At 69.6% G+C, this 56,797-nt stretch carries 50 protein-coding genes and 6 pseudogenes (1 of these 56 cut by a window edge); 23 read left to right on the top strand and 33 right to left on the bottom strand.

Annotation, left to right across the window (positions count from 1 at the left end):
• Both AB0F68_RS31505 and AB0F68_RS31500 read left to right on the top strand, forming a co-directional pair.
• On the top strand, positions 1-358 hold the final stretch of the coding sequence (locus AB0F68_RS31505; RefSeq protein ID WP_357344845.1) for an MFS transporter. The gene continues 941 nt to the left of window position 1, outside the view; only the last 358 of its 1,299 coding nucleotides appear in the window; its start codon lies off the left edge, out of view; the stop codon is at positions 356-358.
• A gap of 190 nt (positions 359-548) precedes the next feature.
• A complete protein-coding gene (locus AB0F68_RS31500; RefSeq protein WP_357344843.1) occupies positions 549-1,022 on the top strand; it encodes a hypothetical protein in 474 nt (157 codons plus the stop codon).
• Positions 1,023-1,104: 82 nt separating this feature from the next.
• On the opposite strand, the gene AB0F68_RS31495 is transcribed toward AB0F68_RS31500, so the two are convergent.
• Positions 1,105-1,827: an SDR family oxidoreductase gene (locus AB0F68_RS31495; RefSeq protein ID WP_357344841.1), complete on the bottom strand. Its 723-nt coding sequence runs from the start codon at positions 1,825-1,827 to the stop codon at positions 1,105-1,107.
• Positions 1,828-1,898: 71 nt separating this feature from the next.
• Here AB0F68_RS31495 and AB0F68_RS31490 point away from each other — a divergent pair, with 71 nt between their 5' ends.
• A complete protein-coding gene (locus tag AB0F68_RS31490) occupies positions 1,899-2,696 on the top strand; it encodes a helix-turn-helix transcriptional regulator (protein ID WP_357344839.1) in 798 nt (265 codons plus the stop codon).
• A gap of 86 nt (positions 2,697-2,782) precedes the next feature.
• Here AB0F68_RS31490 and AB0F68_RS31485 read toward each other — a convergent pair whose 3' ends face one another.
• From AB0F68_RS31485 to AB0F68_RS31465, 5 genes and pseudogenes are all read right to left on the bottom strand, one after another.
• Positions 2,783-3,583, bottom strand: coding sequence for a SigB/SigF/SigG family RNA polymerase sigma factor (locus AB0F68_RS31485; protein WP_357344837.1), 801 nt, complete (start codon positions 3,581-3,583; stop codon positions 2,783-2,785).
• Between the two features lie 155 nt (positions 3,584-3,738).
• The gene (locus tag AB0F68_RS31480; RefSeq protein ID WP_357344835.1) at positions 3,739-4,467 is read right to left on the bottom strand and encodes a GAF and ANTAR domain-containing protein; all 729 of its coding nucleotides are present in this window, start codon (positions 4,465-4,467) and stop codon (positions 3,739-3,741) included.
• Positions 4,468-4,562: 95 nt separating this feature from the next.
• Positions 4,563-5,261 (bottom strand): GAF and ANTAR domain-containing protein, encoded by a 699-nt coding sequence (locus tag AB0F68_RS31475; RefSeq protein WP_357344833.1) that lies wholly within the window; start codon positions 5,259-5,261, stop codon positions 4,563-4,565.
• Positions 5,262-5,270: 9 nt separating this feature from the next.
• Positions 5,271-6,356 carry an acyl-CoA desaturase gene (locus AB0F68_RS31470; RefSeq protein WP_357344855.1) on the bottom strand — a complete coding sequence of 362 codons (1,086 nt, stop codon included), beginning with the start codon at positions 6,354-6,356 and terminating at the stop codon, positions 5,271-5,273.
• A 185-nt stretch (positions 6,357-6,541) separates the two neighbouring features.
• A pseudogene (locus tag AB0F68_RS31465) lies at positions 6,542-6,927 on the bottom strand (inorganic diphosphatase); the annotation flags it as partial.
• 18 nt (positions 6,928-6,945) lie between these two features.
• On the opposite strand from AB0F68_RS31465, the gene AB0F68_RS31460 reads away from it, so the two are divergent.
• On the top strand, positions 6,946-7,509 hold the full coding sequence (locus AB0F68_RS31460; protein ID WP_357344831.1) for a zinc-binding dehydrogenase: 564 nt from the start codon (positions 6,946-6,948) through the stop codon (positions 7,507-7,509).
• A 337-nt stretch (positions 7,510-7,846) separates the two neighbouring features.
• Here the strand turns inward: AB0F68_RS31460 and AB0F68_RS31455 are convergent, their stop codons facing one another.
• The 3 genes from AB0F68_RS31455 to AB0F68_RS31445 all read right to left on the bottom strand — a co-directional run bounded on the left by AB0F68_RS31455 (position 7,847) and on the right by AB0F68_RS31445 (position 9,658).
• Positions 7,847-8,368, bottom strand: coding sequence for a universal stress protein (locus AB0F68_RS31455; protein WP_357344829.1), 522 nt, complete (start codon positions 8,366-8,368; stop codon positions 7,847-7,849).
• Positions 8,369-8,383: 15 nt separating this feature from the next.
• Positions 8,384-9,058 (bottom strand): DoxX family protein, encoded by a 675-nt coding sequence (locus AB0F68_RS31450; protein ID WP_357344827.1) that lies wholly within the window; start codon positions 9,056-9,058, stop codon positions 8,384-8,386.
• Between the two features lie 252 nt (positions 9,059-9,310).
• Positions 9,311-9,658: a transposase gene (locus tag AB0F68_RS31445; RefSeq protein ID WP_357344853.1), complete on the bottom strand. Its 348-nt coding sequence runs from the start codon at positions 9,656-9,658 to the stop codon at positions 9,311-9,313.
• 11 nt (positions 9,659-9,669) lie between these two features.
• Here AB0F68_RS31445 and AB0F68_RS31440 point away from each other — a divergent pair, with 11 nt between their 5' ends.
• Positions 9,670-10,080: a hypothetical protein gene (locus AB0F68_RS31440; RefSeq protein ID WP_357344857.1), complete on the top strand. Its 411-nt coding sequence runs from the start codon at positions 9,670-9,672 to the stop codon at positions 10,078-10,080.
• A 229-nt stretch (positions 10,081-10,309) separates the two neighbouring features.
• On the opposite strand, the gene AB0F68_RS31435 is transcribed toward AB0F68_RS31440, so the two are convergent.
• A complete protein-coding gene (locus AB0F68_RS31435; RefSeq protein ID WP_357344825.1) occupies positions 10,310-11,893 on the bottom strand; it encodes a carboxylesterase family protein in 1,584 nt (527 codons plus the stop codon).
• A gap of 474 nt (positions 11,894-12,367) precedes the next feature.
• Between AB0F68_RS31435 and AB0F68_RS31430 the strand changes: the two genes are divergently transcribed.
• The gene (locus AB0F68_RS31430; protein WP_357344823.1) at positions 12,368-12,784 is read left to right on the top strand and encodes a hypothetical protein; all 417 of its coding nucleotides are present in this window, start codon (positions 12,368-12,370) and stop codon (positions 12,782-12,784) included.
• The gene (locus AB0F68_RS31425) at positions 12,781-13,239 is read left to right on the top strand and encodes a hypothetical protein (protein ID WP_357344821.1); all 459 of its coding nucleotides are present in this window, start codon (positions 12,781-12,783) and stop codon (positions 13,237-13,239) included. Before AB0F68_RS31430 ends, AB0F68_RS31425 begins: the two co-directional genes overlap by 4 nt.
• A gap of 431 nt (positions 13,240-13,670) precedes the next feature.
• Here AB0F68_RS31425 and AB0F68_RS31420 read toward each other — a convergent pair whose 3' ends face one another.
• Positions 13,671-16,334, bottom strand: coding sequence for a transcriptional regulator (locus tag AB0F68_RS31420; protein WP_357344819.1), 2,664 nt, complete (start codon positions 16,332-16,334; stop codon positions 13,671-13,673).
• A 271-nt stretch (positions 16,335-16,605) separates the two neighbouring features.
• Between AB0F68_RS31420 and AB0F68_RS31415 the strand changes: the two genes are divergently transcribed.
• Complete coding sequence (locus tag AB0F68_RS31415) at positions 16,606-18,528, top strand: hypothetical protein (RefSeq protein ID WP_357344817.1); 1,923 nt, start codon at positions 16,606-16,608, stop codon at positions 18,526-18,528.
• A gap of 613 nt (positions 18,529-19,141) precedes the next feature.
• The gene (locus tag AB0F68_RS31410; protein WP_357344815.1) at positions 19,142-20,995 is read left to right on the top strand and encodes a xylan 1,4-beta-xylosidase; all 1,854 of its coding nucleotides are present in this window, start codon (positions 19,142-19,144) and stop codon (positions 20,993-20,995) included.
• A 221-nt stretch (positions 20,996-21,216) separates the two neighbouring features.
• Here AB0F68_RS31410 and AB0F68_RS31405 read toward each other — a convergent pair whose 3' ends face one another.
• From AB0F68_RS31405 to AB0F68_RS31385, 5 genes are read right to left on the bottom strand one after another with little or no spacing between them, the layout of a single operon-like run.
• Complete coding sequence (locus tag AB0F68_RS31405; protein WP_357344812.1) at positions 21,217-22,761, bottom strand: glucoamylase family protein; 1,545 nt, start codon at positions 22,759-22,761, stop codon at positions 21,217-21,219.
• Between the two features lie 30 nt (positions 22,762-22,791).
• Entirely contained in the window at positions 22,792-23,640 is an 849-nt protein-coding gene (locus AB0F68_RS31400; protein ID WP_357344810.1) for a carbohydrate ABC transporter permease, read from the bottom strand.
• Between the two features lie 2 nt (positions 23,641-23,642).
• Entirely contained in the window at positions 23,643-24,605 is a 963-nt protein-coding gene (locus AB0F68_RS31395; RefSeq protein ID WP_357344808.1) for a sugar ABC transporter permease, read from the bottom strand.
• 1 nt (position 24,606) lies between these two features.
• The gene (locus AB0F68_RS31390) at positions 24,607-25,875 is read right to left on the bottom strand and encodes a sugar ABC transporter substrate-binding protein (protein WP_357344806.1); all 1,269 of its coding nucleotides are present in this window, start codon (positions 25,873-25,875) and stop codon (positions 24,607-24,609) included.
• A 34-nt stretch (positions 25,876-25,909) separates the two neighbouring features.
• The gene (locus AB0F68_RS31385) at positions 25,910-26,941 is read right to left on the bottom strand and encodes a LacI family DNA-binding transcriptional regulator (protein WP_357344804.1); all 1,032 of its coding nucleotides are present in this window, start codon (positions 26,939-26,941) and stop codon (positions 25,910-25,912) included.
• 116 nt (positions 26,942-27,057) lie between these two features.
• On the opposite strand from AB0F68_RS31385, the gene AB0F68_RS31380 reads away from it, so the two are divergent.
• On the top strand, positions 27,058-29,475 hold the full coding sequence (locus AB0F68_RS31380) for a beta-galactosidase (RefSeq protein WP_357344802.1): 2,418 nt from the start codon (positions 27,058-27,060) through the stop codon (positions 29,473-29,475).
• Positions 29,476-30,138: 663 nt separating this feature from the next.
• Here the strand turns inward: AB0F68_RS31380 and AB0F68_RS31375 are convergent.
• The 3 genes from AB0F68_RS31375 to AB0F68_RS31365 form a co-directional block, all read right to left on the bottom strand.
• Complete coding sequence (locus tag AB0F68_RS31375; protein WP_357344800.1) at positions 30,139-30,543, bottom strand: MmcQ/YjbR family DNA-binding protein; 405 nt, start codon at positions 30,541-30,543, stop codon at positions 30,139-30,141.
• Between the two features lie 122 nt (positions 30,544-30,665).
• Positions 30,666-31,316: a nitroreductase family protein gene (locus AB0F68_RS31370; protein ID WP_357344798.1), complete on the bottom strand. Its 651-nt coding sequence runs from the start codon at positions 31,314-31,316 to the stop codon at positions 30,666-30,668.
• Between the two features lie 42 nt (positions 31,317-31,358).
• Positions 31,359-31,901, bottom strand: coding sequence for a carboxymuconolactone decarboxylase family protein (locus AB0F68_RS31365; protein ID WP_357344796.1), 543 nt, complete (start codon positions 31,899-31,901; stop codon positions 31,359-31,361).
• A gap of 262 nt (positions 31,902-32,163) precedes the next feature.
• Between AB0F68_RS31365 and AB0F68_RS31360 the strand changes: the two genes are divergently transcribed.
• Positions 32,164-32,808, top strand: a complete 645-nt coding sequence (locus AB0F68_RS31360; RefSeq protein ID WP_357344794.1) for a TetR family transcriptional regulator C-terminal domain-containing protein — start codon at positions 32,164-32,166, stop codon at positions 32,806-32,808.
• Between the two features lie 369 nt (positions 32,809-33,177).
• On the opposite strand, the pseudogene AB0F68_RS31355 reads toward AB0F68_RS31360, so the two are convergent.
• From AB0F68_RS31355 to AB0F68_RS31340, 4 genes and pseudogenes are all read right to left on the bottom strand, one after another.
• Positions 33,178-35,856: pseudogene (locus tag AB0F68_RS31355) on the bottom strand (S8 family serine peptidase); the annotation flags it as partial.
• A gap of 33 nt (positions 35,857-35,889) precedes the next feature.
• Positions 35,890-36,489 (bottom strand): hypothetical protein, encoded by a 600-nt coding sequence (locus AB0F68_RS31350; RefSeq protein WP_357344793.1) that lies wholly within the window; start codon positions 36,487-36,489, stop codon positions 35,890-35,892.
• 188 nt (positions 36,490-36,677) lie between these two features.
• Positions 36,678-36,875, bottom strand: a complete 198-nt coding sequence (locus AB0F68_RS31345; RefSeq protein ID WP_357344791.1) for a hypothetical protein — start codon at positions 36,873-36,875, stop codon at positions 36,678-36,680.
• Entirely contained in the window at positions 36,833-37,984 is a 1,152-nt protein-coding gene (locus AB0F68_RS31340) for a hypothetical protein (RefSeq protein WP_357344789.1), read from the bottom strand. The genes AB0F68_RS31345 and AB0F68_RS31340 overlap by 43 nt, the downstream gene beginning before the upstream one ends.
• A 5-nt stretch (positions 37,985-37,989) precedes the next feature.
• On the opposite strand from AB0F68_RS31340, the pseudogene AB0F68_RS31335 reads away from it, so the two are divergent.
• Positions 37,990-38,591: pseudogene (locus AB0F68_RS31335) on the top strand (IS5 family transposase); the annotation flags it as partial.
• Positions 38,592-38,597: 6 nt separating this feature from the next.
• Here AB0F68_RS31335 and AB0F68_RS31330 read toward each other — a convergent pair.
• Together AB0F68_RS31330 and AB0F68_RS31325 are read right to left on the bottom strand one after the other, a co-directional pair.
• The gene (locus AB0F68_RS31330) at positions 38,598-39,224 is read right to left on the bottom strand and encodes a DsbA family protein (protein ID WP_357344787.1); all 627 of its coding nucleotides are present in this window, start codon (positions 39,222-39,224) and stop codon (positions 38,598-38,600) included.
• Positions 39,225-39,529: 305 nt separating this feature from the next.
• The gene (locus AB0F68_RS31325) at positions 39,530-40,021 is read right to left on the bottom strand and encodes a peroxiredoxin family protein (protein WP_357344785.1); all 492 of its coding nucleotides are present in this window, start codon (positions 40,019-40,021) and stop codon (positions 39,530-39,532) included.
• 123 nt (positions 40,022-40,144) lie between these two features.
• Between AB0F68_RS31325 and AB0F68_RS31320 the strand changes: the two genes are divergently transcribed.
• Positions 40,145-40,774 carry a TetR/AcrR family transcriptional regulator gene (locus AB0F68_RS31320; protein ID WP_357344851.1) on the top strand — a complete coding sequence of 210 codons (630 nt, stop codon included), beginning with the start codon at positions 40,145-40,147 and terminating at the stop codon, positions 40,772-40,774.
• Between the two features lie 318 nt (positions 40,775-41,092).
• Here the strand turns inward: AB0F68_RS31320 and AB0F68_RS31315 are convergent, their stop codons facing one another.
• On the bottom strand, positions 41,093-41,590 hold the full coding sequence (locus AB0F68_RS31315) for a hypothetical protein (RefSeq protein WP_357344783.1): 498 nt from the start codon (positions 41,588-41,590) through the stop codon (positions 41,093-41,095).
• A gap of 222 nt (positions 41,591-41,812) precedes the next feature.
• Positions 41,813-42,033: pseudogene (locus tag AB0F68_RS31310) on the bottom strand (glucose-6-phosphate dehydrogenase); the annotation flags it as partial.
• 334 nt (positions 42,034-42,367) lie between these two features.
• Between AB0F68_RS31310 and AB0F68_RS31305 the strand changes: the two are divergent.
• The gene (locus AB0F68_RS31305) at positions 42,368-43,204 is read left to right on the top strand and encodes a DUF4352 domain-containing protein (protein WP_357344781.1); all 837 of its coding nucleotides are present in this window, start codon (positions 42,368-42,370) and stop codon (positions 43,202-43,204) included.
• 72 nt (positions 43,205-43,276) lie between these two features.
• On the opposite strand, the gene AB0F68_RS31300 is transcribed toward AB0F68_RS31305, so the two are convergent.
• Positions 43,277-44,779: a protein kinase gene (locus AB0F68_RS31300; protein ID WP_357344779.1), complete on the bottom strand. Its 1,503-nt coding sequence runs from the start codon at positions 44,777-44,779 to the stop codon at positions 43,277-43,279.
• A 118-nt stretch (positions 44,780-44,897) separates the two neighbouring features.
• Between AB0F68_RS31300 and AB0F68_RS31295 the strand changes: the two genes are divergently transcribed.
• Positions 44,898-45,062: a hypothetical protein gene (locus AB0F68_RS31295; RefSeq protein ID WP_357344777.1), complete on the top strand. Its 165-nt coding sequence runs from the start codon at positions 44,898-44,900 to the stop codon at positions 45,060-45,062.
• A gap of 36 nt (positions 45,063-45,098) precedes the next feature.
• On the opposite strand, the gene AB0F68_RS31290 is transcribed toward AB0F68_RS31295, so the two are convergent.
• Both AB0F68_RS31290 and AB0F68_RS31285 read right to left on the bottom strand, forming a co-directional pair.
• Positions 45,099-45,422 (bottom strand): STAS domain-containing protein, encoded by a 324-nt coding sequence (locus AB0F68_RS31290; RefSeq protein WP_357344775.1) that lies wholly within the window; start codon positions 45,420-45,422, stop codon positions 45,099-45,101.
• Positions 45,423-45,430: 8 nt separating this feature from the next.
• A complete protein-coding gene (locus AB0F68_RS31285) occupies positions 45,431-45,868 on the bottom strand; it encodes an ATP-binding protein (protein WP_357344773.1) in 438 nt (145 codons plus the stop codon).
• 63 nt (positions 45,869-45,931) lie between these two features.
• Here AB0F68_RS31285 and AB0F68_RS31280 point away from each other — a divergent pair, with 63 nt between their 5' ends.
• The 6 genes and pseudogenes from AB0F68_RS31280 to AB0F68_RS31255 all read left to right on the top strand — a co-directional run bounded on the left by AB0F68_RS31280 (position 45,932) and on the right by AB0F68_RS31255 (position 51,176).
• Positions 45,932-46,360 (top strand): hypothetical protein, encoded by a 429-nt coding sequence (locus AB0F68_RS31280; RefSeq protein ID WP_357344771.1) that lies wholly within the window; start codon positions 45,932-45,934, stop codon positions 46,358-46,360.
• A gap of 286 nt (positions 46,361-46,646) precedes the next feature.
• The gene (locus tag AB0F68_RS31275; RefSeq protein ID WP_357344769.1) at positions 46,647-47,876 is read left to right on the top strand and encodes an IS110 family transposase; all 1,230 of its coding nucleotides are present in this window, start codon (positions 46,647-46,649) and stop codon (positions 47,874-47,876) included.
• 128 nt (positions 47,877-48,004) lie between these two features.
• Positions 48,005-48,196, top strand: a pseudogene (locus AB0F68_RS31270) (transposase); the annotation flags it as partial.
• A 340-nt stretch (positions 48,197-48,536) separates the two neighbouring features.
• Positions 48,537-49,412, top strand: a complete 876-nt coding sequence (locus AB0F68_RS31265) for an RNA polymerase sigma-70 factor (protein ID WP_357344768.1) — start codon at positions 48,537-48,539, stop codon at positions 49,410-49,412.
• A gap of 47 nt (positions 49,413-49,459) precedes the next feature.
• Complete coding sequence (locus AB0F68_RS31260; protein WP_357344766.1) at positions 49,460-50,836, top strand: NAD(P)/FAD-dependent oxidoreductase; 1,377 nt, start codon at positions 49,460-49,462, stop codon at positions 50,834-50,836.
• A gap of 34 nt (positions 50,837-50,870) precedes the next feature.
• On the top strand, positions 50,871-51,176 hold the full coding sequence (locus tag AB0F68_RS31255) for a siderophore-interacting protein (protein WP_357344764.1): 306 nt from the start codon (positions 50,871-50,873) through the stop codon (positions 51,174-51,176).
• A gap of 250 nt (positions 51,177-51,426) precedes the next feature.
• Here the strand turns inward: AB0F68_RS31255 and AB0F68_RS31250 are convergent, their stop codons facing one another.
• Positions 51,427-52,527 carry a VOC family protein gene (locus AB0F68_RS31250; RefSeq protein ID WP_357344762.1) on the bottom strand — a complete coding sequence of 367 codons (1,101 nt, stop codon included), beginning with the start codon at positions 52,525-52,527 and terminating at the stop codon, positions 51,427-51,429.
• Positions 52,528-53,126: 599 nt separating this feature from the next.
• Here AB0F68_RS31250 and AB0F68_RS31245 point away from each other — a divergent pair.
• Positions 53,127-53,738, top strand: a complete 612-nt coding sequence (locus tag AB0F68_RS31245) for a TMEM175 family protein (protein ID WP_357344760.1) — start codon at positions 53,127-53,129, stop codon at positions 53,736-53,738.
• Positions 53,739-54,187: 449 nt separating this feature from the next.
• Here AB0F68_RS31245 and AB0F68_RS31240 read toward each other — a convergent pair whose 3' ends face one another.
• The gene (locus AB0F68_RS31240; protein WP_357344758.1) at positions 54,188-55,117 is read right to left on the bottom strand and encodes an NADP-dependent oxidoreductase; all 930 of its coding nucleotides are present in this window, start codon (positions 55,115-55,117) and stop codon (positions 54,188-54,190) included.
• 50 nt (positions 55,118-55,167) lie between these two features.
• Here AB0F68_RS31240 and AB0F68_RS31235 point away from each other — a divergent pair, with 50 nt between their 5' ends.
• Positions 55,168-55,812, top strand: a complete 645-nt coding sequence (locus AB0F68_RS31235) for a helix-turn-helix domain-containing protein (RefSeq protein ID WP_357344756.1) — start codon at positions 55,168-55,170, stop codon at positions 55,810-55,812.
• A 49-nt stretch (positions 55,813-55,861) separates the two neighbouring features.
• On the opposite strand, the pseudogene AB0F68_RS31230 reads toward AB0F68_RS31235, so the two are convergent.
• Positions 55,862-56,643 (bottom strand): annotated as a pseudogene (locus tag AB0F68_RS31230) (transposase family protein).
• Positions 56,644-56,797 lie beyond the last annotated feature (154 nt).

The following is a 56,797-nucleotide window of genomic DNA, read 5'->3' as shown; positions in this document are numbered from 1 at the left end:
GATCGATGTCGCCCTCCAGACGCAGGCCCTCCTCAACCGGGCGCGGCTGTTCGCTCTCTCCCACGATGCCCGCAGCCGGCTCAACACGGCGCTCGCCACCGGCAACTTCATCGGCGCTGCCATCGGCTCCGCCGCCGCGACCATGCTCTGGTCCGCGGGCGGCTGGACAGCGGTCACGATCACGGGAATGGCGCTCTGCTGCTTCGCGCTCACCGTGTGGACGCTGGGACGTCGGGGTCCACTCGTGATCCGCTTCGCCGTGACGGACCGCGCTGTAACGGACCGCAGTGAAAACTCCCTCAACCGCGCGAAATTCGCACGTAATGCTCGTAGTACTCCGGAGTCAAACCCGCCATGACGCCCTCGTGCGCAGTTCACGCGTCCGCTTCTCGACACGTCCGGACGGCAACCGGGCCAGCTCGGCGTGACGGTGCGTAGCGTGCGGATCGCCAGATGAGCGCGCCCGCTAGTGGCGCCGTTCGGCCGGTCAGGACCCGAGGCGGGGTATTTCTTGACTCTCGACCCGGTCGAGGGCTGACCCTTCCTGGGTGACGTCTAAAGAGCGCGACCAACGATCAGTCCCTCTCGCGATTGACCTGGAGATGCTGCGGACGGTACTGCGCGCCGGCTGGGGAGCGGATACCTGCGACCCGCACGATGTGCAGGATTGGCACGCCAGCAACGCAGCCCGTGGTCAATGCGGGGTGACTGCCTTGATCATTCAGGACCTGCTCGGCGGAGAGCTGATCCTCGGCGAGGTCCGCGCCGGAGACGCCAAGGTCGGCTACCACTACTGGAATCGATTGGCCGACGGCCGCGAGGTCGACCTGACAGCTGACCAGTTCCAGCCACCGGAAGTCGTTGTCGGCGGTCAAGTCCAGCAACGCCCGCCGGGCCCACCTCGGCGATGCCGCCAGCAGTACGAGATCCTGCGGGACCGCGTCTTCGCAGCCCTCTACGGCGGCAATCCACGCAACAGTGACGGCCGGCCAACAGGCCGAGCGCACGAACGGCGGCAATAGCGTGTGTCTCGATTAGCGAGGCAGGCGCAGCGCTGACTCGGATGCGATGACGCCGAGGTTGGGCGGGTTGCGCGAGTGGTGATCACCACGGCACGCGGGTTCCGTCCCAGGAGAGGAATTCGCCGGTGGGGCCGTCGTCGGGCAGCAGTGCCAGTTGGACCGCGCCAGCTGCGGCTTCGGCCGGGTCTCCGCCGCTGGCGGCGGCGGTCACGTTGAGATTGGTGCTGCGTAGCCCGGGCGCGAGGGCGTTCACCTTGAAGCCGTCGCCGGCGAGCGCCTGGGCGTAGAAGACTGTCAGCGCGTTCAGTGCGGTCTTGGACGATCGGTATGCGGCGAGTGAGCCCGTCGCGGGGAACTGCGGCTGCGGGCCGGTACTCCAGCCCAGTGATCCAGTGCCGCTGGAGAGGTTCACGATCCGGGGCCGGGCGGAGCGGCGCAACGCGGGCAGGAAAGCGTTGGTGACCGCCACGACCCCGAACACGTTCGTTTCGTAGGTGCGGCGGAAGGCGTCAACGTCGGTGTCGGTCACCGGGTTCAGGTCGACCGAGATGCCGGCGTTGTTGACCAGGATGTCCAGGTTTTCGACTTGACGGGCGGCGTCGGCGACGCTCTGGCCGTCGGTGACGTCGAGGGTGAGTAGTCGAGCGTTGCCGCCGATCTCGTCGACAGCCCGCTGTCCCCGCTCCGGGTCGCGAGAGCCGAGGTAGACGATCAGCCCGGCGGCCGCGAGCTGCCGCGCGATTTCCTTGCCGATGCCTTGGTTGGCGCCGGTGACCAGTGCCGTGGAATCGTTCATGGTGTTCATGCTGCAACGATGCCGACGGCGACCGGGCCGATCCAGGGATAACCGATACCTGGCTCTGGAGGAGGTGGATCATGGCGGGACAGGAGTTGGCGTGGTTCCTTCGGCAGCGGCGGGAAGACCTACGCCCCGCCGATTTCGGCCTGCCCGCCGGTCCGCGCCGTCGTACCCCCGGCCTGCGCCGTGAGGAAGTCGCCCAGCTGGCCCACATGTCCGTCGACTACTACGCCCGACTCGAACAGGCCCGGGGCCCCCATCCGTCGCCGCGGATTCTGGACGCCCTCGCCGACGCGCTGCGGGTCTCCCCAGCCGAGCGGACCTACCTGTTCCGGCTGGCCGGGGCGACTCCGGCACCACCCGCCGGGCCGGTACGCCAGGTCCGCCCGCATATGGTCAACCTGCTGCGCCGCATCCCCGAGGCTGCGGCCGTCGTCACCGACGCCAGCTACGACGTGATCGCCTTCAATCCGCTCGCCGACGCCCTGCTGGGTAACCTCAGGCAGGAGCCCAACCTGGCCCGCCGACGGTTCCTGGGCCTCGGCAGCTACGAAAGCTCCAGCGCCGAAGAATTCGGTCACATCGCGGTGGCGCGGCTGCGCGCCGCCGCCGACCGCTACCCTCGCGACGAGCGCCTCGCCCGCCTCCTGACCGGGCTGCGCGCCGCCAGTCCCGAGTTCACCGAGATCTGGAACACCAACCCGGTACGAGCCCCTAGCCACCGGATCAAGACCATCACCCATCCACAGCTCGGCCCGCTGCGCCTCAACTGCGACGTGCTCACCATCCCCGACGACCAGCAAGTCGTCTTCATCACCGCCGACCACGGCACCCCCACCGCCCGCGCCTTACGCCACCTGGGCGCTGTCGGCTGACGAGACCCTTCATACACCGAGTCGACAAGGCCACGCGCTCTCCACGATTCGGCCCCGGTGCCCGAGCGGTCCGGGAGGATGACCGGTCAGCTGAGCATCCCGGCCCTGAGCTCGGCCAGGGAGCGTTTCAGCAGCCGGGAGACGTGCATCTGTGACAGCCCGACCCGGCTGGCGATCTGCGCCTGGGTCAGGTCGCCGTAGAACCGCATGGTCAGGATCCGACGCTCACGCGGGGGGAGCGCCGCGAGGATCAGCCGGAGTGTCATGTGGTCGTCCACGGCGGCGTATCCCGGATCGACGGCGCCGGTGAGCGCGATGCGCTCGACGCCGTTGCTCCCGGGCTGCGGCTGGTTCAGCGACGGCAACCGGTAGACCTCCGAGGCGGCGAGGGCGGCCAGGAGTTCGGCGACGGTCACCTCCAGGTGGCCGGCGAGTTCTCCGTCCGTCGGTTGGCGACCCCGTCGCTGCCCGAGTTCGCTCCGGGCGGCGGGCACCCGGTGAGTCAGTTCCTGGGCTGCGCGCGGCACCCGGATCGCCCAGGCGGTGTCCCGGAAGTGCCGCCGGATGGCGCCGAGGATGGTCGGGATGGCGTAGGCGGCGAACGGCGTCCCCCGCTCGGTGTCGTAGGCGTCGACGGCCCTGATCAGGGCGAGCGCGCCGACCTGTGCCAGGTCCTCGTAGGGCTCTCCGCGACCGGTGTAGCGGCGGGCCAGCCGACCGGCCAGCGGCAGGTTGGCCTCGATGATCCGGGATCGCAGCCGCGCGCGGTCGGGATCGTCTGCAGTCAGGCTCGCACGTCGACGCAGCAGCCGTTCACTGTGCCCCGTTGCCGCGTCGAAAGGCGGAGGAGGGAAGACCGCGGTCGCTGTCGCGATGGGGGTGAGCATTGTTCAACGCCCCTTACGGGCTGGTGGCGGCGAGACTGGCGGCCACCGGGGACCCGGGCGACATGCCCACCGTACGCCTCATCTCGCGGCTCGGCACCTCCGCCGGCAGCGCTCCCGGGAGCCGGCTGTTCAGCGGGCCGGCCCGGGGCGGGTCGTCAGCCGCGCCGGTCGACGGCCGGCCCCGCCGCGAACTGCTCGGAGCCGTCGACGATCGCCTGGGACAGTTCGGACAGTCGCCGGTTGCGGCTGCGGGCGCCGTCGCGCATTAGCGCGAAGGCTTCACCCACGTCCACGTGTAGGCGCTCGGCGATGACCCCCTTGGCATGCTCGATCAGGACTCGGCTGTTGAGCGCGGTCTGCAGCTGTTCGGTGAGGATGTCGCGGCGGTGGATGGCACGTTGCTGCAGCAGTCCGATGGTGGCCACGTCGGCGAGCGCCTGTCCGATGCGGAGCTTGCCCTCGTCGAGGGCCCCCGGCTGGACGTCGAAGAGGTTCAGCGCGCCGATGACCTCGGAACGCAGGCGCATGGGCAGGGCGTGCACCGCGGCGAAGCCGACCTCGGCCGCGGCGGCGGTGAACCTCGGCCAGCGGCCGGCGGTCGGCAGGTCGACCACCGACACCGCCTGACCGGTACGAAAGCAGTCGACGCACGGACCCTGGTCGGTCTGGAGCTGGAACAGCTCCAGCAGTCGGGTGCGTTCGGAGGAGGCGGCGACCACCTGCAGCGTGTCCCGTTGGTCCGTCAGGAGCAGCCCGGCCGCCGACACACCCAGCAGTTCGACACACCTCTCGGTCAGCCCGTGCAGGAACTCGATCACGTCGGAATCGTCGACGAGAGTGTCGGCCATTTCCACGAACACGTCCGCCAGCTGGCTCTCGCCCATGTCACTCACCCTCGTCGAACCATAGTCCCGCCGGCTCTCCGGCGGTACGGGGCCGTGGTCCGCGCCGCCGTCTCGCGACGGCCGCAGTCGGGCTCTCACCCGGCCCCGCCATCGCGTGCGTCGTCGGTGGAGTCGAAACGCAGGCGGCGGGCTACCACGTCACCTGCCACATCCCGCAGGCGCCGGCCGTGGGAGTAGGCGAAGGCGCGTAACCGGATCAGCGCCACGGCCGCGGTCACCCCCAATTGGACCGTGACCATCCCCGTGGCCTGGTGCACCTCGGGGTGCTGCAGACCGGCCTGCTCGGGCCAACGCTCGTCCCGATCCAGCCGCGCGCCATCGAGCAGCACCGAGCACGCCGTGTCAGCCAACACCAGGGCGTCGGCCAGCTGCTCGCCGGCGAGGCCGCCAGACCGCGCACGGTAGAGGTCCAGTACACCGAGACGGATCCCGCCGACCTGGAGCGGCAGCGCGAACACCGCACGGACCCCGGCGAGCACCGCCGCCGGGGCGAACGCCGGCCAGCGGGCCAGGCATTCCGGCGCCGCCAGATCGGCGACCAGATACGGGCCGCCGGTGATCGCGTCCACGCACGGACCCTCACCGAGGGTCAGGGCCAGCTCCTCCAGTTCCGACGCGGTCCGGTCACTGGCGAACAGCGCCTCGCGTGGGGTGGCGCGCAGCGTCACCGCGACAGCGGCAGAGTCGACGCCGGCGACCGCCACCGACGCGGCGCAGACGTGCTCGACCGCGACCGTCCCGCCCCGGGCCACGTCCACGACCACGACCAACATCCTGGAACGTCACTGGCGGCCGTTGGCTGCGACGAGGCCAGCGTCGGGCAAGTCGGCCGGTTCGGGTTCTCGAACCGGTTGTCCGCTGCGACCCACCGTGTGCAGATGGTGCAGCGCTTGTCGGTAGGAGTCGAGGAGGGTGGTCTCGAGGTAGGGCAGGCCGTGCTCGAGGCAGTAGGCGCGGACGATGGGCCGGGCGTGGCGTAGCGAAGCGCGCGGCATGCTGGGGAAGAGGTGGTGTTCGATCTGGTGGTTCAGGCCGCCGAGCAGGAAGTCGATCAGCCAGTTGCCACGGACGTTGCGGGAGGTCAAAACCTGGCGGCGAAGAAAATCCGTATCGTCGTCCTCCGCGAGGATCGGCATGCCCTTGTGGTTGGGGGCGAAGGCACATCCCAGGTACGCACCGAACAGGCCCTGCTGAACGACGACGAAAACCAACGCCCGCCACGGGGACAACACCACGACGACCGCGGTGAGGTACGCGGCGGCGTGCAGCCCGAGCAACAGCGCCTCCCGGCCACGCTCCCGATAGGTGGAGCGTGACAACGCCCGGACGCTGGCCACGTGCAGGGAGACGGCCTCGAGCAGCAGCAGCGGAAAGAACAGGAAGCCCTGGTAGCGGGCGAGCAGCCGACCGGCACCGCGCCGCGTGCCGGCCTGCGTGCGGGTGAACACGAGGCTTTCGCCCGAGATATCGGGGTCGAGGCCCTCCTGGTTGGGGTGGGCGTGGTGGCGGTGGTGTTTGTCGACCCACCAACCGAAGGCCAGACCGATCGCCAGGTTGCCGTGCAACAGCCCGACCAGCTCGTTGGCGCGTCGGGACCGGAAGATCTGCCGGTGGCCGGCGTCGTGGCCGAGGAACCCGGTCTGGGTGAAGACCACGGCCAGGAACGCCGCGGTGACCAGTTGCCACCACGAGTCCCCCAGCAGCACGAAGATCGTCCATCCGGCGACAACCAACGCGGCGTTGACTACGATCTTGATCGTGTAGTAGGTCGGACGCCGGTCGAGCAGGCCTGCCTGCCGCACCCGGGTCAACAGTTCGGCATACTCGCTGCCGCGACGGCGCTGCAATCCGGGCCGCACCTGCGCCATGGTCGAATCGATGCTGCTCACGGTTCCTCCCGGCAATCGACGCTGAAGCATGCTGCCGGGGTCTGGAGCAAACGCTTCCCTCAGTCTACTCCGCCACCCGTACGGCTTACCTGAACGGCGCGATCAAACGCCCGGCCGGACAGCGAGTAGGCGGACGAGGGCTCCGGGGGCTCGGCCTGGCGCGGTCATCTGGCACAGGTCGGCTGGCGGTCGCGTTGCTGTGAGCTTCTGATCTCCGCCTCGGCTTCGGTCCGGCCGGCCCAGACCCCGCGTTCGATGTCGACGCTTTTGCTCGGCTCCAGGTCCTTGTACACCGCGAAGAAGTGTTGGATCTCCAGCTTGTGGAAGTGTTCCAGACCCGTGATGTCGCCGAGATACGGGCGGGGGTCAGCCGTAGGCACGCACAGCACCTTCGGGTCGGGCCCCTTCTCGTCCCGCATCCGGAACATGCCGATGGCCCGGCATCGGATGAGGCAGCCGGGAAAGGTCGGTTCCTGTACCAGCACCAGCGCGTCGAGGGGTCGGTGTCTGCGCCGAGGGCGTCTTCGATGAAGCCGTAGTCGGCCGGGTACCCAGCGATGTCATCGCCGTGGTCGGCGCGGGGCCGATCGAACTGTCGGCCACCAGTGGGGCCCGGGTCTTCAACCCGAGCCTGATCGTGGCGATCGACCAAATGCCGGGGCGGCTCGACGCGGCCAAGCAGTTCGGCGCCGACATCCTGGTAAACAACGCCGAACAGGATCCGATAGCGGCCGTACGGGACCTCACCGCGGGGCTCGGTGCCGACGTCGCGGTCGAGGCCGTCGGAGTGCCGGCGACCTTCGAACTCGCGGTTGACCTGGTACAGCCGGCGGGACGGATCGCGAACATCGGCGTGCACGGCAAACCGGCCACGCTGCACCTTGACCGACTCCGGTCACGGGACCTGACGATCACCACCGGGCTGGTCGACGCCTACTCGACTCCGACCCTGCTACCTGCTGGCCAGCAGGCAGATCAACGCTCGGCGCTTCGTCACCCACCGCTTCGACTTCGGCGAGTTCATCGAGGCCTACGACACGTTCTCCAACGCTCGAGAGACCGGAGCGTTGAAGGTCGTCCTCAGCCGGAGCTGACCGGCAGCCGGTCAGCGATTCACCGGTACCGCCCGTGACAGCCCTTCGACCGTCACGGGCGGTACCGATCAAATCCCCGGTGCCTCCGATCAGATCGGAGGCACCGGCCCGGGTTACCGCACCGCACCCTTTAGCACGGTGCGGGCCCGTTCGCCGCACCCAGCGGCGACGAGAACCTCAAATCGGCTGGGTACGGTGGCACTCTTGCAGGTGAAATCGCGACGGCCGCCGGTCAGTGCACGTCGAGGTGATGGTCGGCGAGACAGTCGACCACCTGCTGGGCCTCCGCGTAGGTGGGACAGCTCCCAAGAGATACCTGCTCCGGGGGCGGCCGGGCAGGTAGTTCGCCTCGACCAGCCGATGTGGTCATTCGCATCATGATCGCTTCCCGGTCTGCCCGTGCGTCCGCTCTGCTGGTGGCACCACCACCACCGGACAGGACGCGTGCTGGACACAGTGCTGGCTGACCGACCCGAGCAGCATCCCGGCGAAGGCGCCGTGTCCTCGGCTACCCACCACCAGCAACTGCGCCCCACTGGCTGCGTCGAGCAGCACCTGAGCGGGATGGCCGTGCAGCACACGGGTCAGAATCTGGACGGGTGCGCCACCCGCGGCCTCGTCCGCAACCGCCTCCGCGAGAATCTTCTCGCTGACCGCGGCGAAGCTGACGTCTTCGAACACCGCCGGCGACCACCCGTACGCGAATCCGTATATTGCCGGGTCCTGCCACGCGCTCACGGCCTCGACCCTCGCGTCGGTCAGCTCCGCCTGGGTCACTGCCCACCGCAGCGCCGTCCTGGATCCCGGCGATCCGTCGACCCCGACGACGATGCGCCGGTCATGCTCCGCAACCTGGTTCATCTCGACCTTCTCAATGCTGTTGCCCGCGCCCTGCATGGAGACCGCCCGGTCCTACTTCAGCCAGGCGGTGCGTCGCACCAACGGGATTTCGGCCCAGATGGCGCCGAGACCGAGGGTGCTGCCGGCGCCCAGCATGGCCAGGACGATCAGCACGGCGGCGTAGATGAGGTGGTCGTCCATGAACGGATTGCTGGCCGGCGGGAGGACCGCGGTCCACATCATGAGGGTCAGCAGTGCTCCGCCGGCGGCGGCCAGCCGCATCGCGACGCCCAGGATCAACGCGCCGCCGATGGCGAGCAGCGCGCCCATGAACAACAGGTCGGTCAGGCCGGCGCCGGCGATCGAGTGGTAAAAGCCCATGAACGGGCCCTTGGTGGCGGATCCCAGGAATCCCTCCGTCGGGCTGCCACCGTTGACCCAGGACTTCGAGGCGGTCGTCTCGTGTCCCAGGCCGAACATCTTGTCCAGGAACGCCCACAGGAAGATCCAGCCCAACGCGAGCCGGATGCCCGCGAGCAGATACCGGACCGCCGCGCTCCGGTGTGGGCCGACCTCGGTCCTGGGGGTCGACGCCGATCCACGGCCACCGTCGGTGGCGGTACCGATCGACCTGACCTGCTCCCCCGCGGGCTGGTGCCCGGCAACGTCCGGCACCAGCGGCGCCAGGTCGGCGCTCGGCACGGATGTGCGTACGGCGCTGTTGTGATCCTTGGCGATGTAGGCCATCGCGCTCACATTCCTTCGATGCTCATCGAGCAGTCCCACGACGCGAACGGCCGTGGGTAGGTCACGTGGTCGGGCCGGCGGATCGGTGCCACAACCGGTCGGCCGGCCGCGCACAGCGCGGTGCGACAGCAACGGGATCTGGTCGGTTCGTGGGCGGATCGACGGCGGCGGGCGGTCAGCCACCGGGGGCCCGAGCGACACCCTCACCATACGCGCAGTCAGCGGGAAAGGCTTCGCGCCGACCGGGGCGAATCAACCGGGCTGGTGGGGAAGCGGGTTCGATCCGACATCGCCGCCGGCGGTGGGGGGAGCGTAGGCTGCGGGTGTCGCTCGGGACCCCGGTGGCTGACAGTCCACCGCTGGTGCACGCGCCCTCGGTTGAGGTCCCGATGACGGCCCGATCCCCGTTCTGGGAAGCAATCGTGGCGCCGCTGTGTCCGGGGTCAAGGGATGCAGCCGGGCCTGATCGGTGCGCACCGTGTCGGCCAGTACGAACGCGTCGAACCTGTCGTCCCTGTTGCCAGCCGGGCCGTAGCCTCCGCGCAGGTTCTTGATCTGGTTCGGTGCGATCACGAACACGGTGAACCCGGCCTCGACCAGGGCGTCGGAACATGGCGGAGGGCGTGCTGTGGATCGCGCCCGGCCGGTTCCGCTACGACCGGCACCAGGTCGATTTCTGCAGGTTGCCGTACAGCGAGGCGGTCGCGGTGATCCTGGAGGCGGTCGCCCGTGTCTATCCCGGCTACGCCATCTCCCGGGTGATCCCACCCGGCGACGCCGGCCGGTTCCACGTGCTGCTGGCGGCCAAGCGGTCAGGCACGTACACGATCAGCATCGCCTTCCACACCGACGCCGACCAGCCCACCGTCTCGACCGCCATCCCGGTGTACATCCGGCGCCTACGCAACGAGCGCCTGCCGCCGGACGGCATCGACGGCACCTCGTTTGCCATCGACAACGGCCGGCTGGTTCTCGGCTCCAAGGGCGGATACGAGTACTGGCCGTTGCAGGAGTCGCCGTAGCCCGAGTGCAACGCACTCAACTCGGCACGACCACGCGCCGTACGCGGCAGATCAGTACGCCTGATCATGGTTCGACGTTGCCCGTCGAGCTCATCATCCGTGGCTCCGCCTTATCGGAACCATACGAAGCACCCAGCAGACGACAACGACAGGCAGCGGCATACAGAAGGGCTGTCGACCTCGATGCCAGCGCCCTCGGCGCGGCAGAAGAGTGCGCTCGAGCGGCGCGCTACGGCAATCCGTTCCAGAACGCGCATTGATGGTCCGCCGCAAAGTCGACGGGAGCGGTATGTCCGGCGGTGAGCGCGAGCACCGGACCTGAGCTGTGATAGCGGGGCCAGGATGGCGCTGCATCAACGTTGGGGTTGCCGGTTCGAGCGAACCGGGTCCAGTAGGTAATCATCAGCCCGGAGAGGGTCGGGTCTGGCGGCGGCGGGGGCGACAGCGTGAAGGTGCCGTCGAACAGGTATGGCAAATCGCTGCCGTGGGTGGCGCCCAGCGGAAATTCGCCGACGTGTCGACCGCCGTCCTGTTCGAACTCATAGGCGTATACTGGCGCGCGCCGGGCGGCGGCGTCGTCGGCGAGCAGGACCCGGCAGGCCCCGACCGCGTGTCCCCAGTCGGTGAGAAGGGTTGCGAGGGCGAGGCCCGGGCTGGGGTACGCGGTGACGGGGTAACGAGCAAGAACGCCCGGCGCTTGGTCCCCGAAGAGCTGCGTGACCACGGTTGGATAGTCCGTCGCGGTCAGCGGTGCACCGCGCTGGTCGAACAGCGAGGCAACCGTCTGGCGCATCTCGTCCTGGGTGCTGCCCTGGATCAGGGGCACCGCGACGGCCGTTCCGTCTTGCAGGGCAAGCAACGGTTGCTGTGGTATGGCTGGAGTGCCGGCGACGAACTCCCAGCTCGTGCTGGATAGGCCGGCCGCGGTGAAGTCTTGCGGTACGCCGGTGCCGGCGAGTTCCGCAGCGGGCTTTGCGCGCAGGCACGCCAGCGTGCCTGCCGCAGGTGGACACCCGAGCGCGGTGGCCACGACGGTACCGCGCTGCTGAGCAACGGTGCCGGTGATGAGGCCGTTGCCGCATGGTCCGCTTTGGACGATGGCCTTCTGGAATAGGCCGGTGGAGGAGGTGGCCGCGAGGTGGGCGCAGACGGCGATTCCGCCGGCGGACTGGCCGAACAGGGTCACATTTGCCGGATTGCCGCCGAACGCGTGCGCATTGGCCCGTATCCATCGCAGCGCCGCCTGCTGATCGGCGAGCGCGTAGTTGCCGGCGTACGGGTCGTGTGCGGCAAGTTCCGGGAGGTCGAGGAAGCCTAGCGCGCCGAGCCGGTAATTGAGCGTCACAACAACCACCCGGCCCGACTCCACCAGGCGGGCCGGGTCGTAGTCCGATCCGGTCCCACCGGTGAATCCACCGCCGTGCAACCACACCATGACCGGCAGTCGAGCGTCAGTGCGGGCGCCGGCGGGCGTGACGACATTCAAGTACAGGCAGTCCTCGTTGCCTACGGGTGGCTGCCCAGGCCAGCCTCGCTGCGGGCAAGGCTGACCGGGCGTCGTGGCGTCGCGGATACCCGTCCAAGAGGCAGGCGCCTGCGGCGCCCGCCAGCGCATCTCGCCCACCGGCGGGGCGGCGTATGGAATCCCCCGGAAGCTGTCGTGGTCAGCCTCCGCAACGCCCCGGACGACACCCCCGGTAGTTCGCGCCACTGGCGCGGACGACGCTCCTCCGATCCCGGGTTGGAACACGAATGCGCCCGCCGGAACCGCACCGACGAGCACAATCAGCACACGTGCAAGCTTCGAACGCATGGCGCCCAGCGTGGCCGATCCGTTCGGCAACGACGTCCACCAGTCAACGTATGTCGAAATAGTCGCTGGTGGTACGCGCCTTCAAAGAGCCGGTTCAGTTCGTTGATCGCGGCGGTCGTTGCGGGTGGTGGTGACATGGTCGTCGGTGTGGGATGCCGCGACTGCGAACGAGGCGGCCCTGGTCGAAGGTTTCCACCGACCAGTCGATCTGGTGGACCACGTTCGCAGTAGGTAGCGCCCCTCTCGCCGCGCGGCATCGAACTCGTCGACGGACTCGGCCACGTCGGTCCGTCGGCATAGTGTCAACGGCTGATTGGAACCGCCCGGCGGGAGCCTACGCGATGTGACGTACCGCCGGCGCAGTCGCCTTCGTTCCCGGACGTAGTTCGGATTGCTACCAGGAGCCGACGACCGGGCCTGGTGGTTCGGGCATGATGCGGTTCAAGATCGGACGCGAAAAGGGAGCAGGTACCGATGGACGCCATTACACCGGTCTCGGACTCGAGCGCGAGGCTGCTGCGGACCGTGCTTTTTCTCGACGCGGCGGTCTTCTTCAGCGCCGCGCTGTTCAACTTCGGCCTCGAGGTCCCGCTGGGCTTCACCACGTTGCGCTTCGCTGATTCGATCTGGCAGGCGGGAACCGGCGAAACCGTCATCAGCGCGGTGCTGCTCGCGGCAGGGCTGACCGGAGGTCGCCGCTTGTCCTGGGTGGCGTTGGTGATGTCGGTGCTGGGCATAGCCTTCGGCCTCTCGTCGGACCGAGTGCAGGGAGCCGCCCGCGACCTACATGTCGTCATGATCGCGCTTGCCGTCCTCGTGTTGGCGCTGCTGTTGGCCACCGGCCGGCGGCCCGTGGCGGACCGCGCCGCGTCCACCGAGGAGGCGAAATGACCGCCAACCGGCCGAGCCGCATGGACTACTGGCGACGACGGCCCCCTGCGGCGGCCGGAGTAGTGATGGCGCTCGCGGCGGCGGCATTCGCCGTCGTGTCCATCGTCCATTTCGGGGTCGACATTCCGGTCGGCTTCACCACCATCAGCGATTCCTTCCCCGGCGCCGCCCCTCCGGAGGCCATCATCGCGGCCGTCGTGGCGATCGGAGCGACCACCGTCCTCACGCGGCGGACGAAAAGCAGGGGAATTGCGCTGGGGACGACATCGTTCGCGCTCCTGGGCACCGTCTACGGGCTGAACATCACACTGAACAGCACCCGTACCGGCGACGTCGCCTACCACCTCAGCATTCTGGCCACACTGCTCATCATCCTCGGCCTGCTGCTCGTGCCGGGCAGGTCGGATGCCCAACCGGCTCGGGACGTCAGGAATGACGTTCGATCGTCGTCGTAGCGACTGCCGGCGGCCACCGGGTCCCGCGGAGCGTGGCCGGTGGCCAGCCGGCCAGTCAACCTCGGGCGTCATCAAAAGCCCACAGTCGACGTCTGGGCGGTGGAGCTCCACGTATTCCGCTTGAAAGAACGCCGGTAGCCAGCTCTGATAGCACAGCCCACGGGCTCTCTGCCGCCCGGATCGCTCGTCGATCGGTTGCCGACACCGAGACGGCTTCCGCATCGGCACCTGCAGGAACAGCACCAGATTGAAGTCAAGGTCGAGTGCACCGACATCGGCAGAAGCGGATGCGGAACTACCCTTCGGCTCTCTCTGTCCGGTCGAGCGCTAACGGCGGCGGGCCGCTGGCGCGCTGCGCACCGCCGTCGGCACCGCTGGTCACAGCTCAACGCTCGGTCTGGCCTCAACCCGTGCCCCCGGGCCGCTGCTGCCTACTTTTCGGCCAGGCTGTCGCCAATCTGGGTGGCCAGGGCGATGGTCTCGCCCTGGGGTTCGGCGTCGAGGTCGGCGAGGGCTTTGCTCAGGGCGCGTAGCAGGGTGCGGATGCCGTCGGCGTCGCCGAGGGCGTGGCGGGCGTGCATGGCTCGGGTGTAGAGGGTTTCGTTGTAGTGGTCCAGGCTGATGGCCTTGTCGAGCAGGTCGGATGCGGCCTGCGGGTCGCTGTGGATTAGGTCGTCGGCGAGCAGGAGGTGGGCTTCGGTTCCCCATCGGCGTATGGCTTCGCGGTGTGGTTGGAGCCATTCGTAGTCTCGGCCGGCGGCCAGTGGCGCGGTGTAGAGGTTGCAGGCGGCGGTGAGCAGGTCGCGGCGGCGGGGGCCGGTGGCGATGGTTGCGGTGCGCAGGAGGTCGCGAAGTTTCCAGACGTCGACGTCGACGGTGGCTGGGTCGAGTCGGTAGCGTCCGGCGGTTTTGATGAGGTAGGCGTTCTTGGTGTCTGCGGTGCCGGCTCGGCGGAGGACGTGTCGCAGGTTGCTTGCGTTGGTGTGGGCGCGTTGGTCGGCTTGGCTGAGGCGGGCGTCGGGTTCGAGGTATTCGCCGATCTCGCGGGTGGTGACTCCGTCAGGGTGGCAGGCGAGGAACACGGCGAGTTCGAGGGCTTTGGCGCGCAGTGGCCGGCCGGGCTGGGTGATGTTGTCGATCCGCGGCTCGCCGAGCACCCGGAGCTGTGCTTTGTGGGTGGTCGCGTCGGGCTGCGCCGTGACCGGGGCCAGCTGTTCGGTGGGCTTGCTGTCGGTTCGGTTGGCGTGCAGTGGGACGACCGAGACCGGTACAGCGGGTGACGCGACAGCGGGCGGTTCACCTGTCTGCGCTTCCCGTAGCGTCGTGAGGATCTGGATCGCCGTGTCGTGATCGAGCACGGGCAGGCGTGGTGGCACCGCCTCTGCCGCCTGGCCGCACACGAGTGTGGTGTGGCCGTCCGGGCCTACCTCGATGGTAGGGCCGTGGGTCCATTCGCCGAGCAGCAGCGCCGAGACGTGCAGGTCGGCGCCGAGGGCGAGTGCGGTCTTGGCGCGCATGCGGGCGCCGGCGGGCGGGGTTTGGGTGATGAGCATGATCGGCGGCAGCGGTTCCTCGTCGGAGGTCTGCTGGCGCGGGGTGTCCAGGTCCGTGAGGGCGTGTTCGTCGAGGATGCGGCTGCGGTGCAGGAGTCTGGCTTCCATCACGGCGAGCAGGCCACCCGTGCTGTCGGCGATGTGCAGTCGTGGCCACGGGGTGAGGGACGCCGCGTCGGGGCCGAGCAGTGCTTCCAGGGTGGCGGCGTCGATGATGACTTCGCCCCGTGCGTCGGGGTGATGCGGGCCGCCGGATGCCAGAACCGCAACGAGGGCGGCGCGGGCCGCGGCGTGGGCGCCGTCGCCGACGATGCCGGTTCCACCCGGCGGCAGCGGCGCGAGGTCGGGCACGAGTGCGGGCGGCTCGGTGTGGTGGTCGTCCGGATTCGGCAGTTCGGAGTTGCGTGCCACGGCGCGGCGCAGGTGGAGTACCGGCGGTGGCAGTTGTGTGGGTGGGTCGGCATCGGGCTCGCCGGTGTATCGGCGGTGGCGCTGCGCCCAGACCAGCCCGGCGGTGGCGCTGATCGCTGCGGCAAGTGACCAGGGCAGCCAATTGGACGGCGATAGCTGCACCCCGTGCTCGTCAGTTGCGACGGTCGCGCCTTGTGTGTCGCCCGCGGCTGGCGAGGTGGACCGCGACGCCGACGCGGCGGCGGTGGCGGTCCCTATCGGGGTCGACGGGGTGGACTCTAGGGCGCTCGGAGTCGCCGATGGTGTGCTGCTGGGGATTGGTGCGGCTTCCTGATCGGGCGTGGCGGGCGGCACGGTAGGACTCCGCGAGTCTGAGGCGGCACTTGGCGATGCCGAAGGGGTCGCGGTCGATGGTGATGGCGCGGGCGGAGCGGGCGGTGCCGCCGGTGTGGCGGTCTCCGGTGGGCGGGCGTCGGCGGGCAGCCGCAGCTCCCAGCCGGGGTAGATGAGGTTGCAGTCGCGTAGGGTGCCGCCGATTCGAGGGAAGTGGCGGTGCTTGTTCAGGCGGCAGATCTCCGGCCATCTGTCCGCGTCGCCGAGCCACTGCTTGGCGATTCTGGACAGGGTGTCGTGTCGCTCGACGGTGTAGACATAGCGGGTGTCGGCGACCCGGATCAGCGCCGGACCCCGCGCGACCGCTTGCCGAGGAATCACACCGCCGCCCTCAGCGGAGGCGACGACGGCGGCGGACCTGTCAGCGCCCTCCCCCACGTTGGGGGATCCGACGGAGGTGACGGCGATCGCGGCGGTGCCGGCCAGGCCGAACACGAGCCGGTTCAGCGGTGCCGGAAGCCGCAGCGCCGGGATCCGCCACCGGGTCAACACCGCGAACAACTCCGCAATCAGGAGCAGCGCGAACACGGCCCACAGCAGCCACAGCGCCCAGACGGCCGTGCCCGTAAGCACGTTCGGGGTGAACCGTCCGCTCGGCTCGTCGAACCAGGCGACGACCTGCGGCCACGTCGGAAGCCGCCGCACCGGGCTACCACCGACGGTCCACAGCAGCGCAGGCACGCCGACCAAGAAGATCAGGGCCCCCACGACGGCGCGGACTACCTGGACCACGGCCACCGACCGCCGCCTTGGCGGCCGAGCCGATGACGACTCGCGCGGCACATAGACCGTGGGACGCGCATACTCGGCCAGCCGACTGGGTTTGTCCCCCGACTCCTGCGGCACTCTCTCGCCTCCACCCGCGCCGATGCTGACCTTCCCCCGCATACACGAGGATGACTGCCGACGGCCACCTCATGGAGAAGGATTCTCACCATACGCGCACAAGAGATCACTGCGCGGGACTGAAGTTGACGATCCACTCCCCCGCCGGGAGACACTGCCGCACATGCCAAACGGGGGCATCCAGCTATCCATCGACCTCAACTCGGCGGCCATCGCCGCCACCATCGACCGACACGGCGCCCGGATCCCCGTCATGCTCGACGGTCGCCTCGCCATGCCGCACGGCGTCGCCCTCGATTCCACCGGCAACATCCACATCGGAGTGCCCGCGGCGGCCCAGCCTTCAGAAGGCCATCAGTTCGTCAGCGACCCGCTGGAGCTGCTCGGCAGACCGGCAGCAGACCAGCCGGTCGACGGCGTGCAACTGCTCGCCGCCCAGCTGTGGCATGTCGCCGACCAGGCCGCCCGTCAGGCCGGGGAGCCGATCACCGCCCTGACGGTGACCATCCCGCCGAACTGGGGACCGCGCCGCCGGGCACAACTCGCGGATGCGGCAGCCCGGGCCAGCCTGCCCGCCCCGGCCATGGTCACCGCACCAGCAGCCCTCGCCGCCTACACCACAGCCCACGGGGTCACCGCACCTGACGGCTCCTGCCTGCTGATCTGCCAGGCCGATCGCCATCCGGTCACCCTGACCATCCTTCAGGCGAGCCCGGACGGGTACCGCGAGCTGGCCACGCGGTCGATCGACCTAGCATGCGACCTCAACCAGGTTCTCGCCCAACGAATCGTCGACGCGGCCACCAGCGACGACGACCCGCTGCGAGCCGAGATAACCCTGTCCCCACAGTACCGGGACAGCTTCGCGCTGCTGGAATCCGTCCGCCAGGCCCGACAACTCCTGACCGCACAAGGCCGTGCGCCGGTGCTGCTCCCCGCACCCCGCAAGCCCACGGTCATCACCCACGACGACGTCGCCATCGCGGCGCAACCCCTCCTCGACAGGGTTCACGACGCGGTCCAAGAGACCCTCGACGCGGCCGACATCGACAGCCAACACCTCAGCGGCGTCATCCTCCGCCAAGCCGAAGCAGTACCCGGCCTGCAAGACCGGCTCACCACAGCCACCGGCCTCACCCCGGCAGTCCTGGCCGACCAGTTCCACGCCCTCGCCGAGGGCGCCCTGACGCTCACGGCACCACACCAGCACACACCCACCGCCGCCAACACCCACCTACCGCGGGTCCGACTGCGTATCCGGGACCTGACCAGCGCCCTCCTGCTCGGCGCCTGCTCTCTCACCCTGCTCCTTCAAGCCATCTTCACCGCGGACATCACCACCACGTTCCTGCGCGTCGTCGGTGTCCGCACCTCGCTACCGCAACTGGGCGCCGCCGGCGCGCTCGCCATGCTCACGGCATTCGCCGTGGCGCACCTCGCCCCCACCACCTGGCTCGCCGGAACACCCAGCACGGCAACCCTCGAACCCGCCACCGGCGGCCTCATCCGACGCGGATACCTCGCCGCCGCCGTCGGCGGCGCAGTCACCGCCGGCCTCTACGGCCTGGCCACCGGCACCTCCGTCCGGTTCGACTACAGCCCGTACCTGAGATGGACCCTCAGCTCGGCACTGCCACTCGCCGTCTGCGCCGCCGTCATCGCCGCGACCGCACCCCGCATCCCCGCCAACACCCTGCCCGCCTGGCTCGCACGCACCCGGCCAGCGATCCTGCACGCCGCCATCGCCACCACCGGCATCTACCTCATGCGGGCAGCCCTCACCATCACCCCACCCGTCGACCTGACCGGCATGCCCGGCCTCATCGGCAGCGCCGGAGCCGCCCTCCTCGGCGTCGCCACCGCCCTGACCGCAAGCCGAAGCCGCACCATCCGCACCGTCACCGCACCCGGCCTCGGAATCGGCTACGCCATCGTCTTTACCAACGACACCAACGGGGCACTCACCGTCGGGTACCTCGTCGCCCTCACCTGGTGGGCAGTTCGGCTCACCGGCCACACACTGCGACTCGCGTTCCCCACCGCCGGGGAGGCGCTACGCCGTCTCATGGACGGAAGGACCACCTGACGCTGCAGGAGCACACCGAGGACAGCGACCTGACCTTCCGTCAAGGCCGCGCGTCTCGAACTCCGGTTTCACACCAACACCGTCCAACTGCGACGGAGCGACGCTGTGATCGAGGCGATGTCCGAACCTGGCCAGCACGGCCTGGGCGGCAGCGTCATGCCGTCTGCGAGGAGAGACTCGTCGCCCTCCGGCTCGGCGGCAGCACCGATGGGGCAATCGCCTGCATTTCGGAGTCAGCTACCGGACGCCACCGCGCCACATCGCCCGATGGCGCATGCTGCGGCTCTGTCCATGGTCGCGGTGTGGGTCGCGCCGAGCCTCAACAGGGCACCGGCCCCGATCCCGGGTCGCCGTCTGAATCTGACCGAGCACCTGATGCTCTTCGATCGGCGGCCCTTGTTGCCGGCCGCTCTTAACGTCGGCCTCTCGCGACCGCTGGCGCTCCAGCCCGCCGTGGTCGAGGGGCTGCGAGGGACCGAGTCCCGGGTGGCGTTCCTGTCTGCTACCCGGTGCGCAGCGCGAGTCAGCCGCCGCCGACAGCGGATCGCACGACCGACGGTAACCGGTTACAGTCCTCGAAACCGGCTCAAACACGACCGTCAGGAGGTACCCGGTGACGAACGCCAGCGGACCCGAGCCGTCCGACGCCCGGACCGATTGGGAAGCCCGGCTCGCTCGGCGCAGCGATGAGGGCGGCACGGCCGCTCTACCCGACCTGCCACCGCCGGCCGGGCTCACCGTCACCTCCGGCCACGGACACGTCCGCCTTTCCTGGGAGCCCGTCGACGGCGCGGTCGGCTACCTGGTGCATCGTGCAACGCTGGACGGCGACCGGGTGTCCGGGCCGTTCACCCCGGTGGATCACCTCGGCGGAGACGTGCTCTCCGTTCCAGACTCCTGGTACGTCGACACCACCGGCACCCCGGGCGAGCGGTACGCGTACGCTGTGGCCGCCGTACCCGAGGTGACCGTGACAGGCGCGCTGAGCGACCCAGTCCCGGCGGCCGCCCTGCCGGCCGCCGCTGAACCGCCCACCGTCACGCTGCGCCTCGACGCGGACGCCGCGGGCACCACCCTGCACCGGCCCTGGCAGCTGATGATCGGCAGCGAGCGACTGTCCCAACTGCTCTGCCGGGAACACTCCGGCGGCCGGGAGATCAGCACCGAACTGCTGGCCGCGCTGCGCCGGGTACGCGAGGAGATCGGCGTGAGCACCGTGCGGGCGCACTCGATCCTGCACGACGACCTCGGCGTCTATCGCGAGGTCGACGGCGAGCCGGTGTACGACTTCAGCCGGGTGGACCAGATCTACGACCTGCTCCTGGGCATCGGAATGACGCCGGTGGTGGAGATCGGGTTCATGCCCCGCGACTTGGCCAGCGACCCGGACCGCACCGTCTTCACCTACCGCGGCATCATCTCCCCGCCGCGCGACTGGGACCGGTGGTCCGGGCTGGTTCGGGCGCTGGTGGCCCACCTGCTGGACCGGTACGGCGAGCAGGTGCTCGGTTGGGACTTCGAGGTGTGGAACGAGGCCAATCTGGAGGTCTTCTGGACCGGTAGCCGCGATGAATGGATGCGGCTGTACGACGTGACCGCCCGCGCGGTCAAGGACGTCGACCCGCGGATCCCGGTCGGTGGACCCTCGTCGGCTGCCGCCGGCTGGGTGGACGCGCTGCTGGAGCATGCCGTGCGGTCCGGGGCACCGGTGGACTTTGTCTCCACCCACACGTACGGTAGCCCGCCGCTGGACCTGCGGCCCACCCTGGCCCGCCTCGGCTTCCCCGATGCGCGGATCCTGTGGACCGAGTGGGGCGTCACCCCCACCCACTTCCACCCGGTCAACGACGGCATTTCGGCCGGCACCTTCCTGCTCACCGGCATGCGGTCGGCCGCCGGCAGGGTCGACGCGCTGTCCTACTGGGTAGCCAGCGACCACTTCGAGGAACTCGGCCGGCCGCCGAGGCTGCTGCACGGCGGGTTCGGCCTGCTCACCGTCGGCGGCATCGCCAAGCCGCGCTACCACGCCCTGCGGATGCTCGCCCAGCTCGGCGAGGTCGAACTGCCGGTACGGGCCGCCGGCGACGGTGCCGACGGCTTGGTGCAGACCTGGGCCAGCCGGCGCGCCGACGGCAGCCTGGCGATCCTGGTCTGGGTGGCCACCCTCGACCAGGACAAGCGGGACGGGGACCCGGCGCTGGCCCGGCGGATCCGGTTGGTGATCGACGGCGCGGCCGGCCGGCCCGCCCTGGTTTCTCGGCTCGACCGGGAGCATGGTGATATCACCACCCTCGCCGACCGGCTGGGGGTTGCCGAGTGGCCGACGGACGAGCAGTGGGTCGCGTTGCGTGCCGCCGACCAACTGCCGGTGGAGAAGGTGCAGCCGGCTGCCGAGGCCGGGTCCGCGGTGATCGAGCTGGACGTGCCGCAGCCCGGGGCGGTGCTGGTCCAGGTCTGCGAGGCCTGAGGCAGGTCTTCCCCGGCCGGCGCCGTCCCACCGACGCCGGGATGTGTCTGCGGCCGCGCGGTTCCGCGGGCTCGCACCACGGCGCAAGATCGTGCTCGATCAGGGAAGTAGGGCCCTCAGCGGGCGGCCGAGGGCCCTACCTCCCTGATCAACGGGATGAACCAGCTGCGGCGGCGCCGCCGGGTGAACGGGCGGGCGCCTGCGTCGCGATGTCGCTCATGTCATGAAGCGGCTTCGCGCAGCTGCGGAAGGTTCTGGTTGGCCGGCACGTTGAACGTCTCCTTCGCGATCAGTGGACGGATCCGGCGTTCGAACTCCGGCGAGACGAACGCGCGGCGGACGAGATCGTTGGCGAGTTCGTTGCCGAGCGCACCCATGATCATGGCCTGGTCGAGCGACAGGTAACGCTTGGCGACGGCGCCGCTGCCGACCGCGATCGCGTCGTAGAAGCCGCCGGGGCCGTACGAGTCGAAGTTGGCCTTGAGCCGGGCGAGGTTGTCGACGACCGCTGCCTTGGCGTACGGGAGAGCGAGGAACGCCGCGTGCGGGGTCACCACGCCGTCGCCGTAGTTGGGGTCCGGGCCGGCCGGGCGGCAGTCGCCGAATCCCGCGTCATACTTCGAGCGCTGAACGTCGGACGGGTAGCCGTCGGTGTCCATGCCCATCGCGTCGACACCCCAGGCCATGTAACCGCCGGCCGGGTCGCTGGCCGGGGAGAAACCCCAGTAGCCGTACCTGGCGTCATTCATCCCGTGCTCGATCTGGCCGGCGACCGTCGCGGGATGGTTGCGGCCCCAACTGTTGGGCGCCCACCTCGCTTCGGGCACGAACAGGTCGGGCATCAGGGCCTCGAACATGTCGCCACCCCAGCTGGGTACGAACTGGATGCCGCGGTACCGGTACGCGCCCTCGTACACCGCAACGCCCTCGTGGGTGGTGTCGAAGCCGACGGGCTGCATCTCGTGCCAGCTCCAGTCGCAGGTGGCTGGCAGGGTGCGCATGGTGTTGTAGTAGGCCTTCGGCGGGATCTGGCCCATCGCGATGCCGAGGTACGTCGCTATGCGCGGTTCGGTGACCGTGATGTCGTAATGGTTGCAGGTGAACCAGACGCCGTCGCGCTGCCGCGAGCATCCCGGGGGTGGCGCGTCCCAGAAGCCGCCGGCGATCAGGCCGCTGGCCCCGAACGGGGTCGTCGCCGTCGGGTTGTAGTAGAAGCCGAAGTTCATCTTCCGCAGGATCGCGTCGGCCTTGCCGCGCAGTTCCGGCACGGCGCCCTTGACCACGTTCAGCGCGGCGGCGAGCCAGCCGTTGTCCACGCTGGACAGAAACGGGTAGACGGTGTCGCCGTTGTCGGGCCAGACCGTGACGACTGATCCGTTCCGCGGGTCGTACCAGTTGTAGTACATGCCCGACGGGGTGTGGTGCTTGAGCCGGGCGAGCGTGTCGAGGGCCTTGGCCATCCGTTCGCGGGCTTCCGGACGCGAGATGATGCCGAGCTTGCTGGCGACCACCGCGGACCACATGTAGCCGCCGATGTTGGTGGGGGACGTGTAGGTGGCGCGGCCGTCGGCGGCGAGGTCGCCGGTGATGTTGTCGGCGATGAGGCCGGTGCCGGGGTCGGTCATGGCGGTCATCGACCGCCATGTGTCTGTGGCGTAGCGGAGCAGGGCCCGGTCGGGGCCGCGCTCGTCGGGTGCCGCGCTGGCGGCCGAGCCGCCTGTCAGCACGAGCGCCAGCGCGAGGAGCGGTGCGAGAAGGCGTCGCATGGCTCTCCTTGTCTGGTTGGGGGGGATTGATCACTTGATTCCGGTGGTCGCGATGCCGCGCAGGAAGTGCCGCTGGAGGACCAGGAACACGAGAAGCACCGGGAGCACGACGACGACCGCGCCGGCGAGGAGCAGGCCGTAGTTGCGTTCGTTCTCGCCGACGCTGTAGAGCGCGAGGGCGACCGGCAACGTGTACTTGTCCTCCGTCGTGGCGACCACGAGGGGCCACAGGAAGTTGTTCCAGGACGCGAGGAACGTGAGGATCCCGAGGGTGGCAAGTGCCGGCCTGCACAGTGGCAGCACCACCCGCCAGAAGATCCGGAACTCGCCGGCGCCGTCGACCCGGGCCGCCTCGATGAGCTCGTCGGGGATCGACTGGAGAAACTGCCGCATGAGGAACACGCCGAACGGTCCGACGAGGAACGGCAGGATCAGGCCGGCGTACGTGTTGGTCAGGCCCATGTTGCTGACCAGCACGAACTGCGGGACGAAGGTCACCATGCCGGGCACCATGAGCATGCCGAGCACGGCCAAGAAGAGCGCCCGCTTGCCGGGGTACCGCAGCTTGGCCAACGCGTACCCGACGAGCGAGCAGAACAGCAGGTTGCCGACCATGACCAGGGTCGCGACCAGTGCCGAGTTGAAGAAGTAGAGCGGGAAGTCGAGCCGGGAGAACAGCCCACGGAAGTTGTCGAGCGTGACCGTCTCGGGCCACCAGGTCGGCGGCACGTCGCGGATCTCCCGCTCCGGCTTGAGCGACGAGAGGGCCATCCAGACGAATGGTCCGGCCACGGCGAGCAGTCCGAGAAGCAGGACGACGTAAAGCACGGTCTTCGCGACCCGGTCGCGGGTACGCAGGGCGGTGTCCTTCGCGGCCATCGTCAGTTCCTCTCCCCCAGCAGGCGGAACTGCACGACCGACAGCGCCACGATCGCCAGGAAAAGCACGTAGCTGCCGGCGGCCGCGTAGCCGTAGTTGCCGAAGCCGAACTGGTTGTAGATGTGGAACGACACCGACAGCGTCGAGGAGAGCGGGCCGCCCTGCGTCATGACAAGCGGTTCCTCGAAGAACTGGAGATAGCCGATGCCGGTGACCACCCCGCCGAAGAGCAGCGTCGGCCGCAGCATCGGCAGGGTGACGTTGCGGAACTGCTGCCACCGCGTCGCGCCGTCGAGCGTCGCCGCCTCGTAGAGGTCGGCCGGCACCGCCTGGAGTCCGGCCAGGAAGATCACCATCAGGAAGCCGAAGTTGCGCCACGCCGCCATGACGATCAGCGACGGCAGCGCGAGCTTGCTGTCGTACAGCCAGTTCGGCCCGTCGATCCCGACCAGTCGCAACAGGTTGTTGACCAGCCCGACCTCCGGGTCGAGCAGAAAGCGCCAGACCACTGAGAGCGCCACGATGCTGGCCACGACCGGCAGGTAGAATCCGACCCGGAACAGCGCGCGGAAGCGTACGAACCCGGAGTTGAGCGCCGTCGCGGCGGCCAGGGCCAGCACCATCGTCAGCGGCACCCCGACGACGACGAACACGAGCGTGTTGACCGACGACCGCAGGAACAGCTGATCGGAGAACAGGCGCGTGTAGTTGTCGATGCCGACGACGTTGACGGCCAGCGGGTTACGCAGGTCGGTGGAGCGCAGGTCGGTGAAGCTCATGGCAAGCGAGACCACCACCGGCAGCGCCATGAACACGGTGAACAGCACGGTGAACGGCGCGGAGAAGGCCCAGCCGGTCAGCGCCCGCCTCAGGCGTTGACGCCGCCGGACCGACCCGGCGGGCCGGTCGAGGCTGGTCGCCCCGACCGGTCGCGCCGGTGCCGTCGCCGCGGAGGCGTCGGCCATGTCAGCTCCCGGTCCCGATGGCGCTCGCCTTGTCCTGGATCGCCTTGGCGGTCGCGGCCGGGTCCGCGTTCTGCTTGCACAGCTTCTCGACCTCGAGGTCGAACGCGGCCGCGATCTGCTCCCAGGTCGTGATCGCCGGCGGCGCCTTGGCGCTCTTGAGCTGCTGGCCGAACGTGGCCAGGAAGGTGTCGCCGGAGAGCGTCGAGTCGTTCCAGGCCGACTGCACCGCGGGCAGGTCCTTGACCGCCTGGTACCACTTGACCTGCACCTCGGGCTTGCTCAGCCACTGCACGAACTTCCAGGCGCCGTCACGGTTCTTGGCGTCCTTGAAGACCGCGAGATTGCTGCCGCCGATGAACGAGGTCGACGACTTCTTCATCGGCATCTGCGCGACCGCGTACTTGTCCCTGAAGCCGGCGCCGCCCTGCTCCTCGACGATGCCCATGTGCCATGGGCCGGAGATGAACGCGCCGATCTCACCCTTGACGAAGCCGGGCTCGAGCGAGCCATCCGGCAGCGCCGTCGGGGACAGGCCTTCTTTGAAGAAGGACTGGTAGTAGCTGAGCGCCTCGGTCATCTCCGGGGAGTCGAAGTTCAGCTTGTCTGCGCTGGCCACGTCGGCGCCGTTGGACCAGGCGAACGGCATGACCGACTGCCAACTGCCGGTCTTGCCGGGCTGGAGGTTGAGGCCCCACTTGGCGCCGGCCTTTTCCTTCATGCCCTTGGCCATGGCCTTGAGGTCGTCCCACGTCTTCGGGCCGTCCGGGAACCCGGCCTTGGCGGCCATGTCCTTGCGGTAGTAGATCAGCCGGGTCTCGACGTACCACGGGACGCCGTACGAGGTGTTGTCGACGATCGTGGTGTCCCAGGCGCCGGGGAAGAAGTCCTCTTTCTTGATCAGGTCCGGCGGGGTCGGATCGAGCGCACCGGACTTGGCGAACTCGCCCTGCCAGGTGGTACCGATCATCGACACGTCCGGCGTCTGCTTCGCGGCGATCGCGCTTGCGATCTTCTGGTGCGCCGCGTCCCAGGGCACCGCCGTCACGGAGACCTTGGCGTCGGGGTTCTCGGTGGAGAACTCCTTGGCGAACTCGGCGAGCTTCTCACCTTCGGTGCCCATCGCCCAGACGGTGATGTCCCCGCTCGCCTTGCCTGCGCCGACGGACTTCGCCTCTTCCTGGCTGCCGCCCGAGTCACGGCCGCAACCGGCCAGCGCGACCGACGCGGCCAAGGCGACCGCGGCCGCGGCGGCTAACCGCCTACTTCTCATGTCGTACCTCCAGGGGTTGGTGGTGGGACCTGGTTCAGCTGCCGGTACCTCCAGTCGGTGGTGCCGGGCAGCCGCAACTGCTGCGCAGGACGAGTTCGGTGGGCAGCACGAGACTGCCCGCGGAGGCGTTGCCGGGCTGGTCGGCGGCATGCAGGATCAGCCTGGCCGCCTCGGCGGCGAGCTCGCGTACGGGTTGCCGGACCGTGGTGAGGGAGGGGGTGACGAGGGCGGCGGCCGGCATATCGTCGAAGCCGGTGATGACCAGGTCCTGCGGCACTCGCAGGCCCCGGCCGAGCGCGCCGACCAGCACACCGAGGGCGATCTCGTCGTTGGCGCAGACCACCCCGGCGGGCCGGGGCGTACCCCCGGCCAGCAACTGGTCGGCGGCGAGCACCCCGTCGGCCTGCTGCATGCTGACCGCAACCGGCTCTGCGGGCGGTTCGACGCCGAGGTCATGGTGCGCCCGCCGGAAGGCGGTCCAGCGTTCGCTGACGTCGGGCGAGCCTGCCGGGTTGCCGACGAAGACCAGTTCGCGTAGGTCGTGGTCGGCGAGCAGGTGTCGGGTGAGCGCCAGCATGCTGCCGCCGTTGTCGGCGCGTACCGAAAGGATGTCGCCGGGTCCCTCTCCGGCAACCACCACCACGGGGACCATCCTGGCGAGCTGGAGCAGCGCCTCGTCGGAGATGGTGCCGCCCATGACGGCGACGCCGTCCACCCGGCGGCCCATCTCCAGCACCTGGTCGTCGGAGTCGGAACGCAGGTGCGTGCAGAGGATGTGCACGCTGGCCCGGGACGGCACCGCCTCGGACTCGAAGCCCTGGATCAGGTCCGTGAAGTAAGGGCCGGACAAGCCGGGGAAGACCAGGCCGAGGGCGCCGTGCCGGCCGGCGGCCAGGGCCCGACCGAGGTGGTCGGGCCGGTATCCGTGCTTCTCGATCGCCTCCAGCACCCGGCGGCGCATCTCCTCGGAGACCTGTCCGGTGCCGTTGGAGACCCGGGAGACGGTGGCCACCGAGACGCCGGCGAGCTTGGCGATCTCGCGAACGTTCATGCGGCTGTTGCCCATCGCTTCCTCGATCCGTAACGTGCATCACAGAAACCGGTTTCAGGCGACCATAGGCAGCCAGGACGAACTTCACAACCCTCGGTCCACAATCTCCTGCGTAGGGAGCCCTGCCCCACATGCCAGAAGTACTACTGCGGGATCGCCGGATCCTCGTCGACGGCCGGCCCGAGCTGCTGCTCGCCGGTGAGGTGCACTACTTCCGCCTCGCCCGGGCCGACTGGGCAGACCGGCTCGACCAGCTCCAGGACTGCGGCGGCGACACCGTCGCCACCTACGTGCCCTGGCTCTGGCACGAACTGCCGGACGGCTCGGTCGACCTGACCGGGCGTACCCACGAGCAGCGCGACCTGGCCGGATTCCTCGACCTCGCGCACCAGCGCGGGCTGCGGGCCGTGGTCCGCCCCGGCCCGTTCGTCATGGCCGAGCTGAAGAACGAGGGCATCCCCTACCGCGTGTACGACGAGCACCCGCACCTGCTCCCCACCACCTGGGACGGCGCGCCGATCAGCACGCGCACCATCGACTACCTTGCGCCCGAATTCCTCGCCGCAGCCGACGGCTGGTACGCCCAGGTGATGCCACTGATCGCGCAGCGCCTCGCGCCGCGCGGCGGACCGGTCGTGGCGGTCCAACTCGACAACGAGATCGGGATGCTGTCCTGGGTGACCAACTCCCCCGACCTCACCGACGGCCTCTGCGGCGACCTGGCCCGCTGGGCCGTCCAGCGGTACGGCAAGGACACCGCCGCAGCGCGGATCGGTGCCGACCCGGCCGATCCGACGGCGTGGTCGACCGCCCTGCGCACCCCGGCAGAGGAGCGGTCGCTGGCGCTGCACGACGACCTGGGTCGCTACATGCGCGACCGCTACCGCCGGTACGTGACGGCGCTACGGCACAGCGCCGAGCGGCACGGGGTGACCGGCGTGCCGTTCCTGGTCAACGTGCACGGCACCGCCGAACGACGGGGCCGCACCTTCCCGATCGGGATCAGCCAACTGCTCGAGGCGTACCGGGGGCAGCCGCAGCTCACCTCCGGCTCGGACTACTACCTCGGCGACCTGACCGTCGGCAACGTCGCCGACCTGTACGTGTCCAACGCCTTCCTGGCCGCCGCAAACGACCACGACCAGCCGCTCACCTGCCTGGAGTTCGAGGCCGGCAACGGCGACTACGACGAGGACCTGTCGACGCTCTACCCGCCGGAGGGGATCGACCTGAAAACCCGGCTCTGTGTAGCGCAGGGCAACCGGCTGCTCAACCTCTACCTCTTCGCCGGCGGCCACAACCCGCCTTTGGCCGAGCCAGTCGGCGACGGCAACGACCGGATCGCGTTCACCGGCGAGCGGCACGGCTTCGCCGCTCCGATCGGCCCGCAGGGGCGGCTCAACCCGACGTACGCCGCGGCAAGGCGGGCACTGCACGCCGTACGTGGGGTGGCCGACCTGCTCGCCGACGGCGACGAGGAACACGATGAGTTCGCCCTCGGATTCGCTCCCGACCACTACCTGACCGAGTACCGCCACCCGGCGTCCACCAAACGGGCGAAGCAGGTCGCCGAGCTGGAACGGTTCCGCGGCATGGGCGCGCGGGACGTGCTGGCGCGAGCGCTGCTGCTCGCCGGCTACTCGTTCCCCGCAGCGGACCTGCAGGCCCCAGGCGGCGCAGTACAGGCGCCGGGCGGCACGCCGCCGGTGCTGGTGCTGGCTACCGCCCCCACCCTCGGTTCGGACGTCCAGCAGCGGCTGGTCGACCATCTGCGGGCCGGGGGCCGGCTGCTGCTGCACGGACCGCTGCCCAGCCGCGACCACGACGGCACGCCGTGCACCCTGCTGGCCGACGCACTCGGGCTGCGGCCGGACGGCTGGCTGGAGGGCGGGCCACACTACTTTCCGTCGGTGGTGGGCCACGAGTGGGCGGCCGGCCGCGCCGAGGTCCGGGTCGGTTACGCCCAATTGCTGGCCGGGGCCGGTGAACGCCTGCTCACCGAGGTCGGTTCCGGCCGACCGTGCGGCGCCGAGGTGACCGCGGGCGCCGGCCGGGCCGTGGTGATCGCCACCGACTACCCGTGCCACCTGGACTTCTGGCGAGCAGCGCTGGACCGGCTCGGGGTGCGGCCCCGGCTCCGGCACGACGCAGGCGACCCCGGGCTGCTGCTCACCTCGACCGTGGACCGGTCCGGCCAGCGGCTGCTTCACCTGGTCAACGTCGCGCCGTCGGCGATCGAGTTCGGCCTGTGGCACCGGGACAAGCCGGTACTGGCCGGCCGGCGCCTGCGCATCAGCGCACGCGCTGGGCTGATGCTGCCCGCCGGAATCCGCGTCGGACCGGCCACGCTGCTGGAGAGCAGTTGCGAACTGGTAGCCCGGAGCGGCTCGGAGGTGCTGCTCCGGCCGACCCAGACCGAGGATGTCGCGGTCTTCGCCACCGACCGGCCGGTACGCGCGGACCGGGGTGAGGTGAGCCTGGCCGGCGGTCGGGCCACTCTGACCGTCCAGGCCCCAGATGGCGAGCCGGTCCGGGTCAGCATTGACTGACCGCCGTACGAGGCGACGCCCAGGACTCCGAAGGCCTGTCGGACGCACTCCACTCCCGACCAGACGGCCGACGATGTTTGACCGCTGAACAGCAACACGGCATCGTCCCGGACGGGCTGGGTGATATCGCCGTGGTGGTGGGTGTCTAAGCCCCGCCACGTCCTGGCCCAAGCGAACCTCGGCCAGCTTGCGGCCCGAGGCGTCCAGGACGCACAGCTGATGCTCAGAGCCGCCCCAGTCGATGCCAGCGAACATCAACGGTGTCCAGCGATCCTGTTCAGCGAAGACATGCATGCGCTCTCCGTCGAGAGAGTCCGGTCACCCCGCGGCCGGCTTCCCTGGACGCTCATCCCGGTGCTCGAGGCACGACTCCCACTGGCCAGTGCGAAGCCCGCCACCGCCGGGAGGGACAGGTCTGCCGCTGGACCTCGAGGGTCACGCTGCCAGGGTCCCGGCGGCGGAGGTGAACCAGCGGGACCATCCCGCCGTCATCGATGTTGACGGATGAGCGTTGCCACGACGCCCGCGGCAGCGCAGCGCCGATCGCGGCGACGAGGCCGGCGTGGGCGTCCTCGTCGTTGCGGCCCGGCCACGCAAGGGCGCCATGCGCCGGTGCGGGCGCTGCTCGGATGAGGGGCAACAGTGCTCTGTGCGCGGTCGGCGTCAGCGTGATCCGTCGGCGGAGGGCGGGACGCGGAACGAAGCGGGATCGACGGGACGGCTCTGCTTCGGCAGGCCGGCGACGACGAGGAGGTACGACTCGGTCACGAGATTGTCGACAAGCGCGGGCTCGACGTCCGCACCCGCCCGCACCGTGATCCAGTGCTTCTTGTTCATGTGGTAGCCGGGCGAGATGCTCGCGTGAGCTGCGCGGAGCGCCTCCGCGTCGGATGGATCCGCTTTCAGGATCACGACGGGCTCGCCGGGCATGGACGTCTGCAGCATGAACACCTTGCCGCCGACTTTCCATACCTCCCAGTCGCCGGTGAACTGGTGTGTGTGCTCGGAGCCGGGAAGCTCGGCGGCGCGGGCCGCGGCTCGATCCTGCACTGCCTTATCGATCTGCATCTTGACCTCCTCGAAGTCCTTAGGGGGTCGATTGCCCGGCGTCCGTCGAAGAGGTGCGGACGCCGGGCAACCGAGTCGAAGTGAACAGGGCCGGCACCGCGGTCCGGTGGCCGCCCCGTCCGTCACATGTGCGTGAAGATCTTCTCCGCGTCGAACCGCGAGACCGGCTGGCGGGAGACCCGAGCCTCGTCGGGGTAGCCGAGCACCAGAAGCAGCGTGGTCGTGTAGTCGGTGTCGGTCAGGTCGAAGGCCGCGTCCACGGTCTTGCGGTCGAAGCCCTCCATCGGCGTCGCGTCCACCCCGAGGGATGCGGCGGCCATCATCGTGGCGCCGACGACGAGGTAGGTGTTCTTCTCAAGCCAGTGGAGCACGTCCCCGCCATAGTTCTCCGTCTGGATCTCCACGAAGTTGGAGGCGCCCGCCTCCCATCCCTTCTGGATCTCCGGGTCGGCGAAGCGCCCGTCGGCGCGCTCCTTCTCGAAGATCTCCTGCAGGTGCGTGTCGGGGATGTCCTTGCGCGTCGTGAAGATGATGGCGTGCGACGCGCTGCGTACCTTCTCCGCGTTGTCCGCGAAGCGGCCGACCAGTGCGTCCGCGAGCTTGTCCTTGCCATCCTGCGTCTCCAGCACGTGGAAACGGTTCGGCTGGATGTTGATCGTCGTCGGCGAGGTGCGCAGGTAACGCAGCAGCTGCTGGAACGTCTCCTCCGGGATCCTCTTGCTCGGGTCGAAGTAGCGGGTGAGGTGCTTCGTGATCAGCTTGTCGAGATTCAAAATCGTGCTTTCTTTTGTTTGAACGGCGGGTGGAGAGGAAAGTCAGGCCGACTGGTGGTCGGCGCCGGGGACGTCGACGACGGTGTCGCTGACGTTGTTGAGGTAGTTCGTGAGCAGGGTGACGACCACGATCGTGACGATCGCCTGGATCTCCGGGTCGATATACCCGACCTCGCGGATCGCTGCGAGGTCCTCGTCGCTGACCTGGCCACGCGTCTCGATCACGTGCTGCGCGAACTTCGCGACGGCGGCGCGCTTCGGGTCGCTGGACGTGCCCGTGCGGGCGAGCTCAATCTCCTCCGCCGACATACCGCCGAGGTTCGACGAGATGAAACCGTGGAGTGCCTGGCAGTAGTGGCAGCCGTTCGACTGAGAGACCGCGAGGGCGATCGTGTGGCGCGTCTTCGCGTCCAGGAGCTTCGCGATGCTGCCCTGCAGGCCCATCACGATCTCGAGCACGGTCGGGTTCGCGGCGAGCGTGGTGAACATGTTGGGCGCGAAGCCGAACTGCTTCGCGATGGCGTCGAGGGCGCCCTGCGTCTTCGCGTCCATGTCGGCGCGCGCGGGAGCGGTCAGGCGAGACATGGCGATGAACCTCCGTGTGACGTTGCTGGACGATTTCGTCCACTCGCTTGAGTGAACACCATCGAAAATGGGCTGTCAAGCCCAGTCTGTGTTACGTTGATGACATGCAGGTGAACAGCGGGGATCTCGGCGGACGCGGGAGCAGTCAGGCGAGACATGGCGACGAACCTCCGCGTGACGTTGCTGGACGATTTCGTCCACTCCCCTGAAAGAACACCATCGAAAATGGGTTGCCAAGCCCAGTCTGTGCAATGTTGATGACATGCAGGTGAACAACGGTGCGGATGCAGCCCAGAAGCTCACTCCCAAGGGCCAGGCCACGCGCGAGCGAATACTGGAGCACGCGGCCGCGTTGATCTACCGCAAAGGGGTCCACGCAACCAACAACGAGCTCGTCCGCCGCGCTGCAGGCGTGAGTGGATCGCAGCTGAGCCACTACTTCCCCACCAAAAAGAGCCTCGTCCTGGCGGTCATCGACTGGCATGCCGACAGCGTCCTCGGCTTCCATCGCAGCGAGCGGTTTGCCAGCTTCGACACCGTCGAGGCGTTCCAGGACTGGACGGACTTCTACGTCCTCTCGGGGCGTCCGTTCGAGGACGGCTGCAGCCTCGGCTCGCTCGCGAGCGAGATCGTCAAGACCGATCTCGACGTGCACGACCGGCTCGCGGAGGTGTTCGCGCAGTGGCGCGAGATCTTCCGCGTCGGGCTCGATCGCATGCGGCAACTCGGCCGCATCGACGCGTCCGCCGACCCCGCGCGGCTCGCCGACATGTTCCTCGCGGCGTATCAAGGCGGCATGCTCCTCGCGCAGGTCGCCCGGGACATCGGCCCCCTGCAGGACGCGCTCTCTGCGGCGGTTGACCATCTGCGGACGTTCGTGACGTCTGACGACCAGCACATGGGCTGACGCGGCGCATCCGAGCCTCGGGTGTCGGAGCGCGGAAGAAGGTCTGGCGAGCTGGTAAGACGACCACGTCGGGCGACGCGAAAGGGCGTCCGCTCTGACCAGCTCATCACCACCCAGGTCTTCGGACCGTGCCCGGATGGACGAGCCGTCGCACAGCGTCCGCCCTGAATCTCTTGATCTCCGCAGCGCCGGCCGTGCAATCGACAGCCAAAGCGTCCTCCGCCGGGTCGTAGGTCAGCAGCTCCAACCGAGCGGGAGTTCCTCGCCGACGCGGCCCTCTCGTCCTGAGCCAGCCGCCTGAAACGCGCCGAGGCGCGACCCGGTCGGCACCGGGCCGCGCCTCGGTGGAGGTACGGCGGATCGGGACGGTCAGCCGGCGCAATACGCCCGGATGATCGTCTGCTCGATGCCGCTGCCGCCGTCGGCGGTGGCCTTCACCCGCAACGAGACCGCCTGCCCGCCCGTCACGGTCGGCAGCGCGGCGTGGTAGCCGTCCCGGTCCCGGTCGACCGTGGTCGGCTGCCAGGTCACGCCGTCGTCGGTCGAGGTCCAGACCTGGAACGTCGTCACCCGCTGGGCCGGCGCCCCCTGGGCCTGCCGGACCGTGAACGTGGCCGGACCACCGGTGGGATGGTTCGCCGCGTCCAGTGGCAGGGCGTAGTCGACCGACAGGAGCGGCAGGGCGCTGCGCGCCGTGCCGGCCGGTCCGGCCGACCGGAAGGTCCACGCGGTGTTGACGTGGGTCGAGAACGGCAGGATCCGGCTGGTGTCGACGTCGAAGGTGAGCCGGTAGTCCGCCGCCTTCGCCGGCACGCTGAAGTCGGTCCGGGCGGCGTTGCGCTCGTCGACGAGCTGGCCGTCCCGGTACAGCGCCAGCGTTCGCGTGATACCGACCGCGCCGGGCTGCAGGCAGTCGGCCCGCTGGTGCTGATCGACGAGCATGGCCAGGTCGACGTGCAGATTGCCGCTGGTCCGCCACGGCGCGCCGGCGCAGCTGTACTCCCCACCGGCCGGGTCGTCGAACCAGTCGGAGCGCAGCGGCTGCCGCGCCCAGATCTTGGTCTGCCGGCTACCCGAGGTGTAGTCCCGGGGCGCCTCCTGGGCCGGGAGCCCGCCGTAGATCCCGGTGTCCTGCCAGAGGAACCCCGGCGAGACGTAGTCGGTACGCGTCGCCGGCAGGTCGTAGGTGGGGTTCTGAGTCAGGTAGAACCCGTCGAGGGTGAAGCCGGCGCGGCGGACCGAGGTCACCATCCCGGCCAGGTCCAGCTGGTTGAACCGCTGGTCGATCCGGGCGAGCCGAGCCTGCTCGGCGGCGGTGACCCGGTAGCTGGGGTCGGCCGGCACTCCCTCGGTGTACTCGTGAGCCAGGTCGTAGTGGTACGGCGCGGCCGTGCCCGCCGGCGAGTCCAGCCCCCAGCCGCCGTACATCCGCAGCGACCCGACGCTGGGTAGCGTCACCGGGCCGACCGCGACGGTGGCCGAGTCACCCCACGCGGCGATGGCCTGCCACCAGGAGAGACCGTTTACGGCCGTCTGCACGTACAGGAAGTTGCTCGCGAGGGCCTGGGTGGGCTTCCCGGGCACGGTCGCGGTCATCGGCTTGACCTGCGTCGGGTCGAGGACGACCGTCCGGGTGCCGTCGACGGCGAGGTCGCTGTCCCCGACGAACGCGCCCGTCTGCGCCCCGGTCTCGTCGTCGTACGTGCTGAACCCGGCGGTGACCTGGTAGCGGCCGGCCGGGACCCGCAGCGTGGCCGACTTGCCGGGGGTGAAGAACACCCCGCCGGCGTAGAGCAGCGGGTCGGCGAGGTTGGTCACCTCCACCCCGACGGCGCTGTACCCGTTCACCGGGGCGCCCGGCACGGGACGGGTCTGGATCGTCAGGTCGTAGCTGCGCGGCCCCACGTAGAAGGCGACCGGCGTGGTCGCCACCAGCGCGTGGTTCGGCGTGCGGGCGGTGACCGTGGCGAGGTAGTAACCGGGCGAGCCGGCCAGCGCCGCGCGGTCGAGCCGCAGCGTCGCCGTGCCGGGCACGCCGCCCTTGAGCGTCACCCGGCTGGCCGACAGCTTCGCGGCCCGGCGAGGCGCGATGGTCCCGTCGTGGTTGACGACCGTGACCGCGAGGTCGAGCGGGACGGCCGCCGGGGTCCGGTCGCCGGTCCAGCTCAGCCGCACCTCGTGGGTGCCGGACTGCGGGTAGCTGAAGGTGCCGAGGTTGACCACCGGCTGGTCGCTCACCGGACCGGTGAGCGCCCGCGCCGCGTTGAGCCGGCCGGTGCCGACGGTGTACGGCTCGGCGTCGGGCAGCGGGTCGGCGGCGCCGACGAGCCCGGTCTTGAGCCGGTCCGCGGTCCAGTCGGGCTGGCGCTGGGCGAGCAGCGCGGCGGCCCCCGCGGCGTGCGGGGCGGCCATGGAGGTGCCGGAGAGCGTGGTGTGGTACTCGTCGAACGGCGTGCCGAGCGTCGTCCCGGCGGCGCGGCCGGCGACGATGTCGACACCCGGGGCGACCAGCTCCGGCTTCGCCGCCCAGGTGTTGATCAGCGGTCCCCGGCTGGAGAAGCCGGCCCGCTCGTCGTCGGAGTCGACCGCGCCGACAGTCAGCGCGCGCCCGGCCGAGCCGGGGGACGCGATCGCGCCGCCGCTGTTGCCGGCGGCGATGACGAAGAGGGCACCGGTCTGCTCCGTCAGGTTGTCGACGGCGACCGCCATCGGGTCGGTGCCGTCGTCCGGCATGGCGCCGCCCAGGCTCATGTTGATCACGTCGGCCCGGGCCGCGGCCCACTCCATGCCGGTGATGATGTCGGAGTCGAACCCGGAGCCGAAGTCGTCGAGGACCTTCCCGATGACCAGGCGCGCGTCCGGCGCGATGCCGCGACGCTGGCCGTGCGAGGCGGCCCCGGTGCCGGCGATGGTGGTCGCGACGTGGGTGCCATGCCCGTTGTGGTCGACCGCGTCGCCGCCCGGGGTGACGAAGTCGGCGCGGTCGACGACCTGGCCGGCCAGGTCGGGGTGGTTGAAGTCGGCTCCGGTGTCGAGCACGGCCACCCGGGCGCCCTTGCCGGTGTAGCCGGCCTGCCACGCCTAGGGCGCGGAGACCTGGCTGATGTTGTGGTCGAGTTGAGCGGGCTGCCCGCCGCCGTGGTTGCCGGCGGTGATCCCGGTCGCGTGCACCTTCCGGTCGAGCCAGACCTTTCGCGCACCGGTGAGCAGGCTGGTGGTGGCTGCCCTGGCGTTGGCCGCGGACTGCTTCGGCACGGCGCCGGCGACCGCGCCGATACTTGACAGTGGCCGGAGGCCGGCGAGCGCCGTCGTCCGCTGGTTCTCGGCGGGCTGCACGATCACCGGCAGCTCGCTGGTGTTCTCGTCGTCGTAGCCGTCCGCGATCAGCGTGGTCACGTCGAACAGGTCCGGGTCGAGCACGGTGCCGACCTGAGCCGCCACCTTTGCCGGGATGACCTTCAGGTGCCCGTCGGCACCGCAGCTGCGCCGAATCACACCGGCCGGGTCCACGGGCTGCACGCGGACCCGGGGGCAGCTGGACCCGGTGGCCTCGACGGTCACCACGTCGCCGGTGAGCAGCGTGACGATGTGCGTCTCACCGCTGCCGGCCGGGGCCGCGGTGGCGGGGTTCGGGGTGGTGAGGTCTGGGGTCGGGTCGGCCAGCGCCGGGGTTCCCGGCACCGCTTGCAGTGTCGCAACCACTGTGATGGTCGCCAACAGCCACCGAATTCGTCTGGGCATTTCGCTCCCGGGGTTGAGGGGCGGCCGCGCCTGCCGAAGACAGGACCAGTGCAGCCGTCCCTTTTGGAAGGGTCGGAAAGAAGGCCGGGCCCGAGCGGCTGCAGCCGCTCGGGCCCGACCTCGCTCGGTTACCGGGGCCGCACCTCGTAGGGGCGGTGGACGGTCTGCGTGACCTGGTTACCGTCCCGGTCGGTCAGCGTGACGCGCAGCGCGACGTGGCCCGCCGCAGGCGGGTTGGGGACCATCACCTTGCCCAGCGTCCCGTCCGGCCCAGCGGTGACCTTCAGCGACTTCCAGGTGCCGCCCTCGTCGAAGGACGCCTCCACCCGGTGACCCGGGTGGCCGGGACGCCGCCGGCGGGCTGGCCGCTGACGCCGATCAGCACCTTGGTGGGTGCCTTGCCGGCGGCCCGGTTGTACTCGTCGAGGCCGACGGCTGCCAGGCGGGGCACCATGAGCGGATTGGCCAGCCACTCCGTGGTGCCTGCCGTGGTGAACCGCCACTCGGCGTCGATCCGGCTGGACAGGGTGGCGAACGGCACCGACCGGGTGACGCTCGCCTGCAGGGTGTACGTGGCCTTCTCCACGGGCAGCCCGTAGGCGTAGCCCCACTGGCCGGCCTGCCACTGCGCGACCTGCTCCCCCTCCCGCTTCAGCGTCAGGGTGCCGGACGCGGGGGTGTACGCGAAGTCGTGCGTCTCGGCGTCGACGAACCACGGGATGTCGGGGATGGACATGAAGCCGTCTCCGTTCAGCCCGGTGGTGCTGTCCAGCGTCGGCCCGAGGAGCGCGTTGTTCCAGGTCTCCCGGCCGGGTTCAGCCAGGCTGACGGTTCGGGCCGGTGCCGTGATCCAGTTGTCGCCGATGCGGATCTCGCTCTCGTACCGCCCCGGCGCCCGGTAGTCGATCACCTTCGACGGGAAGTCGACCGGCCCTTCGACAGTGAGCATGGGAAGGCTGTCGTCGGTGATCATGCCGACGGCGGCGGATCCGCTGGAGGCGACGCCGGGAGCCTTGAAGTCCATGACGACCCGGGCGAGGTCCTCCCTGGCCACGGTGCGTACCGGGTCGGTGGGGATGCCGGCGCGGGTGTCGGCGATCCGGTAGTGGTAGGGGCTCGGCGACTGCTCGCTCGAACCCTTCTTGTCGAAGACCGCCCGGGCGCCATAGGTGACGGCCGGATCCTCGACCGGGAGCACGTAGCTCGCGCCCTGCACGCCGAAGGAGCCGCCGTGCGCCATCCGGGTGCCGGCCACGTCGAGAGTCAGGTCCACGGACGTGACGACATGCTCGGCCGAGCGGTCGGAGACCTCGAGCCGGACCTGCCTGCCGCGGCGAGCGTCGACCCGTACCGGCAGGACGGCCGTATCGTCGGTGACCGTGACCGGCACGATCCCGTAGGTGAAGGCGATGTCCTCCGGCCCGCCCGGGAACACCGGGGCGGCGCTTGGAGGAGTGGAACCGGGCCGGGGTGTGGCAGCGGCTGCACGAGTTGCTGCTGGCCGAGCTGGAGGCCGCCGGAAAGTTGGACTGGTCCCGCGCCGTGATCGACTCCTCGCACGTGCGGGCCGCCAGACGCGGCCCAAAAGCGGCCCGAGTCCGGTCGACCGCGCCCGCCCGGGCTCGAAGCACCACGTCCTGACCGAGGGCGCCGGCATCCCCCTGGCCGTCTGCCTGACCGGCGGCAACCGCCACGACGTCACCCAACTACTCCCGCTGATCGACAAGATCCCGCCCGTACGCAATCGGCGCGGACGGCCCCGACAGCGCCCCGACCAACTCTTCGCCGACCGCGCCTACGACCACGACAAGCACCGCAAGGCGGTACGCGGCAAGGGCATCCGCCCGCGCCTCGCCCGCCGTGGCCAACCCCACGGCTCCGGCCTCGGGGTGATCCGATGGGTGGTCGAGCCGACAATCGCCTGGTACCACGGCATGAGACGGCTACGCATCCGGTGGGAACGCCGCGATGACATGCATGAAGCCTTCCTCGGCCTCGCCACCTGCATCATCACGTACCGACACGTCCTACGACTTTGTTAGGAACTCTTAGTCGAAGCGCAGGCTGCCCGTCCGTTCCCGCTTCAGCTCGAAGAAGTCCGGGTGTGCCGAGAGGGTCCGCACTGCGTCGAAGAGCCGCGCCGCCTCCTCGCCCCGCGGGATGCTGTTCATCACTGGGCCGAAGAAGACCGTTCCGTCGATGTGCATCGTGGGCGTGCCCACATAACCGCCCGCCGCAGGATCCTTGCCCGCGTCGTGTCTGCGCTGGAGGGCGGCGTCGTACTCGGCCGAACGCGCCGCCTCCGCGAGGCTCGCGGGGAGCCCGAGCTCGGCCAGGGACTCGACAGCGACCGCGTCGAAGTCCTCCATTCCCTTATTGTGAATGCGGGTGCCGAAGGCGGTGTAGAGGCCGCGGAGTACGTCCTCGGAGTGGTGCTCGGCCGCGGCCGTGGCGACGCGGACCAGGCCGAGGGAGCGATCGACAAGATCGCGATACCAGCCGGGCAGCTCGTTGCCCTCGTTGTGCAGATACAGGCTCATGACGTGAAATCGGACGTCAAGGTCGCGCAGCGGCTCCACCTCGAGGATCCACCGCGAGGTGATCCAGGAAAAAGGGCAGGCGGCGTCGAAGTAGAAGTCGACTCGGGTCTGCGGCGTGGGTGCTTCACCTGTCATGGCAGCGATGTTACGCACGGATTGGAATGCTTAAGGTCCAACACCATGACGAAATCCTGGTCCACTTCGGCAGCCCTGGGCGTGGATCTCCATCTGGACCCCGGCGCCCCCGGCGAGCGGCCGCCGGTCCGGGCTCGAACAGGCGCTCCGGGTGCCATCCGCACCGGGCGGCTCGCCCCGCACACCCGGATGCCCGCCACCCGTAAGCTGGACGCCGAACTCGGCCTGCCCCCGGTGGCCGCTGGCCACCGGGGGAAGGCCGCGAAGACCATGCCGCCGGCACCGTACCTGCCGGCTGTCCGCCCTCAGCTGTGGTCGCGGAGGTAGCGGACCAGCCCGGCCACGTCTTCCGGCACCAGGCGGCCGATGGCGCCGCTGGAGTAGACGGCAGTGATCACGGTGCCGTCCGGAGCGAGGACGAACCCTGTCGACTGGAGGTAGCGCCGCTGGTCGGCGGGCGACGGCTCGTTGACGTAGGCCCCCGTCGCCTCGACCACCGCGTCGATGTCGGCACTGTGCCCGACGGGGAACCCGATGTGATGCTTCTCGACGAGCTTGCGGCTGGTCTCCTCGTCATCGACGGAGAGCGCGGCGACGCGGACATCGAGCCCCCCGAGGGTCTCGCTGGCCCTCTGGAAGGCCGCGAGTTGTGCGTTGCAGTACGGGCACCACGAGCCCCGGTAGATCAGCACCACCCCGAAGCTACCCGCGAGGTCGTCGGGCAGGGAGAGCGAACCTCCCCCCACGGCGGGAACCTGAAGCTTGGGAAAGTGCTGGCCGTTGTTGAGCCGACCCATAGCGGTTTCTCCTTATGCACCAACGCGCCGTAGGCGGCCCAGCCGAAATCTAGTGGACCGCTCGGTCCAACATATGTCTTGATAACTGGACTAGCAAGTCCAATTACTGTTAGCATGGACGATGTGACATCTGTGCAGCAGGCGGCGAAGTTGACGGCTCGGGGCGCGGCGACCAAGGCCCGCATCGTGACAGCCGCAGCCGAGCTGATGCTCGAGCGCGGCGCCGCTGCCACGACACTGGACGACGTCCTGGCGGCGAGCGGGACCAGCAAGTCACAGCTGTACCACTATTTTGGCAACAAGGATGATCTGATCCGGGCGGTCGTGCGGCATCAGGCGCAGCGAATCCAGCAGGACCAGCGCCCCGAACTGGACGCGCTGGACTCCCTCGCCGGCCTGGCCCGCTGGCGGGACAAGATCGTCGCAGCTCAGGCCGCGCACGATCAGGTGGGCGGATGTCCGCTCGGCTCGCTGGCCAACGAACTTGCCGGTGGTGACCCGCAAACCCGCGGCGTACTGCAGGAGTGCTTCGCGGAATGGGAGGCTCCGCTACGGGCCGGGCTCACCGTCATGCGTGACCGAGGAAGCCTGTCGCCGGAAGCCGATCCGGCCGCGCTCGCCGAAGCGATCATGGCCGCGCTCCAGGGCGGGTTGCTGCTGGCCAAGACGCACCGCAGCAGTCGTCCGCTCGCTCGGGCCCTGGACATGGCCATCGCCCATGTCCACAGCCTCGCCACCGCCTCTCCGGCATGACCGATTAACGGCCGGACCCGGCGAACCCGAGTTCTGACTGGCCTGCCGGAGTCAGTCGGCGGCACCATCTTTCGGCGGGAGTTCATCCGGCAGCCGATGCGGGCCGCATCTGTGACGCCGAGTTCCGCCCGGTTGGCGGCGCAGATGGTGGCGCCGATTCCAGAGCGCGGGGAGCCGGTGGTCGAGCTCTGACCGGGCGCCGGGCCGTTCACCTCGGTCATCCAGCAACGCCTCGGTGGTCGCGGCCGGCATCTCGCGATCGAGCTGAACGAGCGGTTGGCGGCGAGGCTCGCCCGCCACTTCCCGAAGGTCAAGGTGCTATGCGCGGACACGCCCTCCCGAACTGCTCGACGAACACGGCGCCCGGCCGGCCGACGTCATCGTCAGCGGACTGCCCTGGGTCGCCTTCCGGGGCAGCGGCCCGACGATCATTGCCAGCGATGACAGCCCGTCCGGCATGGGCGGCGAGTTGCTGGGCGCGTGTCTGGCGTTGCTGGTCGGAGTGGCGGCGTGATGCTGCTCGACCGACAGTCGGCCCGCCGTCTCATCGCGGTCGTGCTGGCCGCCGGCCGCCCACGGCATCGCGCCTGGATTCGGGTGCGAGCGCCGACGCTGGCGCAACTCTGCCTTCTGCGCACGTAGGAGAAGTCTGCCCACCGCCCCTGGTCGCCGCTCGGTGCAATGCACGGTGCCGCCGGTGACGGCCGCGCGGTCACGGCGCGCGCCGACGGGCGGCGACGAGGCGACCAGACCGGTGAACGCGAAGGCGGCCAGCACGACGAATCCGGTGTGGACGCCGGCGGATCCCGTCGCCAAGGCTTCAGGCGAGCCCGGCGGTGGTTCCGAGCCTGCGCGCAACGTTGCTCACTTCCCCGGCGGTGCCGGCCTGCCGGTCCGGGGCCGCCGAGAGCAGCAGCGTCCTCGTGGGCGCGCCGCGCCGAGCCCGATCATCAGCATCCGCCACGACAGGTAGACAACGCCGGCCTCCAGGTGAACGGGGGCCTCCGGGCGTCCGAATGCCGGCGGCCCAGATCGTCCTCAGTGAGGACGCATTTCGCCGGGCGCCGGGGTCAGGAGGGAGTCGCCCGGCCGTGACTGCCCGCCGGGTACCCCTGCAACGGCACCGCTCCCGCCAGCCATGCCTCGAGCACCGGCTCCACGATGCGCCAGGAGTCCTTGACGGTGTCGCCCCGCACCGACAGCGCCGGGTCGCCCTCGAAGGCCCCGCGCAGCACCTCACCGTACGGCGGCAGCTCCCCGGCCCGAAGTCGGCCGACACCGCTTCGAGCACCGGCGATGGCGCCACCGGGTGTGGTACGTGCGCCCGCGGCTGGACCTGTCGATGTACGACGTGCCGCCGCTGCTCGGCGATGAGGCCGACCCGTTCTGGGACGGGTCGGCCGGAGCGTGAACAAGTTGGTGGCTCAACGGCTGACGGCCGGGTCACCAAGATCGGGTGTTTCTCGAGCTGACCGGGCGTGTGGGTCAGGCCAGCCGGAGGACCGTTGCCTGAGGCAAAATGTGTCAGGGTGGAAAGTATTGCGCTCAACTAACGGGGCAGCGCGAAATCAAGACCTGGGAGAACACCACTCAATGACCACCCCCTACGACCCTGCGCAGAACCAGCCGCCGGCCGGCCAGCAGCCGATGCCGCCCACCGCTCAGTTCCCGCAGGTGCCCGCCGGCCAGTTCCCGCCGCCGGCGCCCGGGCAGATCCCTCAGCACCCCGGCCAGTTCCCGCCGCCGCCCGGCGCGCCGGCCCCCGCCGCCCGCAAGCGGCCCTGGCTGATCCCCACCCTCGTCGGCGTCGGCGCGTTCGTGGTGCTGTGCTGCGGCGGCTCGATGGTGATCGGCCTGGTCAGCGGCGACGACAAGAAGAACGATGTGTCCGCCAGCAGCGACATCCCCGCTGCCAGCCCCAGCACCTCCGCCCCCGCGGCCGTCGCCCCGAGCACGTCGGCCCCCACGCCGGCCAAGCCGCAGCCGGCGAAAACGACCGCGGCGCCGGCCCCGGCCAAGCCGAAGACCTTTGGCGTCGGCGACAAGGTGCGCGGCGGTGACTTCGAGTTCACCGTCAACGGCGTGAAGTGCGGGATCTCCCAGGTGGGCAGCCAGTTCCTGAACACCAAGGCGCAGGGCACCTTCTGCAAGGTCAACGTGACCGTCAAGAACGTCACGAAGAGCGCGCACACCTTCCACGCCGACGGCACCCTCACCGCCCAGGACGCCACCGGCCGGGAGTACGAGGCTGACGGCGAGGCCGGGATCTACGGCAACACCGATGGGCAGGGTTTCCTCGACGAGATCAACCCGGGCAACTCGGTGAAGGCGAACGTCTACTTCGACGTGCCGAAGGGCACGAAGCTGAAGACGATCACCTTCGACGCCGGCCTGTTCACCTTCGCCGAGGACGCCGTCGTCACCCTCTGACCGGCCCCCAGCCGCGAAATGCGTGACTGGCGACAGCAGCGACAGCCCGGAAAGCCCCGGGCTGTCGCTGTTTTACCGTAGATCGGCGGCGATCCGGTCGGCGTCGGCGGTCAGGGCGTCGTAGCCGCCGGCGGTGAGTTTGCCGTCGCGTCGCAGGTCGCTGAGCTTCTCGCGCAGCTTCTTGAGCTGGTCCTCGGCATGGTCGGTGTCGCTCTCGGCGATCTCTTTCGCGATCGCGTCCACCTTGGTGTGCAGGTCCTTCGCGGCATCGGGGTTCAACCGGCCGGATTCCACCTGCTCCCGGATCGACTGGCGCATGCCGGCGATGGGGTCAGCGGGTGGGGTGGGGCTCGGCCTTCGGGAGGTGGCCCGAGGGCTCGGTGTCGGGCTGGCCGGGTTGCGGGTGGCGGACGCGACGGCCCGCAGGGTCGGCGTGGCGGGCGCGACGGTGACCGGCACGGCAGGCACGCGGGGCGCCACGGCGGTGGTGGCCGATGCCGGCGGCGTGGTCGGTTCCGCGATCGAGGTGTGGTCGTCCCGGTCGAGCAGCGTGAAGCCGGTCAGGGCGAGCAGCGCGACGCCGAGCAGGGCCGCTGCCAGCAGCGCTTCGCGGCGACGCCGTGCCGGGCGGCGGCCCGGCCTGGGGCGTGCCGGGCCGGCTGCGTCCGGCGTGGGCGGAAGACCGATCGCCGGCGTGGACCGTCCCGGCCGGCCCGGGTCCGCTGGCGTGACCGGCACGAGGGGAACCGGCGTGCCGGCCCGGGGCAGCAGGGCTCCGAGGCGGTCCCGGACCTCGGCCGCGTCGCGCGGCCGGTCGGCGGGATCTTTGGCCAGCAGTTCGGCGACCAGCGCTTCGAGCTCGGCGGGTACGTCGGGCCGGCGCTCGCGCAGCGGCTGGGGTGGCTCGTTGACGTGCTGATGCAGCACGCTGAGCTGCTCGCCGACGAACGGCGGACGGCCGGCGAGCATGGCGTAGAGGGTGCAGCCCAGCCCGTACAGGTCGGTGCGGTGGTCCACCGGCTGGCCGAGGGCCTGCTCGGGAGACATGTACGAGCTGGTGCCGAGCTTGGTCGCCGGCTCGGTGAGGGTGTTCTCCCCCTCTGCCCAAGGAAGTCGGGCGATGCCGAAGTCGCAGATCTTCACTGTGCCGGTGGCGGTGACGATCAGGTTGCCCGGCTTCACGTCACGGTGCACCACCCCGGCCGCGTGCGCGGCGGCGATCCCGTCGCAGGTCTGTACGGCGATCGACAACGCCTGCAGGATGGGGAGCGGGCCGTCGGCGATCAGTGCGGACACGGTCCGCCCCTCCACCAGTTCCATGATCAGGTAGGAGTCGTTCTCCTCGGTGCCGAAGTCGTGGACAGCGACGATGTGCGGATGGGTCAGCCCGGCCGCCGCGCGGGCCTCGCGGTCGAAGCGTTCCGCGGCCATCGGCTCCTTTAGTCCCGCCGCGGCGAGCACCTTGATCGCCACCGGGCGGTCCAGGCGCAGGTCGCGACCACGCCACACCTCACCCATGCCGCCGCTGCCCAGCAGCTCCTCGCACCGGTAGCGGCCATCGAGCAGACGTCTCACCACGCGTCTCACTGCTCCAACCCTGCGCGCCGCTACACGGGGGGGCGGTGACGCGACGGCCGGCATCGGGGTCATCGGACGAACCATCAGGAGTTGCCCATGGTGGACGCTCCCCCAGTTGGTCAACGCGCCATCGGCACCGAGGAAACGACCGACCGGCGCCGGCTACGCCCTGCTCCGGCGGGCCGCCGAAGCTGCCGCCGTCCGCGTGCAGCTCAACAAGGTCGTGACCGCCTCCGCCGCCGACGGCGAACCCGGCGCGTACCCACCGTCCTCCACGTGACCGCAGAATCCGCGCTGAGAAGTCGGTGCGCCGGATCTAACTGTCGGAGTCGGGCTCGGCGAGCCAGGGCAGGATCCCGGTCATCGAGAGCACGCGCCGGACATGGCCGGTGGGATTGACCAGGGCGAGGCTCACGCCCCTGTCGGTGGCACGACCGTGGGCGTTGACGAACGTGTTCAGCACGGTGGAGTCGATGAAGCTGACTCGCGCCAGGTCCACCTGCACGCGGGGCGCGCGGGCGGTCGCCGCCTGCAGGACCTCGCCCAGCGGGCTCGCCGCGGCGATGTCGAGTTCGCCGAACAGCGCCACGACGGCGGTCCCGTCGCTCACCGTCGTCTCCGACCGCCAGGTCTGCTCCACGCCGCACCTCACCCGCTCGACTGTACGCCGGGGAGGCGGGCGGTAACGGTAGCTGTCGTCCCGTGCGGACCGCTGTCGATGACCAGGCTGTCGGTGAGCTGCTGGGCCAGCCACAGGCCCCGGTGGCCCGGGGTTCCGGGGCCCGGCAGCGCGATCGGAACATAGTCCGCTCCGGGACCGTGGTCGATGACCTGGCAGGACACGGATGCGGCGTCGCGCAGCAGGCGGAGTCGTCCGCTGCCGCCACCGTGGCGCACGACATTGGTGACCAGCTCGTGTACGGCCAAGACGAAGTCCTCCAATGGGTCACCAGCGAGACCGGCCGCGTCGGAGGCCGCCGCGACGGCGTGCCGCAGCGGCGTCACCGCGACCTCAGTGATCGATTCCGACAGTAGAGTCACCACGCCCCGGACATCGTCCGGATCGCCCCCACCGGCCTCGCGCACAGCAACGCCGGTCTCTTTGTCCCCGTCATCGTCGAGGCTGCCCGGCGTCCGGTGGCCGGCTGTTTGTTCGTCGACGCGGCGTTGCCCGCTCGCAGCGGGCCGACGGCGGTGGCACCGCCTGAGCTGCTGGATTTCCTGCGGCCCAAAGCGACCGGTGGCAGGCTGCCGCAATGGACGGCGTGGTGGGACGAGTCCGATGTCGCGCCGATGTTTCCGGATCCGCAGACCCGGCGTGTTGTCTCGGCCGAGCAGCCGCGCCTGCCGTTGAGCTACTACGAGGAAAAGGTTCCCGTTCCGGACGGCTGGGACAACGCGGCATGTGGGTATCTGCTGTTCGGTCCGCCGTACGAACAAGCCGCGCAGGACGCGCGGGAACGCGGCTGGGACTTCGACCATGTTCCAGGGCTTCACCTGCATCAACTCGTGGATCCGGACACGGTGACCGCTCGCATCATCGCCATGGCCGATGGATGGTGCTCGCCAGCCGGCTGACCACGCACGCTCACTGCGCAGACTCTTCCTGTCGGCGGTCTCGTCGGGCACCGTGTCTGGTGCCGGCGATCTCGGGTCGTCGGCGCACCTGGTCTCCACCGGGCCACCGCCTCGCACGCTTGACCGTCAGAGGTCCGGCATGAGTTCCGCGGGGCCCGGTGGTCCCAGGGCACGTATGACTGGCGACAGGGCTGAGCGCCGTCGAGCGCCGATCAGTGAGCGACCGGCTTCCGTGTCCTGAGACCATTGGGTGCCCACCTGCTGCTGCAACAGCAAGGAGGACACTATGAGTGTCGGACACGACTCCTCGATGCGTCGACCCACTGCGGGCATCGACTGGGCCAGTACTGAGCACGCCCTCGCGATCGTTGGCCCCGACGGTGTCGAGGTTCACCGGATGCTCGTCGAGCACACCGCTGCGGGGCTGCGGAAGCTGCTGCGATGCCTGCAGCAAGCCGCTGTGCTCGAGGTCGGTATCGAACGCCCCGACGGGCCCATCGTCGAGGCCCTCCTCGATGCGGGGCTCACGGTCTTCGTGATCGCCCCGAACCAGATCAAGCACCTGCGCCGCCGCTACGGCGCAGCCGGCAACAAGGACGACCGCTTCGATGCCTACGTCCTGGCCGACACCGTCCGCACCGACCACCATCGCCTGCGTCCCCTCACCGTCGACTCTCCCGCGACACTCACGTTGCGGATGACCGTCCGCGCCCGCAAGGACCTCATCGCCGCCCGGGTCGCGATGGCCAATCAGCTCCGCGCCCACCTCGAACACGTTCTGCCCGCCGTGATCGGGCTGTTCCGCGACATCGACTCCGCGATCACCCTGAGTTTCCTCACCCGGTTCACGACTCAAGACAAGGTCGACTGGCTGTCGCCACGCAGACTGCAGAACTGGCTGCGCAGCGTCTCCTACCCCAACCCGGCACGAGCCGGGCTGCTGCACGCCCATCTGCTCGCGGCTACCCGCGGGACCACCGGTCCTGAAGCCACCGCCCGGGCGCACGTCACCGCTGCGTTGGTGGCTGGGCTTACCGCCCTGCGAGAGCAGATCAACGCGCTGGAAGAGCAGATTGAGATCCAGCTGCTGCAGCATCCCGACGCGGCAGTGTTCATGTCCCTGCCCCGGGCAGGGATCGTGCGAGCGGCCCGGCTTCTGGCTGAGATCGGTGACGCCCGCGGCCGCTTCCCGACGCCGGAGGCACTCACCTGCCTGGCCGGGGCCGCGCCCTCGACCAGGCAGTCCGGGAAGGTGAAAGTCGTCGGCTTTCGCTGGGCCGTCGACAAACAACTCCGTGGAGCAGTCATCGACTTCGCCGGCGACTCCCACCACGCCAACCCATGGGCCGCCGACCTCTACCGGCGGGCCCGGGCTCGAGGCCACGACCACCCCCACGCGACTCGAATCCTCGCCCGCGCTTGGCTGCACGTGATCTGGCGCTGCTGGCAAGACGGCGTCGCCTACGACCCCACCCGCCACCGAGCTCTGCAGGCCGTCCTCGCCCCTCCCGCTTGACACAGGGCTACTTATGCCGCGAGGTGCTCGCTGTCATGCCGATGAGCGCGCAGTTGGTCAACGATCGGGCTGTCCGAGTCTTCAAGTCATCCCTCCGGCCGTGCCTCCCCGAGGCGACCAGTCACACCGACCTGGTTCGCTACGGCAAGATCCGCTGGCGCATCGAACACGACTACCGCGAACTGAAGACCGGCCTCGGCCTGGACCACTTCGAAGGCCGCTCATGGACCGGCTGGCACCGCCACGTCACCCTCGTCACCGCCGCGCACCTGTTCATCACCGAACTACGCCTGGACCCAAAAGCGGCTGCGCCGGCCTGACCCTCTACACCGTCATCCGCGAGCTGCAACGACTCCTCGCGACCTGGACCGGCGCCTGCATCACCTGCCACCAACCCGTGAAACCGCTACACCGCAACAAACGCCACCGAACCTAACAAAGCACTACTAGGTGGTGGCCCGCGACCTCGCAGCGGTCATGATCGCGCCGGTGGTGCCGTCGCCACGGTGTTGCTGCTGGCCGGCATCGAGCCGGCCGGAGCCGTAGTGCACGGAGCCGGCGTGGGCGTCCTCGGGTTGTCCGTATCTCGGGGCGAGCGCGGCGAGGAACCTGTGACAGGGGGCTAGCCTGGAGCGGCGAACGACCTTGGGGGAGACAGTGGTGGGGGATCTCGACGAGGCGGCGGCGATCTTCACGGGCGTGCGGCCACGTCTGTTCGGGATCGCGTACCGCATGTTGGGCAGCGCCAGCGAGGCCGAGGACCTGGTGCAGGACGTTTGGCTGCGCTGGCAGGCGACCGACCGGAGCGTGGTGAAGAATCCGGGAGCGTTTCTGGCGACGACCACGACGCGGCTCGCGATCAATGAGCTGCAGTCGGCACGGGCGCGCCGCGAGACGTACGTCGGACCGTGGCTGCCGGAGCCGGTTGACACCAGCGCGGACCCGTTCCTGGGCGCCGAGCGCGGGGAGGCGCTCGAGCTCGCGGTCCTGATGCTGATGGAGAAGCTCACCCCGCAGGAGCGGGCGGCGTACGTGTTGCGGGAGGCGTTCGACTACCCGTACCCGCAGATCGCCGCAATCCTGCAGTCCACCGAGCCGGCCGTGCGGCAGCTGGTCAGCCGGGCGCGTAAGCACGTCGCCGGCGAGCGGAAGATCCCGGTGCCCGAGTCCGCGCAGCGTCGGCTGCTGGCAACCTTCCTCGAGGCCGCCCGCACCGGTGATCTCGAAGCATTGGAGAAGTTGTTCGCGGCCGACGTGGCGAGCATCTCCGACGGCAACGGCGCGCGGCAGGTCTCCCGTAAGGCAGTCGTGGGCGCGGCCCGGGTGGCGAAGTACATCGCCGCGTTCTCGACCGAGTACTGGGAGGGCATGGACCTACGGTGGGTCACCACGAACGGGCAGACCAGCGCGATCATGCGCCGGGGTGACACGGTCCTCGGGATCGTCACGGTCGTCGCCTCTTCGGAGGGTATCGACCAGGTGCTGTGGATGATGAGTCCGGAGAAGATCGCCGCCATGGCCGGCGTCACAAACTAGGGGGCCGCCCGGTCTCTATTGGCGAAGGCGAGAGATAGGGGACGAAGGTGCGGACCATCCTGGTGGTCGGCGGCGGGTACGCCGGCTTCTACACGGCCTGGAAACTGGAGAAGAAGCTGCGCCGGGGCGAGGCGCGGGTCATCGTCGTTGACCCCCGGCCGTACATGACCTATCAGCCGTTCCTGCCCGAGGTGGTGGCCGGCTCGGTCGAGGCGCGCCACGCCGCCGTCTCACTGCGCCGGCACCTGCGGAAGACGGAGATCATCGCGGGCCGGGTGACGGCGGTCGACCACGCGCGCAAGACGGTCACGGTACGCCCGGCCGTGGGTCGGGAATACCCGCTCACGTACGACATCATCGTCGTGACCGCCGGTGCGGTGACCCGCACCCTGGCCATTCCCGGTCTGAGCGACCACGCGATCGGCATGAAGCACGTTGAGGAGGCCGTCGCGATCCGCGACCGGTTGCTGACCGCCTTCGACCAGGCCGCGACGCTGCCGCCCGGGCCTGAGCGCCGGCGGCTGCTCACCGTGACGTTCGTCGGCGGTGGCTTCTCCGGGGTCGAGGGCTTCGGTGAGCTGCTGTCGCTGGCGACGGCGCTGATCCGGCGCTATCCCGAGCTGAGCCTGGACGAGCTGAGCTTCCACCTGGTGGAGGCACGCGACCGGATCCTGCCCGAGGTGACCGCCGGGCCCGGGGAGTGGGTCGTGCGCTCGCTGACGAAGCGCGGCGCGCGGGTTCACCTGAATGCGCAGCTGCTCTCCGTGCGCGACGGTCACGTGGTGCTGTCCACCGGTGAGGAGTTCGATTCTGAGCTGATCGTCTGGACGGTCGGCAACGCTGCGAACCCGATGGTGCACAACCACAGCGACCTGCCCGTCGATGGGCGCGGGATGCTGGTGGTCCGCGCCGACCTGCGGGTCGGCACCGAGGACGCGCCGGTGCCGGACGCGTGGGGCGCCGGCGACGACGCGGCCGTCCCCGACCTCGCGGCGCAGCGGACCGGCGTCTCGACAGTGCCCAATGCCCAGCACGCGGTGCGCCAGGGCAAGCTGCTGGCCCGCAACATCATCGCCACGCTGCGCGGGCGGGAGCCGAAGCGGTACGTGCACCACAGTCTCGGCACGGTCGCCACGCTGGGCCTCGGCCGCGGCATCTTCCAGTTCCACCGCCTGGTCATCAAGGGCTTCCCGGCCTGGCTGATGCACCGCGGCTACCACGTGCTGGCGGTGCCGACGTGGGAGCGCAAGGTCCGGGTGCTCGCGGTCTGGGCGACCGCCGCGCTGTTCGGCCGGGACATCGTCTCGCTGACCTCGGTGCAGCACCCCCGGGAGGCGTTCCTGGCCGGCGCGCACGCACCGGCGCCAGCGGAGGCGGGTGCTCCGCCGGCGGGTGTCACGGCGGGCGATGCCGCGCGTTCATGACGACGTCGTACGCCGGCTTGCGGCTGCCTGCCACGTGGGCGACGTCACCGCGATCGAGGCCGTCCTTGGCGCGGACGCCGTTGCGGTGTGCGACAGCGGCGGCCGCGTGCCCGCTCCGATCCGTCCGGTTCACGGCGCAGCCGAGGTCGTCCGGCTGCTCCGTGCCCTGCTGCCTGGAACCGACCTGACCGTTGAGAGCGTCAACGGGCACGCCGGACTGGTGATCCGCCAGACCGGGCGTGCCGTCGCCGTGATCGCCGTGAGCTGCGACGAGGACCGGGCCGCAGCCCTTTGGATCGTGCTGAATCCCGCCAAACTGCGGGACTGGCACCGCAGCTGAACCAAACATCGCCGCAGGACACTATCGCCGAGCACTACGGCCCCTTTTGATCACATCGGCTCCCCTTCGCGCAGATAGACGCAGGCATCGGCCCCCTGGACCCGCTGGGCGATGCCTCGGTTGCCGTCGCCGTCTCCTGGGCCAGGTTCTTTGGCTTCGCTGGCGGCCACGGTGACGCCCCTGCCGGCGTCACCAGCCCAGTCGCCTCGACGCCGACCGCCCTGCCGTGAGGGCTGTCACCGATGCCGAGTCAGCTGGTGGGATCGTGCGGATGTGTCATGGCACGCTTGTCCTGCAACAGTCCCGTGGACTGACCGATCTCGATGAGGTACCCGTCCGGGTCCCGCAGGTAGCAGCGGATCTCAGACGCGCGGTCGATCGGCGGCGTCAAGAACTGCGCGCCGTTCGCCTTCCACTGCTCGTAACAGGCGCGGATGTCGGCGACCCGCAAGTTCAGGAAGATCGATGTGGTGTCGCCGGGCTGGTAGTCGACCACCGAGATTCCCGGCTTGTCGGGGGTGGGCGGGCCACCCGGATTCATGATGATCCACGAATTGGACAGCCTGACGATGCAGGGATTCTCGTTCAGCACGACGGTGCCGCCCAGAACGCGGGCGTAGAAGTCGCGGGACCGCGCTACGTCGCGCACGGTGATGAACAGCGTCACCAGAATGCCCTCGGCGGGCGCCGGGAGGTTGGCGAAGTCCGGCGCGGGCTCTGTCCTGGGATTGCGCCATTCCGGCGGGCGTTGGGACGCCGGCCCCGACTCGAATAACTGGGTGGCCCGCAGGATGGCCGGCACCTGGCCGCGCGCCCTCTCGACGACCAACTTGCCGACCCAGCCCGTACCTCCAGCCACCGCGATCACGGCCGCCTGAGCTCCGGCGGTACGTACTCGATTGCGCGGCGCGTCGCCGCCGTCCTCGCCGAGCAGGAACTTCGCCGGGTCGCCCACGTCGAACAGGTACGGCGAGCCGATCGGGCCGTCCGAGTACATGATCTCCAGGTTGAGCTTCGGGGAGCGCGCGTTGCGCAGCACCTCGGGGTCGACGCCGCCGGTGATGGATGAGCGGTCAGCGGTGATGTCGTGGGCGATCAGCTGGCCGAAGAAGGGCCACCCGGCGGCCTCGGTGGCGTCGTCGCCGTCCCGGTTCAACTGGTCCAGGACCGGGGCGGCGTCGCAGATCCCGCCGTCGCCACCCGCGCGCATCAGCAGCCCGGGGTCGGTGCCCAGCGGGCCCAGGCCTGGGAACATGCGTCCGTAGCGGGCTGCCCCGGTGGGCCGGTCCACGGCGCGCACCAGGCTGAGGCAATGGTCGCGGGCGGCCACGCGGCTACCGCTTTCAGGCATCTCGATCTCCGTATCGTTCGGCCGGCCGTGAGCCGTCCGTCCTCCAGGGCCGCGCCAGCGCCGAGAAGGCTGCGGAGGCCCGCCTCCTCGCGCTAGGCATCCGCCGGATCGAACAACCCGTCGATCGATACAGCGAGGGCGACGTCCGTCAACTCTCCCCTGACGTTGCGCTCGAGCCTGGACAAGAAGGCGTCATCGCTGGGCCGGGAATTTCCTCTTCTCCACCCGGTACGCGGGTGAACACCAGCAAAGACAAGGCAGCCCCGCGACCTGTGACACGCCGGCCGAGGTGTCTCAGGACACGTACGGGAGATGCGCTGTCACAACCCGCCCCGCTGTCCGGCCTCACGAATTAAGCGGCTTCCGGCACACGGGCGCCCACGCATCGGTCCGAACTCGTGTCGGCGGGTTCGGGCACCCACAGCCCAATCTGGGTCCGGCAACGCTGCCGCCGCCTGTCACAGATTCCACGGCTGCCCGGTCTTGGACGGTGACGACACAGAACCGCAGCCGCGGTCCTCCGCCGGCCACCACCAACAAGGACAGAATATGACAGCGTCGGATAAAGGGACCGCTACAGGGGAAGGGACGACAGAGCGGTGAGGACCGGTCGACTCGAAGCCTTCAGCGATGGCGTGCTCGCCATCATCATCACGATCATGGTACTCGAACTGAAGGTGCCGGAGGACCACAGCCTCAGCGGCCTTCTTCACACGACCGGCGTCGGGCTGCTGACATATCTCCTCAGCTTCGTCTATGTGGGTATCTACTGGAACAACCACCATCACATGTTCCATCTGGTGAGGCAGGTCAGCGGCGGGGTGCTGTGGGCGAACTCGGCACTGCTGTTCTGCCTGTCGCTGTTCCCGTTCACGACAGCCTGGATGGACGAGTCGAGGTTCGAGCCGACCCCGGTCGTCATTTACGGCCTGAATTTGCTCGCCGCGGCCATCGCATACCGCGTGCTCCAAGCCGTGATCATCCGGCGGCAGGGACCGGACTCGCCGCTGAGGCGGGCCGTCGGCAGTGACCTCAAGGGCAAGCTCTCCGCCGCGCTCTACCTCGTCGGGATACTCAGCGCCCTGGCGATCGACCTGGGCCGCATCGGCGTCTGGATTGCCCTGACGTGCTTCGTCGCCACGGCGATCATCTGGATCATTCCCGACCGCCGCATTGACCGGGTAGTCCGCCAGCACGAGACCGCGGATTGAGGCGAGAGATTGACCGGGTCTGTCGCACTGCCCGGACTCGTGGTTCGGTTTTCAGGAGGCGTGATGGCTGTCGAACGGGCAGACGCCCCCGCTCGCAACCGGCAAATGATCCTGGGGGCAACGGAGGAACTGCTCGCGCTGCACGGACCGGAGCGCATCTCAGTCGACTCCGTCGCCGCGAGGGCCGCGTGGGCAGGGGCACCGTGTGCCGGCGGTTCGGCAGCCGCACTGGGCTGTTTCAGGAACTGCTCGCCGAGCAGGCGACCCGCATCCACGTCGCGATCGACAACGGTCCGCCGCCCCTCCGGCCCTGGCGCACCACCTCGCGGCCGGTTGCTCGGGTTTGTCGACGAACTAGGACCGCCCGCCCAACGGCGGGCGGTCCCGTTCGTCGAACTGCCCAATCGGAATTGGCTACCAATCTGGGTCCACGGCACGGGTGGGGCACGCTACGGCTTCAGCACGATCTTTCCTCGCGCGTGGCGAGACTCACTCAACTCGTGGGCAACGGCCGCCTCTTCCAGGGAAAACACGGCAGCGACCGGCACCGTGAAGCAGCCCCGCTCGGCGAGGTCGCCCGCGGCGGCGATTCCTTCGAGAGACGGTGAGTCCGCGCCGGGACCAGAGCCGCGCGATAGGTGCACGCCGTACGCCGCGGCGTTGATGTCTGCGATGCTCACCACCCTGTCCGGGCTTGCGACCAGGCGGACCAGGTCGGGTATAGAGCCAGAGCCGGCACAATCGAGTACGGCATCTACTCCGCCGGGCATTAGAGCGTCGACCCGCTCGGCCAGCCCGGGGCCATAGGTGGTCGGGACCGCCCCGAGCGAGGCGACGAAGCCATGGTTGCGGTCGCTGGCCGTGCCGATGACGGCCGCGCCACGAGCGACCGCGAGTTGGATCGCGGTCGTACCGACCCCGCCAGCCGCACCCTCGATCAACAGCGTGGTGCCATCTTTCACGCCCAGTCGGTCGAGCACGCGCGTGGCCGTCTCGATGTTGCCGGCCGCACCGCCGGCCTGTTCCCAGCTCAGGGCGGCCGGCTTCGGTGCCCACGCGGCCAGGACGGCGTATTCGGCGTTCGCTCCGCCCATCTGGGCGTAGTCCGTGATCCCGAATACCTCATCGCCTACCCGAACCGTGGTCACTCCGCCACCGACCTCATCCACCACGCCGGCTGCGTCGACGCCGGGCACGTGCGGCAGGCGGAGCGGAATCCATTCCTGGAATCGGCCGGCGCGGACGTACGTGTCGGCCGGATTGACACCCGAGGCCCGAACCGCCACCCGGATCTGTCCCGGTCCGGCGTGCGGTTCCGGTGCCTCCGAGACCTCAAGCACGCTCGCGGGACCATACTTGGAAAATTGCAGAGCCCTCATGCGCAGGGACGCTAACGCACCCTGCTGTCCACCTCGCTGAAGTGAGAGCAGTGACCGATCGTTTGCCTCACACCCTTCGCTCCGACGCCCTAGACAACCGCGAGCGCATCCTCGATGCCGCCCGCGCGGTCTTCGCCGGTGAAGGTCTGGACGTGCCGATGCGGGAGGTCGCACGGCGCGCCAGGGTCGCACCGGCCACCCTGTACCGCCGATTTCCGACCAAGGAGATGTTGGTCACCGAGGCATTCGCAGAGCAGATGTACGCGTGTCGCACCGTCGTCGACGAGGGCCTCGCCGATCCGGATCCGTGGCACGGCTTCTGTCTCGTCATTGAGAAAATGTGTGAACTGAACGCACGCGATGGGGGCTTTACCGCAGCTCTCACCTCGACGTTTCCCAATGCCGTGGATTTCGACGCGCGCCGCGAATACGCTCTCAGGTCGATCGCCGAATTGGCCCGCCGCGCCCAGGAAGCCGGCCGTCTGCGCCCCGACTTCGCCCTGGACGACGTCATCCTCGTGCTCATGGCCAACAGCGGTATCCACGCGTCCTCGCCGACTGCCAAGGTCACCGCCTCCCGGCGCTTCGCCGCGCTCGCCATCCAGGCATTCCAGGCCAGCCCGGATGCCTCGCCGCTCCCGCCCGTGGCGCGGCTGGCGCCCCCGGCATCAGTATCCCGCGGCCAAGCGGGCTAAGGGACGTCTCGTAACTGGGTGAAGGCGTTGCCCGGCACCGGGCTGGCGGTCACCCGGCCAGGATGATGTTGTGCAGGTTGGCGATGCCAGAAGTGGTGTCGGTCAATGTGCGCGCGTCGCGGCGGTAGTCACGCAGGATCTTCCAGGTCTTCATGCGGCCCAGGGCGTGTTCGACCTGGGCCCGGACGGTGCGGTGCTGTTTGTTCAGGTCTTCCTTCCAGGCCGGCGACGCACTGCCGTCGGCGGGCTTGCGGTACGGGATGATCACTTCGGGGTTGCCGCGGTAGCCACCGTCGGCCATGACCAGCCGCCCCGGCCAACTTCTGGTCGATGCCGCTGGTGCGGTAGACGATGGTGTCGTTGCGATTGCCCGGCTGCGGGTCGTCGACGGCGATGACCAGTCGGGTGCTGGCGTCGATGGCGAGCTGCAAGTTCGTCGAGTAGCGGTAGTTCTTGCTCGGGGTGGCCAGGCGGTGGTCCCGGGTCGGGACCAGGGTGCCGTCGACGATGGCGATCTGGTCGACCGGCCGCCGGCGCACCGGGGCCAGGGCCAGCAGCGGGCCGAGGGTGTCGATGACCCGGTGCGCGGCCGAGTGCGACACCCCGAACAGCGGACCGATCTGCCGCATCGTCAGGTTCGTACGCCAGTACGTGGCCACCAGCGGCACCCGGTCGGCGTGGTCAAGTGCCCACTGCCGGCCCCGGCCGGCCGTCAGCGATGCCGTCTCCGCCGCGCTCGGCAACCAGACAGACCAGCCGCCGGAACTGGGCCGGCTGCAGACCAGTGAACGGGAAGATCCACTCCGGGCGGGCTGCGGAGATCACCTGCACCCGGACATCGTCGGCGACCGTCCTCGGCGGACAGACGCAGAGGTTACGAGACGTCCCTTAGCTTGATCTTTAACCTCCGTGGGTCCTTTGGGGACCCTGACTGACCACGGAAACAGCCCTTGGTCGATGATCTTCTTGTCTAGGGAAGAGCATC

Origin of the sequence: Micromonospora sp. NPDC023966 (assembly GCF_040639095.1) — a bacterium.
In the GTDB taxonomy this organism is placed as follows: domain Bacteria; phylum Actinomycetota; class Actinomycetes; order Mycobacteriales; family Micromonosporaceae; genus Micromonospora.
Note: the sequence above shows the minus strand (reverse complement) of the source record. Positions and strands in the feature narration are given on the sequence as shown.

What these genes read in the sequence shown, in the direction of transcription:
- AB0F68_RS31395 (WP_357344808.1), bottom strand. Translation starts at nt 24,605, where the DNA reads ATGGCCGACGCCTCCGCGGCGACGGCACCGGCGCGACCGGTCGGGGCG.
- AB0F68_RS31490 (WP_357344839.1), top strand. Translation starts at nt 1,899, where the DNA reads ATGGCGGGACAGGAGTTGGCGTGGTTCCTTCGGCAGCGGCGGGAAGAC.
- AB0F68_RS31430 (WP_357344823.1), top strand. Translation starts at nt 12,368, where the DNA reads ATGGACGCCATTACACCGGTCTCGGACTCGAGCGCGAGGCTGCTGCGG.
- AB0F68_RS31475 (WP_357344833.1), bottom strand. Translation starts at nt 5,261, where the DNA reads ATGTTGGTCGTGGTCGTGGACGTGGCCCGGGGCGGGACGGTCGCGGTC.
- AB0F68_RS31440 (WP_357344857.1), top strand. Translation starts at nt 9,670, where the DNA reads ATGGCGGAGGGCGTGCTGTGGATCGCGCCCGGCCGGTTCCGCTACGAC.
- AB0F68_RS31330 (WP_357344787.1), bottom strand. Translation starts at nt 39,224, where the DNA reads ATGACAGGTGAAGCACCCACGCCGCAGACCCGAGTCGACTTCTACTTC.
- AB0F68_RS31450 (WP_357344827.1), bottom strand. Translation starts at nt 9,058, where the DNA reads ATGGCCTACATCGCCAAGGATCACAACAGCGCCGTACGCACATCCGTG.
- AB0F68_RS31375 (WP_357344800.1), bottom strand. Translation starts at nt 30,543, where the DNA reads ATGCAGATCGATAAGGCAGTGCAGGATCGAGCCGCGGCCCGCGCCGCC.
- AB0F68_RS31405 (WP_357344812.1), bottom strand. Translation starts at nt 22,761, where the DNA reads ATGCGACGCCTTCTCGCACCGCTCCTCGCGCTGGCGCTCGTGCTGACA.
- AB0F68_RS31275 (WP_357344769.1), top strand. Translation starts at nt 46,647, where the DNA reads ATGAGTGTCGGACACGACTCCTCGATGCGTCGACCCACTGCGGGCATC.
- AB0F68_RS31250 (WP_357344762.1), bottom strand. Translation starts at nt 52,527, where the DNA reads ATGCCTGAAAGCGGTAGCCGCGTGGCCGCCCGCGACCATTGCCTCAGC.
- AB0F68_RS31425 (WP_357344821.1), top strand. Translation starts at nt 12,781, where the DNA reads ATGACCGCCAACCGGCCGAGCCGCATGGACTACTGGCGACGACGGCCC.
- AB0F68_RS31240 (WP_357344758.1), bottom strand. Translation starts at nt 55,117, where the DNA reads ATGAGGGCTCTGCAATTTTCCAAGTATGGTCCCGCGAGCGTGCTTGAG.
- AB0F68_RS31305 (WP_357344781.1), top strand. Translation starts at nt 42,368, where the DNA reads ATGACCACCCCCTACGACCCTGCGCAGAACCAGCCGCCGGCCGGCCAG.
- AB0F68_RS31400 (WP_357344810.1), bottom strand. Translation starts at nt 23,640, where the DNA reads ATGGCCGCGAAGGACACCGCCCTGCGTACCCGCGACCGGGTCGCGAAG.
- AB0F68_RS31485 (WP_357344837.1), bottom strand. Translation starts at nt 3,583, where the DNA reads ATGCTCACCCCCATCGCGACAGCGACCGCGGTCTTCCCTCCTCCGCCT.
- AB0F68_RS31365 (WP_357344796.1), bottom strand. Translation starts at nt 31,901, where the DNA reads ATGTCTCGCCTGACCGCTCCCGCGCGCGCCGACATGGACGCGAAGACG.
- AB0F68_RS31480 (WP_357344835.1), bottom strand. Translation starts at nt 4,467, where the DNA reads ATGGGCGAGAGCCAGCTGGCGGACGTGTTCGTGGAAATGGCCGACACT.
- AB0F68_RS31360 (WP_357344794.1), top strand. Translation starts at nt 32,164, where the DNA reads ATGCAGGTGAACAACGGTGCGGATGCAGCCCAGAAGCTCACTCCCAAG.
- AB0F68_RS31455 (WP_357344829.1), bottom strand. Translation starts at nt 8,368, where the DNA reads ATGCAGGGCGCGGGCAACAGCATTGAGAAGGTCGAGATGAACCAGGTT.
- AB0F68_RS31415 (WP_357344817.1), top strand. Translation starts at nt 16,606, where the DNA reads ATGCCAAACGGGGGCATCCAGCTATCCATCGACCTCAACTCGGCGGCC.
- AB0F68_RS31385 (WP_357344804.1), bottom strand. Translation starts at nt 26,941, where the DNA reads ATGGGCAACAGCCGCATGAACGTTCGCGAGATCGCCAAGCTCGCCGGC.
- AB0F68_RS31435 (WP_357344825.1), bottom strand. Translation starts at nt 11,893, where the DNA reads ATGCGTTCGAAGCTTGCACGTGTGCTGATTGTGCTCGTCGGTGCGGTT.
- AB0F68_RS31380 (WP_357344802.1), top strand. Translation starts at nt 27,058, where the DNA reads ATGCCAGAAGTACTACTGCGGGATCGCCGGATCCTCGTCGACGGCCGG.
- AB0F68_RS31495 (WP_357344841.1), bottom strand. Translation starts at nt 1,827, where the DNA reads ATGAACACCATGAACGATTCCACGGCACTGGTCACCGGCGCCAACCAA.
- AB0F68_RS31325 (WP_357344785.1), bottom strand. Translation starts at nt 40,021, where the DNA reads ATGGGTCGGCTCAACAACGGCCAGCACTTTCCCAAGCTTCAGGTTCCC.
- AB0F68_RS31470 (WP_357344855.1), bottom strand. Translation starts at nt 6,356, where the DNA reads ATGGCGCAGGTGCGGCCCGGATTGCAGCGCCGTCGCGGCAGCGAGTAT.
- AB0F68_RS31390 (WP_357344806.1), bottom strand. Translation starts at nt 25,875, where the DNA reads ATGAGAAGTAGGCGGTTAGCCGCCGCGGCCGCGGTCGCCTTGGCCGCG.